Annotated in this window: 59 protein-coding genes and 2 pseudogenes (2 of these 61 cut by a window edge); 51 read left to right on the top strand and 10 right to left on the bottom strand. The window is 39.2% G+C overall.

Going from position 1 to position 57,671, the window contains the following annotated elements; genetic code table 11:
• The 7 genes from ABIE66_RS10200 to ABIE66_RS10230 all read left to right on the top strand — a co-directional run.
• Positions 1 to 978 carry the 3' portion of a long-chain-fatty-acid--CoA ligase gene (locus ABIE66_RS10200; RefSeq protein WP_370014601.1) on the top strand. Its footprint begins 636 nt before the window's first position, so the window shows 978 of its 1,614 coding nt (coding positions 637–1,614); its start codon lies beyond the left edge, outside the window; it ends in the stop codon at positions 976 to 978.
• A 94-nt stretch (positions 979 to 1,072) separates the two neighbouring features.
• The gene (locus ABIE66_RS10205; protein WP_370014602.1) at positions 1,073 to 2,350 is read left to right on the top strand and encodes an MFS transporter; all 1,278 of its coding nucleotides are present in this window, start codon (positions 1,073 to 1,075) and stop codon (positions 2,348 to 2,350) included.
• A 98-nt stretch (positions 2,351 to 2,448) separates the two neighbouring features.
• Positions 2,449 to 3,621 carry a thiolase family protein gene (locus tag ABIE66_RS10210; protein ID WP_370014603.1) on the top strand — a complete coding sequence of 391 codons (1,173 nt, stop codon included), beginning with the start codon at positions 2,449 to 2,451 and terminating at the stop codon, positions 3,619 to 3,621.
• Positions 3,622 to 3,776: 155 nt separating this feature from the next.
• On the top strand, positions 3,777 to 4,925 hold the full coding sequence (locus tag ABIE66_RS10215; RefSeq protein ID WP_370014604.1) for an acyl-CoA dehydrogenase family protein: 1,149 nt from the start codon (positions 3,777 to 3,779) through the stop codon (positions 4,923 to 4,925).
• 114 nt (positions 4,926 to 5,039) lie between these two features.
• Positions 5,040 to 6,224: a thiolase family protein gene (locus tag ABIE66_RS10220; protein ID WP_370014605.1), complete on the top strand. Its 1,185-nt coding sequence runs from the start codon at positions 5,040 to 5,042 to the stop codon at positions 6,222 to 6,224.
• A gap of 82 nt (positions 6,225 to 6,306) precedes the next feature.
• A complete protein-coding gene (locus tag ABIE66_RS10225; RefSeq protein ID WP_370014606.1) occupies positions 6,307 to 6,711 on the top strand; it encodes a PaaI family thioesterase in 405 nt (134 codons plus the stop codon).
• A gap of 75 nt (positions 6,712 to 6,786) precedes the next feature.
• Positions 6,787 to 8,385: a long-chain-fatty-acid--CoA ligase gene (locus tag ABIE66_RS10230; protein WP_370014607.1), complete on the top strand. Its 1,599-nt coding sequence runs from the start codon at positions 6,787 to 6,789 to the stop codon at positions 8,383 to 8,385.
• 108 nt (positions 8,386 to 8,493) lie between these two features.
• On the opposite strand, the gene ABIE66_RS10235 is transcribed toward ABIE66_RS10230, so the two are convergent.
• Entirely contained in the window at positions 8,494 to 9,249 is a 756-nt protein-coding gene (locus ABIE66_RS10235) for a hypothetical protein (RefSeq protein WP_370014608.1), read from the bottom strand.
• A 585-nt stretch (positions 9,250 to 9,834) separates the two neighbouring features.
• Here ABIE66_RS10235 and ABIE66_RS10240 point away from each other — a divergent pair.
• From ABIE66_RS10240 to ABIE66_RS10345, 22 genes and pseudogenes are all read left to right on the top strand, one after another.
• Complete coding sequence (locus ABIE66_RS10240) at positions 9,835 to 10,407, top strand: hypothetical protein (protein ID WP_289324608.1); 573 nt, start codon at positions 9,835 to 9,837, stop codon at positions 10,405 to 10,407.
• Between the two features lie 1,186 nt (positions 10,408 to 11,593).
• Entirely contained in the window at positions 11,594 to 12,490 is an 897-nt protein-coding gene (locus ABIE66_RS10245; protein ID WP_370014609.1) for a Vgb family protein, read from the top strand.
• A gap of 16 nt (positions 12,491 to 12,506) precedes the next feature.
• Complete coding sequence (locus ABIE66_RS10250) at positions 12,507 to 13,160, top strand: Vat family streptogramin A O-acetyltransferase (RefSeq protein WP_370014610.1); 654 nt, start codon at positions 12,507 to 12,509, stop codon at positions 13,158 to 13,160.
• Positions 13,161 to 13,416: 256 nt separating this feature from the next.
• Positions 13,417 to 13,674 (top strand): hypothetical protein, encoded by a 258-nt coding sequence (locus ABIE66_RS10255; RefSeq protein ID WP_370014611.1) that lies wholly within the window; start codon positions 13,417 to 13,419, stop codon positions 13,672 to 13,674.
• 296 nt (positions 13,675 to 13,970) lie between these two features.
• Positions 13,971 to 14,798, top strand: a complete 828-nt coding sequence (locus tag ABIE66_RS10260) for a MerR family transcriptional regulator (RefSeq protein WP_370014612.1) — start codon at positions 13,971 to 13,973, stop codon at positions 14,796 to 14,798.
• Positions 14,799 to 14,928: 130 nt separating this feature from the next.
• Positions 14,929 to 16,416 carry a UbiD family decarboxylase domain-containing protein gene (locus tag ABIE66_RS10265; protein ID WP_370014613.1) on the top strand — a complete coding sequence of 496 codons (1,488 nt, stop codon included), beginning with the start codon at positions 14,929 to 14,931 and terminating at the stop codon, positions 16,414 to 16,416.
• A gap of 55 nt (positions 16,417 to 16,471) precedes the next feature.
• Positions 16,472 to 17,048, top strand: a pseudogene (locus ABIE66_RS10270) (non-oxidative hydroxyarylic acid decarboxylases subunit B).
• A 58-nt stretch (positions 17,049 to 17,106) separates the two neighbouring features.
• A complete protein-coding gene (locus tag ABIE66_RS10275; protein ID WP_370014614.1) occupies positions 17,107 to 17,568 on the top strand; it encodes a pyridoxamine 5'-phosphate oxidase family protein in 462 nt (153 codons plus the stop codon).
• A 284-nt stretch (positions 17,569 to 17,852) separates the two neighbouring features.
• A complete protein-coding gene (locus tag ABIE66_RS10280; RefSeq protein WP_370014615.1) occupies positions 17,853 to 18,686 on the top strand; it encodes an alpha/beta fold hydrolase in 834 nt (277 codons plus the stop codon).
• Positions 18,687 to 18,926: 240 nt separating this feature from the next.
• On the top strand, positions 18,927 to 19,613 hold the full coding sequence (locus tag ABIE66_RS10285) for a cyclase family protein (protein WP_370014616.1): 687 nt from the start codon (positions 18,927 to 18,929) through the stop codon (positions 19,611 to 19,613).
• A 14-nt stretch (positions 19,614 to 19,627) separates the two neighbouring features.
• Positions 19,628 to 20,347, top strand: coding sequence for a carboxymuconolactone decarboxylase family protein (locus tag ABIE66_RS10290; protein WP_370014617.1), 720 nt, complete (start codon positions 19,628 to 19,630; stop codon positions 20,345 to 20,347).
• Positions 20,348 to 20,368: 21 nt separating this feature from the next.
• Entirely contained in the window at positions 20,369 to 21,058 is a 690-nt protein-coding gene (locus tag ABIE66_RS10295; protein WP_370014618.1) for a CoA transferase subunit A, read from the top strand.
• Entirely contained in the window at positions 21,051 to 21,683 is a 633-nt protein-coding gene (locus tag ABIE66_RS10300) for a 3-oxoacid CoA-transferase subunit B (protein WP_289324618.1), read from the top strand. The genes ABIE66_RS10295 and ABIE66_RS10300 overlap by 8 nt, the downstream gene beginning before the upstream one ends.
• Before the next feature lie 20 nt (positions 21,684 to 21,703).
• Positions 21,704 to 22,819, top strand: coding sequence for a muconate cycloisomerase family protein (locus ABIE66_RS10305; RefSeq protein WP_289324619.1), 1,116 nt, complete (start codon positions 21,704 to 21,706; stop codon positions 22,817 to 22,819).
• Between the two features lie 75 nt (positions 22,820 to 22,894).
• Positions 22,895 to 23,233: a DUF3870 domain-containing protein gene (locus tag ABIE66_RS10310; RefSeq protein WP_370014619.1), complete on the top strand. Its 339-nt coding sequence runs from the start codon at positions 22,895 to 22,897 to the stop codon at positions 23,231 to 23,233.
• A 4-nt stretch (positions 23,234 to 23,237) separates the two neighbouring features.
• On the top strand, positions 23,238 to 24,431 hold the full coding sequence (locus ABIE66_RS10315; protein WP_370014620.1) for a thiolase family protein: 1,194 nt from the start codon (positions 23,238 to 23,240) through the stop codon (positions 24,429 to 24,431).
• Positions 24,432 to 24,458: 27 nt separating this feature from the next.
• A complete protein-coding gene (locus tag ABIE66_RS10320) occupies positions 24,459 to 25,271 on the top strand; it encodes a dioxygenase family protein (RefSeq protein WP_370014621.1) in 813 nt (270 codons plus the stop codon).
• Between the two features lie 265 nt (positions 25,272 to 25,536).
• Positions 25,537 to 26,904, top strand: a complete 1,368-nt coding sequence (locus ABIE66_RS10325) for an MFS transporter (RefSeq protein ID WP_370014622.1) — start codon at positions 25,537 to 25,539, stop codon at positions 26,902 to 26,904.
• Positions 26,905 to 27,114: 210 nt separating this feature from the next.
• A complete protein-coding gene (locus tag ABIE66_RS10330; RefSeq protein ID WP_370014623.1) occupies positions 27,115 to 28,434 on the top strand; it encodes an MFS transporter in 1,320 nt (439 codons plus the stop codon).
• Between the two features lie 29 nt (positions 28,435 to 28,463).
• Positions 28,464 to 29,270: a sugar phosphate isomerase/epimerase family protein gene (locus tag ABIE66_RS10335; protein WP_289324625.1), complete on the top strand. Its 807-nt coding sequence runs from the start codon at positions 28,464 to 28,466 to the stop codon at positions 29,268 to 29,270.
• A gap of 941 nt (positions 29,271 to 30,211) precedes the next feature.
• Complete coding sequence (locus ABIE66_RS10340) at positions 30,212 to 31,531, top strand: MFS transporter (protein ID WP_370017016.1); 1,320 nt, start codon at positions 30,212 to 30,214, stop codon at positions 31,529 to 31,531.
• A 557-nt stretch (positions 31,532 to 32,088) separates the two neighbouring features.
• Positions 32,089 to 32,247: a hypothetical protein gene (locus ABIE66_RS10345; protein WP_156324934.1), complete on the top strand. Its 159-nt coding sequence runs from the start codon at positions 32,089 to 32,091 to the stop codon at positions 32,245 to 32,247.
• A gap of 133 nt (positions 32,248 to 32,380) precedes the next feature.
• Here the strand turns inward: ABIE66_RS10345 and ABIE66_RS10350 are convergent, their stop codons facing one another.
• The gene (locus ABIE66_RS10350; protein ID WP_370014624.1) at positions 32,381 to 32,563 is read right to left on the bottom strand and encodes a hypothetical protein; all 183 of its coding nucleotides are present in this window, start codon (positions 32,561 to 32,563) and stop codon (positions 32,381 to 32,383) included.
• 175 nt (positions 32,564 to 32,738) lie between these two features.
• On the opposite strand from ABIE66_RS10350, the gene ABIE66_RS10355 reads away from it, so the two are divergent.
• Positions 32,739 to 32,924 carry a YjcZ family sporulation protein gene (locus ABIE66_RS10355; RefSeq protein WP_289324628.1) on the top strand — a complete coding sequence of 62 codons (186 nt, stop codon included), beginning with the start codon at positions 32,739 to 32,741 and terminating at the stop codon, positions 32,922 to 32,924.
• A 363-nt stretch (positions 32,925 to 33,287) separates the two neighbouring features.
• On the opposite strand, the gene ABIE66_RS10360 is transcribed toward ABIE66_RS10355, so the two are convergent.
• Positions 33,288 to 34,664: an aminotransferase-like domain-containing protein gene (locus ABIE66_RS10360; RefSeq protein ID WP_370014625.1), complete on the bottom strand. Its 1,377-nt coding sequence runs from the start codon at positions 34,662 to 34,664 to the stop codon at positions 33,288 to 33,290.
• A 160-nt stretch (positions 34,665 to 34,824) separates the two neighbouring features.
• Here ABIE66_RS10360 and ABIE66_RS10365 point away from each other — a divergent pair, with 160 nt between their 5' ends.
• The 6 genes from ABIE66_RS10365 (at position 34,825) to menC (ending at position 41,530) form a co-directional block, all read left to right on the top strand.
• Positions 34,825 to 35,727, top strand: coding sequence for a DMT family transporter (locus tag ABIE66_RS10365; RefSeq protein WP_370014626.1), 903 nt, complete (start codon positions 34,825 to 34,827; stop codon positions 35,725 to 35,727).
• 169 nt (positions 35,728 to 35,896) lie between these two features.
• Positions 35,897 to 36,490 carry an FMN-binding negative transcriptional regulator gene (locus ABIE66_RS10370; RefSeq protein ID WP_370014627.1) on the top strand — a complete coding sequence of 198 codons (594 nt, stop codon included), beginning with the start codon at positions 35,897 to 35,899 and terminating at the stop codon, positions 36,488 to 36,490.
• A gap of 269 nt (positions 36,491 to 36,759) precedes the next feature.
• Positions 36,760 to 37,614, top strand: a complete 855-nt coding sequence (locus ABIE66_RS10375; RefSeq protein WP_370014628.1) for a MurR/RpiR family transcriptional regulator — start codon at positions 36,760 to 36,762, stop codon at positions 37,612 to 37,614.
• 228 nt (positions 37,615 to 37,842) lie between these two features.
• Complete coding sequence (locus ABIE66_RS10380; RefSeq protein WP_289324632.1) at positions 37,843 to 39,327, top strand: amino acid permease; 1,485 nt, start codon at positions 37,843 to 37,845, stop codon at positions 39,325 to 39,327.
• A gap of 148 nt (positions 39,328 to 39,475) precedes the next feature.
• Positions 39,476 to 40,306 carry a GNAT family N-acetyltransferase gene (locus tag ABIE66_RS10385; RefSeq protein ID WP_370014629.1) on the top strand — a complete coding sequence of 277 codons (831 nt, stop codon included), beginning with the start codon at positions 39,476 to 39,478 and terminating at the stop codon, positions 40,304 to 40,306.
• Between the two features lie 108 nt (positions 40,307 to 40,414).
• Entirely contained in the window at positions 40,415 to 41,530 is a 1,116-nt protein-coding gene (menC, locus tag ABIE66_RS10390; protein ID WP_370014630.1) for an o-succinylbenzoate synthase, read from the top strand.
• Between the two features lie 637 nt (positions 41,531 to 42,167).
• Here menC and ABIE66_RS10395 read toward each other — a convergent pair.
• A complete protein-coding gene (locus ABIE66_RS10395) occupies positions 42,168 to 43,442 on the bottom strand; it encodes an IS110 family RNA-guided transposase (protein ID WP_370014631.1) in 1,275 nt (424 codons plus the stop codon).
• 254 nt (positions 43,443 to 43,696) lie between these two features.
• On the opposite strand from ABIE66_RS10395, the gene ABIE66_RS10400 reads away from it, so the two are divergent.
• From ABIE66_RS10400 to ABIE66_RS10415, 4 genes are all read left to right on the top strand, one after another.
• A complete protein-coding gene (locus ABIE66_RS10400; protein WP_370014632.1) occupies positions 43,697 to 44,080 on the top strand; it encodes a YkvA family protein in 384 nt (127 codons plus the stop codon).
• Between the two features lie 200 nt (positions 44,081 to 44,280).
• The gene (locus ABIE66_RS10405; protein WP_370014633.1) at positions 44,281 to 44,709 is read left to right on the top strand and encodes an Rrf2 family transcriptional regulator; all 429 of its coding nucleotides are present in this window, start codon (positions 44,281 to 44,283) and stop codon (positions 44,707 to 44,709) included.
• 185 nt (positions 44,710 to 44,894) lie between these two features.
• Positions 44,895 to 45,095 (top strand): hypothetical protein, encoded by a 201-nt coding sequence (locus tag ABIE66_RS10410; RefSeq protein WP_370014634.1) that lies wholly within the window; start codon positions 44,895 to 44,897, stop codon positions 45,093 to 45,095.
• Positions 45,096 to 45,106: 11 nt separating this feature from the next.
• A complete protein-coding gene (locus tag ABIE66_RS10415; protein ID WP_370014635.1) occupies positions 45,107 to 45,409 on the top strand; it encodes a class I SAM-dependent methyltransferase in 303 nt (100 codons plus the stop codon).
• Between the two features lie 319 nt (positions 45,410 to 45,728).
• Here ABIE66_RS10415 and ABIE66_RS10420 read toward each other — a convergent pair whose 3' ends face one another.
• Both ABIE66_RS10420 and ABIE66_RS10425 read right to left on the bottom strand, forming a co-directional pair.
• Positions 45,729 to 47,162, bottom strand: coding sequence for an aldehyde dehydrogenase family protein (locus tag ABIE66_RS10420; protein ID WP_370014636.1), 1,434 nt, complete (start codon positions 47,160 to 47,162; stop codon positions 45,729 to 45,731).
• A gap of 27 nt (positions 47,163 to 47,189) precedes the next feature.
• On the bottom strand, positions 47,190 to 48,824 hold the full coding sequence (locus tag ABIE66_RS10425; RefSeq protein ID WP_370014637.1) for an acetolactate synthase large subunit: 1,635 nt from the start codon (positions 48,822 to 48,824) through the stop codon (positions 47,190 to 47,192).
• A gap of 817 nt (positions 48,825 to 49,641) precedes the next feature.
• On the opposite strand from ABIE66_RS10425, the gene ABIE66_RS10430 reads away from it, so the two are divergent.
• The 10 genes and pseudogenes from ABIE66_RS10430 to ABIE66_RS10475 all read left to right on the top strand — a co-directional run bounded on the left by ABIE66_RS10430 (position 49,642) and on the right by ABIE66_RS10475 (position 55,208).
• A complete protein-coding gene (locus ABIE66_RS10430) occupies positions 49,642 to 50,043 on the top strand; it encodes a YybH family protein (RefSeq protein WP_289324639.1) in 402 nt (133 codons plus the stop codon).
• Between the two features lie 188 nt (positions 50,044 to 50,231).
• Positions 50,232 to 50,597, top strand: coding sequence for a sulfurtransferase (locus ABIE66_RS10435; protein WP_370014638.1), 366 nt, complete (start codon positions 50,232 to 50,234; stop codon positions 50,595 to 50,597).
• Positions 50,564 to 50,824, top strand: coding sequence for a metal-sensitive transcriptional regulator (locus ABIE66_RS10440; RefSeq protein ID WP_370014639.1), 261 nt, complete (start codon positions 50,564 to 50,566; stop codon positions 50,822 to 50,824). Before ABIE66_RS10435 ends, ABIE66_RS10440 begins: the two co-directional genes overlap by 34 nt.
• A gap of 205 nt (positions 50,825 to 51,029) precedes the next feature.
• A complete protein-coding gene (locus ABIE66_RS10445) occupies positions 51,030 to 51,509 on the top strand; it encodes a DsrE/DsrF/DrsH-like family protein (protein ID WP_289324642.1) in 480 nt (159 codons plus the stop codon).
• 27 nt (positions 51,510 to 51,536) lie between these two features.
• Positions 51,537 to 51,903, top strand: a pseudogene (locus ABIE66_RS10450) (rhodanese-like domain-containing protein).
• Positions 51,904 to 51,924: 21 nt separating this feature from the next.
• On the top strand, positions 51,925 to 52,221 hold the full coding sequence (locus tag ABIE66_RS10455) for a rhodanese-like domain-containing protein (protein WP_289316842.1): 297 nt from the start codon (positions 51,925 to 51,927) through the stop codon (positions 52,219 to 52,221).
• 54 nt (positions 52,222 to 52,275) lie between these two features.
• On the top strand, positions 52,276 to 52,848 hold the full coding sequence (locus ABIE66_RS10460; RefSeq protein WP_370014640.1) for a sulfurtransferase TusA family protein: 573 nt from the start codon (positions 52,276 to 52,278) through the stop codon (positions 52,846 to 52,848).
• A 137-nt stretch (positions 52,849 to 52,985) separates the two neighbouring features.
• The gene (locus ABIE66_RS10465) at positions 52,986 to 54,113 is read left to right on the top strand and encodes an MBL fold metallo-hydrolase (protein ID WP_370014641.1); all 1,128 of its coding nucleotides are present in this window, start codon (positions 52,986 to 52,988) and stop codon (positions 54,111 to 54,113) included.
• Positions 54,114 to 54,149: 36 nt separating this feature from the next.
• Positions 54,150 to 54,377, top strand: a complete 228-nt coding sequence (locus ABIE66_RS10470) for a sulfurtransferase TusA family protein (protein ID WP_230162787.1) — start codon at positions 54,150 to 54,152, stop codon at positions 54,375 to 54,377.
• Between the two features lie 51 nt (positions 54,378 to 54,428).
• Positions 54,429 to 55,208, top strand: coding sequence for a sulfite exporter TauE/SafE family protein (locus ABIE66_RS10475; RefSeq protein ID WP_370014642.1), 780 nt, complete (start codon positions 54,429 to 54,431; stop codon positions 55,206 to 55,208).
• A 165-nt stretch (positions 55,209 to 55,373) separates the two neighbouring features.
• Here ABIE66_RS10475 and ABIE66_RS10480 read toward each other — a convergent pair whose 3' ends face one another.
• The 3 genes from ABIE66_RS10480 to ABIE66_RS10490 form a co-directional block, all read right to left on the bottom strand.
• A complete protein-coding gene (locus ABIE66_RS10480) occupies positions 55,374 to 56,303 on the bottom strand; it encodes a tyrosine-type recombinase/integrase (protein ID WP_370014643.1) in 930 nt (309 codons plus the stop codon).
• Complete coding sequence (locus ABIE66_RS10485) at positions 56,231 to 56,503, bottom strand: Arm DNA-binding domain-containing protein (protein WP_370017130.1); 273 nt, start codon at positions 56,501 to 56,503, stop codon at positions 56,231 to 56,233. Before ABIE66_RS10485 ends, ABIE66_RS10480 begins: the two co-directional genes overlap by 73 nt.
• Positions 56,504 to 56,851: 348 nt before the next feature.
• Positions 56,852 to 56,986: a helix-turn-helix domain-containing protein gene (locus ABIE66_RS10490; RefSeq protein ID WP_370014644.1), complete on the bottom strand. Its 135-nt coding sequence runs from the start codon at positions 56,984 to 56,986 to the stop codon at positions 56,852 to 56,854.
• Positions 56,987 to 57,327: 341 nt separating this feature from the next.
• Here ABIE66_RS10490 and ABIE66_RS10495 point away from each other — a divergent pair, with 341 nt between their 5' ends.
• Positions 57,328 to 57,546 (top strand): hypothetical protein, encoded by a 219-nt coding sequence (locus ABIE66_RS10495; protein WP_289324646.1) that lies wholly within the window; start codon positions 57,328 to 57,330, stop codon positions 57,544 to 57,546.
• Positions 57,547 to 57,598: 52 nt separating this feature from the next.
• On the opposite strand, the gene ABIE66_RS10500 is transcribed toward ABIE66_RS10495, so the two are convergent.
• Positions 57,599 to 57,671 carry the final stretch of a polyamine aminopropyltransferase gene (locus ABIE66_RS10500; protein WP_370014645.1) on the bottom strand. It continues 1,475 nt past the right edge of the window, so only the last 73 of its 1,548 coding nucleotides appear in the window; the start codon falls outside the window, past its right edge — the gene reads right to left on this strand; it ends in the stop codon at positions 57,599 to 57,601.

Genomic DNA, 57,671 nt, shown 5'->3' on the forward strand with positions numbered 1-57,671 from the left:
CAGAGCTTTGAAATGTATGGGGATTCTTTGAAACCTGGTGAAGAAATCGTGTTGGCAGCTACGCCACTTTATCATGTTTATGCCATGACAAGTGCGATGAATCTAGGTATCTATATTGGAGCAGCCATTCTCTTGTTTCCCAAATTCGATCTTCAAGATGTCCTTTCAAACATTAAAAAATATCGCCCGACTTTCTTTCCAGGTGTTCCAAAGATGTATAATGCTTTCGTCAATCATCCAGGAATTAAAAACTATGGACTGGATTGTTTAAAAAGTTGTTCTTGTGGCTCGGCCCCCCTTCCAGTTGAAGTGATCAAGCGATTTGAGGTGTTGACCGGTGCCAAAATAGGAGAGGGTTTCGGCTTGTCGGAAGCTTCACCTTCCACTCATCGTAATCCGCCTTTCGGAAAAAGGAAAATTGGAAGCATTGGAATCCCTTTTCCAGGCACGGATTGTATGATCATTGACGATGAAAATAATGAAGTGCCTAACACAGGTGTCGGGGAGCTGCTGATAAAAGGCCCGCAAATCATGAAGGGATACTGGAATAACGAAGCCGAAACCAAAAAGGCCTTACAGAATGACTGGCTATATACCGGCGATCTTGCTGTTATGGATGACGAAGGATATTTCTACATAGTCGGCAGGAAAAAAGAAATGATCATCGTCGGCGGATTCAATATTTACCCGCAGGAGGTGGAAGGTGTTCTATATGAACATCCGGCAATTAAAGAGGCAGCCGTGGTGGGTATTCCCCATAAAGAAAAAGGCGAAGTTGTGAAAGCATTCATCGTTCCTAAAGAAAGCGCTTCCGTAGATCTTGAAGAAATAGAAGGTTATTGCTATTCCCAATTGACGCCTTATAAGGTGCCGAAAGTATTTGAAGTGAGAAAAGAACTGCCGCGAAATACAGTGGGTAAACTATTAAAAAGATTGTTAATTAAAGAAGAACTTGAAAAGGAAGGAAGAAAAGACTAAGGGGATGCAGTTCGTTTGCTCATTCCAACCATTCAGGTTGAAACCTGCATTGGATGGAATGTCAAACACACATAAAGAAGAGGAGGGATTCATTGTGCGTTGGGTTGTTCTCATTCTATTGTTCTTTGGAGCCGTGATTAATTTTGCAGATAAATCGATCGTAGGACTTGCAGCTGTTCCTATCATGAAGGAATTCGATCTTTCCTATGCGGAGTGGGGTCTTGTCGGAAGCAGTTATTATTGGCTCTATCCAGTAACGGGGATTTTTGGGGCAGCATGGGCTGATCGGCTGGGTGCTAAAAAAGTGCTTGGATTCATCATGCTGACATGGACTGTTTTGCAATTTGGTGTTTTAGCCATTACCGCACTTCCATTATTAATTTTATACAGGATTTTACTGGGCGCATTCGAAGGGCCCTATAGCCCAATTGCTTATAGTCATGCAGATAAGTGGTTTCCGCCGAAATTAAAAGGCTTTGCCAATTCGGTAGTGGTTGGCGGAGGAACGGTTGGTGCGATGATCGTGGCGCCGATCCTCGTTTCCTTAATTACGATATTCGGTTGGAAGGTTGCCTTTGCCACTCTTGGTGCAGCAAGCCTAATTTGGTTCTTCCTCTTTCAATTTTTAACAAAGGAGAATCCAGTTGAAGTATATGAAAATGTACAAAAGAAAAAGAAAGTAAAACTTGAAAAAATAAAAGTGAAAGACTTTTTGTTGCTGCTGGCTTCACCTACTGCTTTATTTACTACCCTCGCTTATTTTTCAACTTATATATTAGTTGTTTGGTTTTCAGTTTGGCTCCCGATTTATTTAGTGGAAGCCGTAAAAATGACTCCCGGTCAGATGGGAACCAGTGTTGCCATAATCGGAGTCGTTTCCGTATGCATTTATATGGGTGTTTCGATGGTGTCCGATCATTTATTCAAAAAGAATCAGAATTGGCGGTCATCGAGGGTATTTGTCGTCGCGGGCGCAATGATTCTTGGTGCATTGTTCTTTTCCTCGATCATGGTGTTTCAAAATCCAATCTGGGTGATAGTCGCCATGTGTTTGGCAAAGGGCCTGACATACGCCATTTTACCGATTGGACCAACAATCATGATCAATGAAATGCAAGAGCGGGGGGGATTGATGACGAGCATTTTAACATCGTCTGGAAATTTAGCAGGCATTGTCGCACCTCTATTAACTGGCTATATCATAAGTTTAGCTGGAGGAAACCAACTAATGGGTTATAACTTATCGATATTGTTCATGGCCATCCTAGTCTTGGCTTTTGGCATCCTATTTGCGATATTCGTAAAACCTGCCAAATCAAAAGTGAATCATAAAAATAAAGGTTCGGATAACTTTGATCTTAAGTCCTCATAAGCAGGGTCGAACCTGCTTAAATTCAATGAAACTAGTGAAATGAAGGAAGGGCCATCAAATAATGTTATCAAAGAAAAGGAAAAGGAGCGGATGTTGAAATGAATAGAGATGCCGTCATAGTTTCTGCAGTACGAACAGCTATTGGAAAACAGGGAGGTGCACTTGCGTCTGTACCTGCCCACGTATTTGGAGCAGAAGTGATGAAAGAAGCGATAAAACGAGCGAATGTCGACCCTGAAATGATAGATGATGTCATCATGGGGAATGTATTGAGCGGGGGTGGAAATATAGCCAGGTTAACCGCGTTGGAAACTGGCCTTTCCATTCATCTTCCGGGACTGACTATTGACCGTCAATGCGGCTCGGGAATAAATGCTGTCAATCTGGCTGCACAAGCGATCCGTGCTGGCGAAGGCGATGTCTATATCGCCGGTGGGGTGGAGAGTATGAGCAGGGCGCCTTACTTGATGGACCGTCCGGAAAAAACATACAGTGCAAAGCCACCGCAGTTCAGGAAATCCCGGTTGTCCCCAAAAGAAATTGGCGATCCCCCAATGGGAATCACAGCTGAAAACTTAGCTGAAAAATGTGAGGTCAGCAGGGAAGAACAGGATGAATTCGCTCTACAAAGCCAAAAAAGTATGGCTAGAGCCGTGGAAGAGGGCCGTTTTAATGAACAAATTGTGCCAGTTTCCATTCCGGTCAGAAAAGGTGAAGCCGTCGAATTTAAATTGGATGAACATCCACGACCGCAAATAACGAAGGAAGGGCTAGCCAAATTATCTCCGGCGTTTTTAGAAGGTGGGTCCGTGACTGCAGGAAATAGTTCAGGATTGAATGATGCCGCATCAGCCCTGGTGATAATGTCGAGGGGCAAAGCGGAGGAATTGGGGATAAAGCCTTTAGCGACGATCAGGGCTCAGGCAGTTGCAGGGGTGGATCCAAATTATATGGGAATAGGACCTGTTCCCGCTATAAGAAGGGTAATGGAAAAGTCAGGACTTTCCTTAAATGATATGGACATCATAGAAATTAATGAAGCCTTTGCTGCTCAAGTCATTGCTTGTAATAGGGAGCTTGATATGGATCCCGCCAGAGTGAATGTGAACGGGGGAGCCATTGCACACGGACACCCACTTGGTGCGACTGGCGCAATTCTCATTACGAAAGCGGTTTACGAATTGAAGCGTTCTGCGGGAAGATTTGCTCTTATTACAGCTTGCATTGGAGGCGGGCAGGGGATTGCTACGATAATTGAGCGTGAAGCCTGATTTTGTTAGTGTGAGGACTCTAGTTAACTAGAAAATTAAGTATTTGGTCAATTGACTGACTAGGTGATAACACGACATTCAAATGAAGCCCCATAATATGAAAAAACCTTATCCATGTCTCACTTTACATGAACAGACCTAAGGAGGAGTAACTCATGACAATCACTTTAACCAAGGAAATGCAGCAAATGAAGGAAATGATCCGTAATTTCGTTGAAAGGGAAGTGGAGCCTTACGCCATACAAATTGAAGAAGAAGATGCCATCCCGCAGCATTTGGTGGAAAAAGCAAAAGACCTTGGCTTATTTGGAATAAGCATTCCCGAACAATACGGTGGAATTGGCTTAAATGCGGTTGGAAAGGCTACCGTATTGGAGCAGTTAGGAAGGACCCATAATGGTTTTGTTTCATTAATTAGCGCTCACACCGGGATTGGCAGTACAGGTCTGGTTAAGCTTGCATCCGAACATTTGAAAAATAAATACTTGCCTGAAATGGCAGCAGGCAATAAAATTGGCGCCTTTGCTTTATCTGAACCCGGAGCGGGATCGGATGCAACCAATTTGGCAACAAGTGCAGAAAAGAAGGGTGATTACTGGGTGATGAACGGGACGAAACATTTCATCACGAATGGGCCGATAGCTGATGTTTATACAGTATTCGCTTTAACGGATAAAGATAAAGGGGCAAAGGGAGGGATTACTGCTTTTTTAGTAGAACGAGATTTTCCCGGTTTGACAGTCGGCAAAAAGGACAAAAAAATGGGGTTAAGGGGATCATATACCTCACAGGTCATTTTCGAGGATTGTATCATACCTGAAGAAAATGTTATCGGCGAGGTTGGAATGGGATATATCTCTGCCCTTAAAATTTTAGGTGAAGGGCGGGTAGGATTGGCTGCAAGAGCAGTGGGATCAAGCGGGAAATTGATTGAATTGTCAGCTAAATATGCAAAAGAGCGCATTCAATTCGGTAAACCAATCTCGGACAACCAAGCGATTCAATGGATGCTTGCTGATATGGCAACCGAAACGGAAGCCGCAAGAGCATTGACGATGATGGCGGCACAAAAGATTGATGAAGGAAAAAAAGTGATCAAGGAAGCATCAATGGCAAAACTGTTCGCTTCAGACGTTTTTAATCGGGTGGCGGATAAAGCGGTTCAAATTCATGGCGGAATGGGATATATGGCCGAATATCCAGTTGAACGTTTTTATCGGGATGCCCGCATAACGAAGATTTATGAAGGAACGAATGAAATCCAACGATTAATCATTGCTCGTAATGTCTTGGAAGAGTGTTAGGCGATTTTTGCATTAATTAGCAAAAACGTAAAGTACTTTGAGCGCTATTAGAAAAAGCTTGCTGGCAGGTATTCTATTGCTCATGTATCTGTAATTTCAAGGGGGAGGAACGAAATGGGAGAAGATATTGTAATCGTGAGTGCTGTGCGAACGCCAATTGGAAGGTACGGAGGCGCATTTAAAGAGATTAGTTCCGGTCATTTGGCGAGCATAGCCATCAAAGAAGCGATCAAGCGGGCTAATATTGCAGCTGAACAAGTGGATGAAGTCATTTTCGGGGAGGTTAGGCAAACGACCGAATCCTCGAATGTAGCGAGAGTGGCAGCGCTGCGCTCAGGGATTCCCGATACTGTAACTGCTTTTACGGTAAATCGATTATGTGCATCTGGAATGCAGGCCATCACATCAGCTGCACAGCAAATAAGCTCAGGCCAAGCCAAAATAATCGTTGCCGGCGGTACGGAAAGCATGAGCCGTGCCCCCCTTTATTTAAGAAGTGCCCGTTTTGGGGGAGACCGGACCAAACTAGTGGACTCTAATACTGAAGCAGGCCAGCAACCTCAAGAAATTTATGGAAAAAACTTGGGGATGGGAATCACCGCTGAAAATGTCGCACAGCGATACAACATTTCCAGGGAAGAACAAGATGCCTTTTCAGTGGAAAGTCAAAGAAGAGCGGCAAAAGCGATGGAAGAAGGAAAGTTCAAGGATGAGATAGTTCCTGTCCAGCTATTTGACAGGAAGAGTACGGTTACCATTGAAACGGATGAATATCCCCGCCCGGAAACCACAATGGAAAAGCTTGCAAGCTTAAAACCGGCATTCAAGGAAAATGGAACCGTCACTGCAGGGAATGCCTGTGGCCGTAATGACGGGGCTACTGCCTTGGTATTAATGAAAGCTAGTGAAGCTGAACGGTTACAAGTACAGGCAATCGCAAAGATTGTGGGTTGGGCGACTGCGGGAGTTTCCCCTGAAGTGATGGGAATTGGTCCAGTACCAGCCGTTGGAAAACTTTTGGAACGCACCGGAAAAAAACTAGAGGAGATTGGGCTTTTTGAACTGAATGAGGCGTTCGCTTCACAGGCATTGGCCGTAATCCGGGATTTATCGCTTGATGAAAATAAGGTTAATGTGAATGGGGGAGCCATAGCACTTGGACACCCAGTCGGATCGACGGGTGCCCGGATAGTGACTACGCTAATATATGAACTGATTCGCAGGAAAGAAAGATATGGAGTTGCCACACTTTGTGTTGGCGGCGGACAGGGAATGGCGATCATGGTTGAAACGATATAGGCCAACGATAAAGGAGTGGAAACCCAATGTGTTTCTGCTCCTTTCCATAAGTTGAATGGCGCAAAAGTGAGGGGGAAGAAGATTGCCTGTTGAAGTGGAGGATATTCGCAATCAATTCGAAAGTAGTGCATTCTTTTCACATATAGGGTTTGAAATCATTCGGTTTGAAGAAGGGAATGTTACGATAAAGTTAAACATAGAAGAACATTTACTTAATGTTAACGGATCACTGCACGGCGGCATTCATGCTACCATGCTGGATACCATTCTAGGAATGGTGACTCGTTCCATTACCAAATCTAAAGTTGTAACGACAAGCTTAACTGTACATTATTTAGCCAGCATATCGAGCGGTGAATTATTTGCGGAAGCAAAAGTCCTTCAAAAAGGGTACAAAATTGCCTTTACTGAAGGAGAAATAAAAGATACTGAAGGCAACATCATTGCAAAGGGCACAGGAATATTTAAAATCATACGTGATAAATGAAAGCAAGGAAGATCAAAATTGGCTGATAAATGGCTATATTTCATTTAATTAGAAAAGAATGAGGTGTGAAAAAAATTGACTAGAACTTGGCATGGATTTTATCCGATAGAAACTCCTGCTGAAATTGACATTCCATTGATGTCATTATACGGACTTTTAGAACGTTCGGCCCAACATTACCCAACCTGTAAAGCGGTCATAGATGGAGAACGGGAAATGACATATATGGAATTGAAGGATGCCTCAGATCGTTTTGCCGTGAAATTATACAACCGTGGATTTCAAATGAACGATCGTATAGCGATCATGCTGCCAAATTGTCTAGAATATATCATTGCCTATTATGCCATTCATCGTTTGGGTGGTGTGGTCGTTCAAGTAAACCCCCTCTATCAGTCAAGTGAATTGGATTATATATTACGGGATTCTGAAGCCGATTGGTTCATTGGGCGTGAGGAACAACAGGAAAAATTAGTGCTAACGGGTTTTTCTGACAGGTTAACGTTCATTTCTGCCGAAAAATTAATCGAAACCGGAACGGATTTATCAAGGGTAGATATGGCACTTCCTGCTTTGGTCATCGACCCAAAGGAAGCTCTGGCCGTACTTCAATATACAGGAGGGACTACAGGGAAATCGAAAGGGGTCATGCTTACGCATTTTAATTTGGTCTCCAATGTCTTCCAAGACTTTGCCTTTACGGCAGATGCCCTTCAACTCCAAAGGCCTGGCGAACGGATGCTTGGATTGACCCCATTATTCCATGTGTTTGGAAATGGGAGATTGAATAGTGCCATTTATGCCGGATCGACTTATATCACATTAGAAAAATTTGAAATAAACAAAGTGGTCGATTTGATTCGCACACATCGGCCAACCATTTTTCCTGGTGTCCCGACCATGTATATTGCTTTACTGAATCATCCGGATTTAACGGCGGAAGATTTAAGTTGCTTTAAATACTGCAGCTGTGGTTCAGCCCCGCTCCCTATGGAGATCATTCATCAGTTCGAAACAAAATTAGGCGTTTCGATATCGGAAGGATTCGGAATGTCGGAAACTTCACCTACAAGCCACCGCAATCCAGTTACAGGACAAAAAAAGCCAGGAAGTATCGGAGTTCCATACCCTAATACCGATGCCAAAATCGTTGATCTGAAAACAGGCATTGATGAATTGCCAACCGGCGAAATAGGCGAACTGCTCATTAAAGGCCCGCAAGTAATGAAGGGATATTGGAAAAATTCAGAGGAAACGGCAACGGCATTGCGGGACGGATGGCTATACACCGGGGATATCGCGAAGATGGATGAGGATGGATATTTTTATATAGTGGGCAGGAAGAAAGATATGATCATTGCAAGCGGCTATAATGTCTATCCAAACGAAGTCGAAGATATTATTTATGAGCATCCAGCCGTGAAAGAGACATGTGTATATGGTGTGCCGGATACATACCGTGGGGAAACGGTAAAAGCGGCCATAGTCTTAAAGAAAGGAAAGTCTGTCTCAGAGAAGGAAATCAGGGAGTTTTGCCTGCATCGATTGGCCAGATTTAAAGTGCCGCGAAGATTTGAGTTCAGGGAACAGCTGCCGAAATCAGCTGTAGGGAAAGTTTTACGGCGATTATTATTGGAAGAAGAAACTCGGAGCCCCACTGTCGGGGAGAGATAAGCATATCTGTTATAGAATGAGAGTTCGTATGGAACCCTAATAAGGGAAAGCTTTTTTCGAAGTTCCCCTTTTATAGGGTTTTTTACCGTATCCCTATAGTCTATAAAACTACTTTCCATTTAGGGGGATTTCAAATGAAGTCCCATCCACCAATAATTCGTGAGACTCTCCATCTGCTATATCATCGGTAGTGAATGAAAAGGAATCGAGCCCTTTGAATTTTTCATCAGGATCAACTAATAAGCCAATTGTGCCTTTTCTAGTTTCTCCGGGCTGGTAATCTGATCGACTTACTTTTTTTGTCCCCATAAAAGTATCCCCGGAGTGGATGAAATTTTTAGAAGGCACATTATATGTAAGATCATCATTGAAAGTAACTTGCTCCATGCTGAAGAACTGAAGTTCCTTCGAATCTTTATTTTCCACAGAATAAGTGATCTCCAGATAAGAAACCTCTTCACCAATATCCGTTTTAGACAACACAGTCTGTTGGTCGATTTCCTCCATGGATAAATTCTCTTTATAGTATATCGAATAAGCTTCTTCAAAGCTCAAACCAGTATAGGACTTGAGCTCCTCCTTTACTTCATCTGTGAGTGAAGATAATTGAATCCTGCGGATATCGTTGATTGTGATGACCATGGGAGCCAATTCAAATGACTCATTTATAGACTTCGTTTCTAGTAATGTGAATGTTCCCCAATCTTTTTGGCGGACCTTATCTCCGACTTTTTCAAGCTTGGTCCCGCCATATTCCTGAACCTCAGGAATTTTGGCCCCCTTGGCTTCTGCATTTTTCCTTTTTTCCGTTTTATTATCGCTGTCGATATAATTGAAGGCTATTACACTTAAAAAAATAAGCAATAATCCAACAATTGTTGAAATGATCCATCTTTTACGGATAATTCATCACTCCTTGTCTTAACCCATTGAAGTCATAAACAATAATATACCATTTTTTTCGTAAATGAAGGAAAGAGTACCTCCATATTGACACTTTTAATTACTAGAACAATTGACATGTTACCTGTTCCTTTCACAGAAAGGATGGAGAGAGAAAAAATGCTTGTTTTTTCATTTGCTCGCCCAAATAATCAATGTTTCCTGTCCATGATGATATCTCAGCTACAGTACAAGCCATTTTATATTAAAGTCATATCATATTAGGAAAGAGAAACTGAAGACATGCTTGGTAAAGGGATCCATGGATGAAGAAAATGACTTACGAACGACAAATAGATAGGTCCTTACTTATTTAAATTTCTTTGCCGTTTCGTGAAACTGCTGCTATTGCTCTTTCCTGGACATTATTTTTGCTTTCTCAGCATTCAGGAATGGGGTTTCCAACACTAAATCTTTTGCTTATTATTAATTCTTCTATGTACTTGTTTTTTCATCTCCCTGGAATCCATCTTCTAGTAAAAAAATTAAAAAGGAGACGTTTAGGGAATGTGGCCAATTAACAATGGTAAGGAACGGATACATCAGCCGAATAAAAGTAAAATGCTGTCCCGGCAAGAGATAAAGGCCATTGAGTCCTGGATATCTCAAATGGGGCCATTTCAATTTTATAAAACCGTAATACAAAATGTGTCTACTGCTAGAAAAACGCTAAAGTTCAAGTATAAAATGGTTGGACATGGATTTAACCGGGTCGTCTTTGATTTAAATAATGGCTATATATTAAAAATTGCATTGTCAGAAGTAGGATTAATAAGCACTGCAAATGAAGCCTATATTTATAATAACTGTAATGAGGAAGTCAAAAAGTATTTATGTCCGGTTAAGGAGTATGGAACTGGCTGGATCATCATGAAGAAGATGGACATTAATATGCCACGTGCAATCATGGAATATCCGAAACTTATCAAGTTGGAACTAAAGTTTCTAAAGTACGGTATCATTCCAATAGATTTGCGTTTTGCTAATGTCGGTTTTACCGAGAATGATGAAATGGTTGTCATTGATTACGGTCTCTTCACCATGGATCTAAATAGTCCTGTGCTGCGTTGGTTAGTTTGATGATGGTTCTATCCATAGACACAAGATAACAAAGGTAGTTAAATTAAATGGTGGTTTGCTCTATAAATCAAATCTGTTTGTAGCAAAAAAAAAGGAACTGGCTTTAACATTACAAATCTTGCGAAGAAACAGCAGTCTATAAAAAGATATAGAAAAATTGTTAAAGACCTAAAAAAGATTGATTGCTTATATTAATTGACATTAGTAGTTTCAGAATCAATATAAAAAAAGCAAAACAAGAGATCTCCTCTTGTTTCAGACTGTAGACCAACTCGAAGGAAAGCGAGTTAGCCTGCAGTTTTTTTATTTAAAAACGTTTAAGTTGTTTTCAGAAATTCCTCCCTTCCTCCGACGGTCTGCCAAGACTCCTCGCCGCAAGCGTCTTTGGTGTCTCGGCTAGCCAGTTATTCGGAAGGAGGGTCGCAAATTTCTTCAATCCAGTGAGGGTTTCATAAAAACCATGGAGTATAACTAAGTCTCGTTTTAAAGTTATGGTATTCATTCCCTCGAAAAATTCTGAAAGGGATTGAGACCAATTCGAACCTCATTTTGTCGATAAACTCAAACAAGAGATTTCCGCTTGTTTTTTTATTTACAACTAAGTAATATCTTTATATCATTTCGCCGAGAGCATATAGTGGGGTAATGAAAATGGTTTTTACTTTAACAAGTAGGATGGTGTAAACAAATAACAATATATTCAGGTGAAGACCTCGCTAGAATATTTTAGGTTAAAGTTTGCAGAGAGTAGTGGGGGATTGTTAAATGGGGGGATGGGTAATTAGAAGTTGGGGCTAAGAATGACGAGTTCCTTATTCAATCTTCAGATACAGTTGTAGATAAATATATAAAATATCTTAGAAAGGCTATACGATTAGAGGAACTGGAAAAGATCTTATAGTTTGTTGAAGGGATAGAAGATGGAAAGGTTATGGTAAAAAGAAAAAGTAAACAAACTAGAAAAACGGTCTGATATAGTCATCTTATAGTTGGATTTGCTTATTAGAGGAACGCTTGCTTTACTACAATAATGAAGGTTGCTGAGGCAGCCTTTTTTCTCATGTCACTAACGGGGCAGTTAGTTGAAGAATATTCTTGAATAAGAAGTAAAACCTTCTTTGCAGGATATCCATTATTTTGTAACGAATTACTAGAAGAATTTTATATAAGAAGAAGGAGGATTATAGTGGAGATAAATATTGACGAATACGAACTTCTTGACAAAGATTCTGGCCCTTATGGAATAACTACGGGAAAAGATGGTGCGCTATGGTTTACACAACATAAAGCAAATCAAATTGGTCGAATGACTGTTAACGGTGAAGTTACTCATTTCGTTGTTCCTACACCTGATGCAGGTGTCCTATCTATAACCTCCACAACTCAGGGTGATATATGGTTCACGGAAAATAGGGCGAATAAAATTGGAAAACTGACAGTAACAGGTGAAATCATCGAATATACTCTCCCGAGTCCAAATTCAGCACCTTTTGGAATAACTGAAGGACACAATGGAGACATTTGGTTTACCGAAATGAATGGAAATAGTATAGGGAGAATTTTACCATCAGGTGAAATTATTCAGTATGATTTACCGAGTCCTGGCTCCTATCCCTCTTTTATTGTTGCTGGACCTGACGGTGCCATGTGGTTTACAGAGAATCAGAGTAATCAAATTGGTCGGATTACGATGCTCGGAGAAGTGACTAATTACACTTTGCCAACAAAACATGCTGGTCCTGTAGGTATTACAAGTGGACCGGACGATGCACTCTGGTTTGTGGAAATTAACGGAAATAAAATCGGTCGAATTACTACCTCTGGAACAATAAGTGAATACTCCATCCCTACTGCAAATGCTCGCCCACACGCAATAGTAACGGGTCCTGACCGTGCTTTATGGTTCACTGAATGGGGAAGAAATCAAATTGGTCGAATTTCAATGCAAGGTGAAATTACGGAATATCTAATTCCTACACAAAATGCGGAGCCACATGGAATTATATTAGGACCTGACGGTGCCATTTGGTTCGCTGAGGAATGCAATAAAATAGGTCGGCTAAGTGTATTATACAATTCCTGAAAGGCAGTGGATATCCATGGAATCAAATAGGCAACATGGGCCAAATCCTAAAGATAAATATCCGATTAAAGGAAATTGCGTTGTGCAATTTATAAAAAATACAATTACTAGACCAAACATTATTGTGGGTGAATACTCGTATTACGATGCAAGAAATGGTGAAACCTTTGAGGATCAAGTGTTATATCACTACGAATTCTTCGGTGACCGACTTGTCATTGGCAAATTTTGTGCAATAGCACCTGGTGTAACGTTTATTATGAATGGAGCTAATCATAGAATGGATGGTTTTTCGTCCTACCCATTCAATATTTTCGGACACGGTTGGGGGAAATATACACCAACGTTAGATCAGTTGCCGTTTAAAGGTGATACCATAATTGGAAATGACGTTTGGATTGGAATGGATACTGTCATAATGCCTGGAATAAAAATAGGGGATGGTGCAATTGTCGCGGCCAAATCGGTTATTACCAAAGATGTGGAACCTTACACTATCGTTGGAGGAAATCCTGTAAAGCAACTTAAAAACCGTTTCTCAGAAGAAATCATTAACGAATTACTGGAAATTAAATGGTGGGATTTGGATATTGATATCATTTCTGCTCATATAGATGTGATAGTAAATGGAGACATGGAGAATCTAAGAAATTTAAAAAATAAAATATGACAAAGTGAAGAACTTCAGAGAATCCGCGTTCGGCAGAAAAAGAAATATGTTTCTGGTTCCACAAACGGGGGCAATTGTTGCATAATTAAATCCCAATTTCTTATTACTATCACTGAGAAATTGTTTTTTGATACTGGAATATCCTTAACGTTGTAAATCAGTGTTGTCGGAACCCCTTTATGCAACTTACGGGGCAGGATAGTTCAAGAACACATGTTGCTGAATATGGTGAAATGAATAAAAAGGGAGGGGCGTTATGAAGGTGGTTCTTCAAGCAATTATAGGTTCATTTTCTCTTCATGTAATCTATGTAGTCGTTGTGATGTTAGTCGGTTATATTAAAACAAAAAACTATAAACCAGATGTAAAGAGTGCATGGGATAAAGTAGAAACCCTTCAAAACGAGATAGAGTTTGTGAGTGTTACGCCTTCTCATTTTTATGTACTTTCATTTTTGGGAGTATCTGTAATATGTGGAATAGTAATTTTATCGTATGAAAAGTTAATCAACTAACAGATGCTTAACTTTAATAAGAGAGTTGCTTTGGCAGCTCTTTTTCTTGTGCAACAAACGGGGCAGCATTCCTGTAATAACTGAAGAAGTTGATATGATCCAGTTTTTTCGATAGAAAGGGCCTTTTAAATTCCATTCATTTTAAAAGAAAAAATGGTAAAGTTAGGGGAGGATAGATGTTGTTAAACCGACCCTCTCCAACAGGACATGGCTCCGCATATGAATAATGGAAGATAACGGTAAATGTAAGATTTAGAAAGAACTTCACAAAAAGGCTTTGCAGAGGAGGAGTACATTTGGGAGATTACTTATCAATCAGTGAAATGGCTTCCATTCACAGTATCTCAAGGCAAACACTCATTTATTACGATAAGATCGAATTATTTAAACCTGTACATATAGATGAACATGGTTATCGATATTATAGTGCAGTTCAGATTCCGTTTCTAAGGGAAATTTGCTTTTTAAAGTCGATTGGCATCAAACTGAATGATATTAAGGACCATATAGGAAATCGGAATTTAACTACTGCCATGTCACTTTTGGAATTTCATCAAGAATTCATTGATAAAGAAATAAATGCCTTGATGAATACACGTACATTTATTCAACAGAGATTAATGAAATATTCAGAAGCCAAAAATATTAAAAGTGAATTGGATAAACCTATTATAGAAGAATTTCCTGAAAGGCATGTCTTATTTATACCATTTGAAAATGAATTGTGCCGTGAAGAATTACATTTAACGCTGATGAAAGCTTGGAATGTATTAAGTAAACATGAGATGCTTCCGTCAGAGGGATTTGGCACGGTTATTTTAAAGGATAAGCTTGGAACGGATGATGTTTTCGAGGGTGCGGGAATATATACTTCATTACCCTTTATAGATTCTGATATGGATAACATGATGACGTTGCCTGCTGGGCAATATGCATGTGTGTATAAATACGGAATGCCATATAACATTGAGTTTTTAAATGAATTGGTTCATTGGATCGGTGAAAATCAGTATAGAATTGTAGGGGACGTCGTGGACGCTTGCTTATTGGATACGACCTTTTACGAGAATGATAATAGTGTTGATTTTTGTCAGCTGCAAATCCCTGTAGAGAAAATTACTTGAATTTTCAAATATCCATTGACTGTATAGTAGAAATACACTTTAGAATATCAATTGTAACCGATAACATATAGGTTATTTGAATTTGATTGATACATAGGATACTGATCATAAAGTGATAGGGGGACTTTTTATGGCTGAAAAAATGAATAAAGTGACAGATTTACGTTCTGCCTTGGAACTACTGAAGTCCATTCCAGGACAATTGATTGAAACGGATGAACCAGTCAATCCTCATGCTGAATTATCTGGGGTTTATCGTCATGTAGGTGCTGGCGGAACAGTAATGCGGCCAACAAAAATTGGACCTGCCATGGTTTTCAATCATGTATTGGGGCATGAAGATTCAAGCGTGGTGATTGGACTTTTAGCCAGCCGGGAAAGAGTCGGCCTCATGCTGAATACAAAACCGGAGCGACTGGGGTTTCTTTTAAATGAAGCTGTAAAAAATCCAATTGATCCAATCACCATTTCAAATGATAAAGCTAAAGCTCAAGAAGTGGTTCACTATGCAGAAGATCCGGATTTCGATATCAGAAAGTTAATACCTGCGCCTACGAATACAGAGGAAGATGCAGGCCCGTATATCACCATAGGTATGTGCTATGCCTCCGATTCAGAAACGGGTGAATCTGATATAACGATACATCGTTTATGTTTACAAAGTAAAGATGAGATGTCCATGTATTTTGTTCCTGGCCGCCATTTAGAAGTTTTTCGTGAAAAGGCTGAAAAAGCAGGAAAACCGTTACCAATTTCCATTAGTATCGGTGTTGACCCTGCTATTGAAGTCGCTGCTTGTTTTGAAGCACCTACGACTCCCCTTGGCTTTAATGAGTTGAGTGTTGCAGGGGCGATCAGGAAAGAAGCGGTAGAATTGGTCCAATGCTTGACCATTGATGAAAAAGCTATCGCAAATGCTGAATATGTAATTGAAGGGGAATTGGTTCCCGGAGTGCGCGTTCGGGAAGATCAAAACACCAATACTGGAAAAGCAATGCCAGAATTCCCTGGTTATACAGGTTCAGCTGTTGCGGAACTGCCTCTAATCAAAGTGAAAGCTGTAACACACCGTGTCAATCCAATCATGCAAACAGTTATTGGTCCAAGTGAAGAACATGTGAATATGGCTGGCATTCCAACTGAAGCAAGCATTCTGCAAATGGTGGAAAAGGCAATGCCAGGCAAATTATTGAATGTTTATGCCCATACTTCGGGAGGAGGTAAATACATGGCTGTTCTTCAATTCAAGAAAAGGCAGCCAAGTGATGAAGGTCGCCAAAGACAAGCTGCACTATTGGCGTTCTCTGCCTTTTCTGAACTAAAGCATGTATTCATAGTGGACGAAGATGTGGATCCCTTCGATAGTAATGATGTTTTATGGGCGTTAAATACTCGTTACCAAGGTGATATGGATACGGTTTTCATTCCTGGAGTGCGCTGTCACCCGTTAGATCCTTCACAAGATCCCGCATACAGTCCTACCATTCAGGAAAAGGGGATTTCCTGTAAGACCATTTTTGACTGTACAGTACCGTTTCATTTAAAAGATGAATTTAAAAGGTCTGAATTTAAAGAGGTAGATCCAAGGCGGTTTGTGCCTGGATTCTCCAATGTATAAGTTCTCTATATTTTAAAGTTTCGATTCAATGATTAATGAATAAGGAGGGGAATTAATGAAAATCATTGTTGGGATAACAGGAGCGACTGGAGCCATTTTCGGAATTAGGATTCTTCAGATGCTTAAAAGCAGTGAAGTGGAGACCCATTTAATCATGTCCCCTTGGGCACATGCCACCATTCAACATGAAACCTCATATTCTGTTAAAGACGTGGAGGGATTAGCTGATCATTCCTATTCTTACAAAGATCAAGCAGCAAGAATATCAAGTGGATCTTTCCGGGTTGATGGAATGATCGTAGCACCTTGCAGTATGAAAACACTTGCTTCCATTCGCATGGGACTTGCCGATAATTTGTTAACGCGATCTGCTGATGTCATGTTGAAGGAAAGAAAAAAATTATTGCTAATGACAAGAGAAACTCCTCTAAATACGATTCATTTGGAGAATATGACGGAGCTTTCAAAAATGGGGGACCATTATATTCCCTCCGATGCCAGCCTTCTATAATCATCCTGAGAACGTTAACGATATCATTGATCATCTTGCTTATAGGGCGTTAGATCAATTTGAAATTGATGCTCATGGTGCGAAGCGATGGGACGGAATGAAAATTCGCGCCAAAATATAATACAATTGCCAGGGGACTTGGTGTTAATTACTGGGGAATTAAAGAAAAAGGTGAAAAAATGAATGGAATGGAAATGCCAGTAGAGGTATTCACCTTGTTAAATGGCAAAGAATTGGCCGACAAACAGCATGAAGCCATGATGTTGTTGACGGTAAGTGAAGAAGGATGGCCACATACTGCTATGATTAGTGTGGGTGAGATCGTAGCAATAAACCGTGGGGAATTAAGGATTGGTCTATGGCCGGATACTTCGACTACAACCAATGTCATTCGTACCCATAAAGCTACACTGGTTTTGTTTTGGAAAGGGAAAGCTCATTATATTCGACTATCGATAGAGAGATTAAAAGAGCTGCCAAATGCCCGGTACCAAAGAGAAAGGTTCTACGCCAAAATAGTAGAGGCACGGGAGGATATTGCTAAGTATGCTGAAATAACCTCTGGAATTAAAATCGACTTGAAAAATTCCAAAGAAGTCGTAGAACGATGGAGTGAGACCATAGAGGACCTCCTTCAATAAAATTCCCCAAGTAACAACTTTTAGTTACAAAGAAATCGAAATTATCAAATTATATTTGAAATAATATGAACTTCCTGTAAAATGGAACCATTACATGTATATATATCATGCCTATTCATTAATCATTAAAGAAAGCCCTTTTTTAATGAAAATTAATGAAGTGACTGGCTATCTTAATTTCGCGATCAAGTTACCTTGATGGTTAAGTTAAGATAGCTTTTTTTTATTAAATATGTAGGTTGGCTGGTTTATGTTGATAATCAAGGATATGGAGGAGTATTACTATGGAAATGTATGTAAAGGAATTGGGGAATCATAGAATCCAAATTGCAGATTATCCAGGAACGAAAGGGACAATCATCGCCATACATGGTTTAACGGGTAATCATAAGCAAATGCATTATTATGCAGAAATGTTAAAAGACGAGTACAGAGTTATTTCGATTGACTTGAGAGGGAGAGGAAATAGTTCAAGTGCAGATGAGCAGTCTTCTATTTTCAATCATGCAGAGGATGTAATTGAGTTAATTCAGGAGTTAAAGATTAATAATCCAATTTTGATTGGGTATTCAATGGGAGCATTCATCTCAAGCGTTGTAGCCAGTAAATTAACCTCGGTACAAGCCCTGATATTATTGGATGGTGCGGCCACTTCCTCTCAACAACAAAGGGACATCGTACAACCATCACTAGGCCGATTAAGTAAAGAATATGAATCTCAAGAAAGTTATATTGCGGAAATTAAGGAAATCTATAGCCGTTTGGGTATCAAATGGACGGATCATCTGCAAAGTGTGGTGGAGTATGAGGTTCATGAAGTGGATGGTCACTGGGAGAATAAATCATCAGAAGATAGCATTCTTTCAGATTTCAATAGTTTTTATTCTTTTGTCCCTAAAGAAGTTTGTAGTCTAATTACCTGTAAAACCTTATTGGTTTATGCCAGTGGGAAAATAGGGGATTTTCCTCCATTATTTTATGAAGAAGCCTATGATGATACAAAGAAATATACACCTGATATTGAAACGATCGTTTCAACTTGTAACCACTATACAATGGTGTTTGAAAATAGAGTGGAAATTAATGAAGGGATAAAGTCTTTCTTAAAACGAATTTAATTTTTAAAAAATAATTTTTAAAAAAATATTGAAATTAACAGAAAATAGTGTAATATTTAGAATATAAAATAAACTTAATTATTGCCTATTCACTAGCTATTAAAAAATAACCTTTTTTAATAACAACTGGTGAACAAATGGCTACCTTAAACACCTGCTGTCAATTATTGATAGTAATGTTTAGGGTAGCCATTTTTGTCGTGATAATGTAAACGCTTAATGAATTTGGGGGTTTTACCATTGAAAATCATTGATTTAACATTGGAACTGTACGATGGTCTAGTTACAAATAATGATTTACCTGCAATAGGCATTAAAGATGAACCTCTTGAACATAAGGGAAAACATGATTCTCTTCCTAGAGGATTCCGTACCAAGTTGATCTCTTTTTCTGATCATAGTGGGACACATGTCGATGTACCTTCACATTTCTCTGTAAATGAGGACTCGTTTGAATACATCAAGCTGAAGAACATGTTTGGGGATGCCCTCATACTGGATGTAAGCATGTTAAAAGCAACAGATGAACCTGTTACGAAAGATTTACTTGAAGAGGCGGAACGCAGGCAGGGAGTATATGTTGAAAAAGACGATATTGTCCTCATCAGGATATGGGGACAAGAATGGGGGAAAGAAGGCTTTTTTGAAGCGCAGGCTTTAGATGATAGTGTGGCTGAATGGTTTATCGAAAAGCAAGTACATATTGTCGGGTTGGATTTGCCCAATGCCGATTCGAACCAGGATTCAGAAAGTGGAATTCATCAAAAGTTACTGAACAATGATATATATATCGTCGAAAATCTAGTGAATCTGGAAAAATTACCTAAGCACTCTCGCTTTCTTTTTTTCGGGATCCCTTTAAAACTAAAAAATGCAACAGCCTCACCTATTAGAGCACTATCGATACTTGACTCTCAATTAATTTAAAGAGGTGCAGACGAATGAGCGAAGGATTATCGTATTTTAAAGAAGTTTATGATGTGGTACCAGGCTGGGTGCAAAAAATGCACGATTATAGCCCAAATGCACTTGATCACTATACAAACTTACGCAGTAACATCATGCAAGAGGGAGCCTTGACGAAGAAGGAGAAAGACATCTTACTGGTAGGCATGAATGCTGCGAGGTTGTATGAACGGAGTATGGTTTACCATACAAAAGGGGCAATGGATGGTGGAGCAACATTACCGGAACTGGTGGAATACCTAATTGTTTCATACTTATATAACGGAACTAAAGCCTTAAGTATAGGAATTAAGTCTTTGGAATATGCCCTTACACTTAAAGGCATTCGATATCCCGAAATAAGTGGCCATAAAGAAACAGCAGAAGAAATCCTGCTTTATATGATTGAGCTATTAGGTGATGAGGAGACGGCATTCGTCTCGAATGTTTTGAAACTGGTTAAATCTGAAGACCAAAACTCCCTCAAAGATTATATATTAAGCGATTCAGTCGTTACAAAAAAGCTAAAACATACCCTGATGACAGGAATATTCATTACAGAATTAAAAGGGAAACAGGTTGGGGAATGGATGGAGACGGCAAGGTTAAATGGAGCTTCGGAAGAACAATTAGCGGAAGTGGGACTAATTTGCTTATTGACTGCTGGAATACCTGCTTGGTTTGAAGCAAGTGATTCATTAATAGAAAATAAGTAACGTGAGATTGGTGGGGAAAACATGACGAAAGTACATCAAGATATAGAAGCAGCTTTATCTTGTGTGAAGAACGGTCATACATTAATGGTTGGAGGGTTTGGCTTGATCGGTGCCCCTCTTACTTTAATTGATGGTTTGGCCAAAAAGGATGTAGCAGGCTTAACTGTCATCAGTAACAATTTAGGCGAGAAAGGGAAAGGTCTGGGAGTTCTCCTAAGTCAGAAGAAAATAAAAAAAGCGATTGGTTCTTATTTTACAAGCAATCGTGAAATTGGGGAGCTTTACCTACGTGGTGAAATTGAATTAGAACTTTTACCACAGGGGACATTAGCGGAATCCATTCGTGCTGGCGGTGCTGGCATAGGCGGTTACTATACGAAAACGAGTGTAGGGACCGATTTAGCAAAAGGAAAAGAAGAAAGGGAGATAAATGGGGCTACATATATGTTTGAACCTGCCATAAGAGCAAATGTAGCTTTGATCAGGGCATGGAAGGCAGATGCGCTTGGTAATCTTGTTTATTATAAAACTGCTCGAAACTTTAATCCGGTTATGGCAACAGCCGCAGACGTCGTAATTGCAGAAGTGGATGAGATAGTTGAACCTGGTGAACTCTCGCCAGAGGAGATTGTAACACCGCATCTATTCGTCGATGGAATTATTAAGGCAAAGAAATTCCTGACGAAGGAAGGTGTCAAAGATTATGAGTGAAAAAGAATCAATGCAAAATATGATAGCAAGACGCGCGGCAAAAGAATTGACGGGTCCTTGTATAGTGAACCTTGGAATCGGGATTCCGACCTTGGTTGCAAAATACATTGATGATGAAAATGTTTTTTTCCATACGGAAAATGGATTATTAGGGGTTGCAGAAGTGGATGAAGATAAAATCGATCCCAATTTAGTAAATGCAGGCAAGTTACCAGTAGGGGAATCGATTGGTGCATCATTCTTTAATAGTGCAGAATCGTTTGCAATGATCCGTGGAGGCCACATCGATGTTGCTATCTTAGGTGTTTTGCAGGTAGGTCAAACCGGGGAAATTGCAAATTGGGCGGTGCCTGGCAAGAATATCATGGGTGTTGGAGGAGCGATGGACCTATTGGTTGGTGCCAAAAAAGTGATCGTGACAATGACACATACAAGTAAGGAAGGTCAAAGTAAAGTTTTAAAAGAGTGCACCTACCCCATTACATCCAATCGAAGCGTTGACATGATCATCACTGAATTGGCTGTCTTTGAAGTTATTGACAAACAGTTGCACCTGATTGAATTGATGCCCGGTGTAACGATCGAAGAAGTAAGAGCAAAAACGGAAGCGGATTTTATCTATTAAATGTTAAAAAGGTGGATTAAATGAAAATACGTTCAGTAGATGTATACATTATTGATTTACCCACAATTCGTCCTCATCAGCTTGCCATGCATACGATCGTGGAACAAACAATCATTCTTGCCCGTGTCATGGATGAAGAGGGAGCGGAAGGTTGGGCAGAGGTGGCGACAATAGGCGGGGCTTCATATGGTGAGGGGACGCCTGAGGCGATAAAAGTGAATATTGATACTTATATCGCCCCACTTATCATAGGTAAAAACCCAATCCATTATGACAAAATCATGCATGAGGTTTCACTTAATGTTAGAGGGAATAATTTTGCAAAGGCTGTCGTTGAATCGGCCATGGTGGATTTAGTAGCTAGAAGGAGAAACATCCCTGCCTATGAATTATTCGGAGGGCAAATTCATAAATCATTGCCGGTGGCATGGACTTTGGCAAGTGGGGATACGAATAAAGATATCGAAGAAGCGAAAGAATCCTTACACCAAAAACGTCATAATATCTTTAAATTGAAAATTGGCAAAGGTAATCCATATAAGAATGTGGAGCATGTATTGAAAATTATTGAAGCAGTAGGAGATCAAGCCCGCATTACGGTTGATGTTAATCAAGCATGGGATGAAACAACGGCTACGTATTGCATTGAAGCTTTACAGGAAGGTGGGGTTTCCATGGTCGAACAGCCGCTGCCAGCTTGGGATAATGAAGGGATGTCAAGATTGACCGAACGTTTTAAGGTTCCGATCATGGCCGATGAATCATTGAATACTTTACAAGATTCATTCCAAATAGCTAAACATAGAGCAGGTAATTCCTTTGCGTTGAAAATATGTAAACATGGTGGAATGACCCAAACGAAAAAGGTGGCTGCGATTGCAGAAGGTGTAGGTTTTGGTTTGTATGGCGGAACGATGATTGAATCATCATTAGGAACGGCCATTTGTGCACAACTTTATTCAACCATTCCAAAATTTGAATTCGGTACTGAATTATTTGGACCGTTACTTTTCAAAGAAAATATTACGCTAAACCAAATTAAATATGAGAATTTTGAAATAATCATCCCGGATGGGCCAGGATTTGGCATGGAGATAGATATGGAAAAAGTAAAACATTTTTCAAGAGGTCTTTAATTAATATAAACTGGAAAGGGGATTATGGAACACCCACTGGTTTATGCAAGTAATCTTGAGAGGATGTAGTTTTATATGGGACAGCCAACATTATTAATCACCGCCTATGCGAAGGCACCGCAAAATACGAGCATGTATGAAAATTATAAATACGCTGGGATGGTACTTGAAATCCACAAGGAAAGTCACATTATCATTAATGCAGAATTTACGTTTTTAACAACTTTGGCCCAGGATTTTTTTAAGCGAATGATAGTTGGTTTTGATTTTAGTAAAGATATTGATTCCTTAATAGATAATATTAAAACGGACTTTTTGGCTCCATCGCAGCAGTCGGTGATTGTTGCCTTGAAAATAGCTCACCAAAGATATAAGGATAGTTTAGAAGAAAGAAATAAAAATAGGAGGGGGTAGAAAGTTGAGCAATGTAGTTATTATAGACTCGGTTCGCACCGCTATAGGGAAATTAGGGGGAGCATTGGAAAATGTTCCTGCCGATTTCCTGGCAGCCGCTGTCCTTGATGAAGTTATCAAGAGAGCGGATATTCCTAAAGAGAGTATTGATGAAGTGATTATGGGACAAGCCAAACAAAGTTCAGACGCGTCAAATTTGGCAAGGGTTGCATCGCTCAGGGCAGGCTTCCCTGTGGAAGTACCAGGTTATACCGTTCACCGACAATGCGGATCCGGCATCCAGGCGATCAATTCTGCCAGTCAACAAATACAATGCGGATTTGGAGATGTAATCATTGCAGGTGGAGCGGAATCAATGAGCACGGCTCCATACTATATGAGAAATATCCGTTTTGGGTTGAAATCAGGCAATGGACAGTTATTGGACCCGAATACGGAAAGCCAGCCAGGTTCACAGCCCATAGAAGATTACGGTATGTTAACGATGGGAATGACAGCAGAAAATCTGGCTGAAAAATATTCCATTTCAAGGACTGAACAAGATGAATTTGCTTTAAGGAGCCAGGAAAATGCAAGACGGGCAATTTCTACGGAAATATTTTCGAAAGAAATCGTTCCCTATCAAATTAAAACGAAAAAGGGGTTAATGGAATTTAATGTGGATGAGCACCCAAGAGAAACCAGTCTGGAAAAGTTGGCTAGTTTAAAACCGGTTTTCAAGAAAAATGGAACGGTAACCGCTGGAAATAGTAGTGGAAGGAATGATGGTGCATCCGCTCTGATACTTATGTCGGAAGAAGCAGCCAAAAGGCGTGGTAAAAAGCCGAAAGCAAGAGTGATTGCTCAAGCTGCAGCAGGCGTATCACCGAATTTCATGGGGCTGGGGCCTGTTGACTCTACCTTGAAAGCGCTTCAAAAGTCAGGGTTGAAACTGAATGATATTGATTTAATAGAACTGAACGAAGCCTTTTCTGCACAAGCTTTGGCAGTGATCAAAGAATTGAACCTTGATATGAATAAGGTGAACCCTAACGGCGGTGCCATTGCCATGGGACATCCAATTGGTGCCACTGGTGCAATTTTAGCAACCAAATTGATACATGAGCTAGAAAGAACCGGAAAAAGATATGGGCTAATCACACTATGTATAGCAGGTGGATTGGGAATCAGTACGATTATTGAAAATAAACAGATATAAAAACTTATAAAAATTGGAGGAATTATTATGAAGAATCAAAAAGTAATCGACGTTTATAATGGATTGGTAGTTAAATTCAAGGAATTAGTCAGTGAATACGAAATTGATCATAATGACTATCAAGCTCTTGTTGATTGGATGGATCAATTAGGCAGGGCAGGGGAAATTCCGTTGTTTATGGATGTTTTCTTTGAAACTCATGCACTTCAAGAAATGTATAAAAGTGTAAAAGGAACTGAACCTACTATTCTAGGACCATATTACATTGAAAATACGCCAGTCGTTCAAAATCCTGGAGTGCTGCCACAACGTGAAAATGAACCAGGTGACGCCCTTTACTTTTCAGGATCTGTGAAAGATGTTAATGGAAATCCGTTGGCAAATACAAAAATAGATATGTGGCAGGCCGATACAAATGGTGAATATTCATACTTCGCCGAAGGAATTCCAAATGATAATCTACGTGGTGTTTTTTATACGGATGCGAATGGTAATTTCGAAATTAAAACAGTTGTACCGGGTAATTACTCAATTCCAACAGATGGACCTTCTGGTCAGTTCTTAAAGTGGATTGATCATCATTCATTTCGTCCAGCACATTTGCACCTGTTATTCCAACCGGAAAATGGCGATAGATTAGTAACTCAAATTTATTTTGAAGGCGACGAATATTTAGAAAATGATGTTGCACAAGGAGTTCGCGGAAGCTTAATTACAAAGTTAGAAAAACATTCCGGTGCTGAAAAAGGATTGAAAAATGAATATTATACAGCTCATTTAGATTTTGAGCTTAGATTACAAGATAAACCTGTTTTCAATAAAGCTGTCGTGAAAAACTAATCATCCCTAAGAATATGCAGACAAGAATCTTGAAAAAAGTGTTTGTTCCCTTAGTATATATACCCATGAATCTTTTCAAAATTATATATAACCGGGATTGATCCTTTTAAACGAAAGTGCCTAAGTGGGTAATGAAATTGAAATAGTTTGCTAATGAACAATCTTAGTATATATTATCTGATTTTTTAGATTTTTCCGAGTTCCTGTATTGGAACTCGGAAAAAACATTCGAACGGACATTTTTTAAAAGGGTGGGAGGCGGAAAATGCGTAGTGTAGTTGCTTCGGATATTATTGCTGTCAGTAAATTTAACCGCTTTCATTTACTTGTTTTTCTTTGGTGCTTTTATGCCATCGCATTCGACGGGTATGATATTGCGATGTATGGTGTGGGCTTGCCATGGATGATGGAAGAGTGGAATTTAACTTCCATTCAGGCAGGGGCAGTCGGCAGTTATTCCTTATTTGGCATGATGATGGGGGCCCTGATTTTAGCACCGATTGCAGATAAATATGGCCGGAAAAATGTTCTCGTTATTTGTATGATTTTGTTCAGCGTATTTACTTTGGGGGCAGGGATTGCACCCAACCTCACATGGTTCACCGTCATGCGCTTCATTGCTGCAATTGGCATGGGTGCCTTGATGCCGAATGTTATATCGCTAATGACTGAATATTCCCCAAAACAAAATCGGGCCATCATTGTAGCTGCGATGTATTGTGGCTATTCAATCGGTGGAATCATGGCATCGTTAGTAGGAATGTATATCGTTCCTTATACGGATTGGCGTGTATTGTACTTTATTGGAATTCTCCCATTACTTACACTTCCAATTTTCATGAAGCAGTTTCCTGAATCCCTTTCCTACTATTTAGCAAAGAAGGAAATTGGTAAGGTTGTTGAAATCCTCAATAAAGTCAAACCAGAAGGGGATTTTAAAGAAACAGACGATTTCAGGCTTAATGAAGCTGCACAGATGGGGAAAGGATCTCCAGTAAAAAAACTATTCACGAACAAACGGGCATTCAGTACGATTTCAATATGGGTGGCTGTGTTCTGTACATTGATGATGGCTTACGGATTAAATACATGGCTTCCAAAAATGATGCAGGATTCCGGATTCAGTATCACCTCGAGCCTTTCATTTAACCTGGTTTTATGCCTTGGTCAAATTGGAGGTTCCTTAGTAGGCGGTTATTATGCTGGAAAAATGGGACATCGTAAAATTCTTGTTACACTATTCTTGATAGGGGCCGTTACCTTTGTCGCATTGAGCGCTACGACTAATACCGTCGGAGTATATTTACTGATCTTCGTGGGGGGTGCCTGCACTGTAGGTGCCATGAACTTGGCCAATCCGTATATCACAGAATATTACCCCTGTGAGATCCGTACGACGGGGATGGGCTATTCGCAAGCTATAGGCAGGATTGGCTCAATCCTCGCTCCTACTTTAATTGCCTTTCTTCTGTCAACAGGCATGAATCCAAAGATGGCTTTTGCTACATTTGCCCTTCCAAGTATCATCGCAGCAATCGGTTATCTTCTTGTCCAAGAGAAATATGGATCTTTTGACAGGGTAGTCAAGGAGGATAATGAAGAGGTAGAATCAGAGAAGGCTGTAACTAACTAAAGAAATGATTCACAATTCGGAATACTTCCCCTTAGTTGTTTAACTTTGCAATAAGGGGAATCTGCTATTCTAAGTTCTTAGGAGCTGCTCTTGAAAATATTAAACCCAGGTTGCTAAGTGATTGCAGGAAATATACAAGCATTTATATAATTTCAATAAAATTAGTAGAACGATGTACTAGTGTTGGGTATTAGGTTAGGGGGGGAAATATTGAGCTCAGAATTAAAGGCAATAATAGAAGATTGCACATCGGAACTGGAAACTGACAGATCAATAAAAGGAAAACAGAAAACTGTTCGATGGTTTATCTTATTTCTAATTGCTTTAGTCACTTGCATTAATTACATCGACCGTGCCATCATTTCGCTTGCGGCTCCGAATATTCAAGCCGATTTACAAATAGATCCGGCTTTAATGGGAATCATATTTTCCGTTTTTGGCTGGAGTTATACCTTTTCCATGTTATTTAGCGGCTACTTTCTTGATAGATTTGGTCCTAGAAAGGTATACACGGTTTCCTTGATTTTTTGGTCTGTATTTACATTCATGGTAGGAACCGCGAAAAGTATATCATCACTGGTTGCATATCGCATAGGACTCGGTGCATTTGAATCTCCTTCCATTCCTACAAATGCCTGGTGTGTATCCGAGTGGTTTCCTAAAAAAGAACGGGCTACAGCTGTAGGGATTTATACGGGTACCCAATATATTGGGTTAGCCTTCCTGACTCCAGTTTTTACTTGGATTATCATAACATTTGGCTGGAATTACCTTTTTTATATCGCCGGAATTATAGGGATTCTTATTGGATTTGTTTGGTATGGATTCTATCGGAACCCAAGGGAACATAAGTGGATTTCTCAAGAAGAGCTAAATTATATCAAAGAAGGCGGAGGGATGATCGGAACTGAAGAGAAGCATCCGTTCTCCTGGAAACGAATGGGCCAACTGCTTAAACACCGTCAAATTTGGGGAATGTTCATCGGGCAATTTTCCATTCAAACTACTTTGTTTTTCTTTATGACTTGGTTTCCATCCTATTTGATTGATGAAAAGGGAATGACAATGTTAAAAACAGGAATTTATGCCAGTATCCCATACATTGTCGCGATACTAGGAACTCTCATTGGCGGCCGATGTTCCGATTGGATGATAATACGCGGGTTATCAACCGGAATGGCCCGTAAACTGCCCATTATTGTCGGATTGTTACTTTCTTGTTTGATCCTCGGGGGGAATTATACAGATTCACCAAACATGGTCATCACCTTTATGGCGATAGCATCAACGGTTACCGGTGCTCTTTTAGCTGATATTGCCCCTAAAGGAATGGTAGGCCTAACGGGTTCCTCACTATATTTTGTAGCTAATATTGGCGGGGCATTATCACCGTTAATCGTCGGTTTAATCATTAGTGCGACTCATTCTTATGCAGCAGCGCTAACCTTCATATCCGTAGTGGCCCTAATTGGTGCTTTTGCTTATATCTTTCTTCTAGGAAAAGTCAGGCGTATAGAAATCACTGAATGAAAAAATAAAAGGAGAAAGGCGGAATTACATTGAAACTGAGTTTATGCACTACAGGATTTAAAGAGTGGGATATAGAGGAAATAATAAATTGGCTGCATCCGTTGCAAGCGGATGTTAAAGGACTTGAATTATGGAATAAACATATAGAACGATATCAGGAGAAGCACGGACCACTAGACAAATTAGTCCAATTACTTGAAAAAAATGATTTACAAATACCTTCCATTAGTGGATATACGACTTTTTCGAAACTCTGGAACCAAAAAGAACATCAAAACGAAATCAATCAAGCAAGAACATTGTTAGATATGGCCCATCAATTAAACTGTCCATTAATACGGACGTTCGCTGGGCATATAGCATCAAGGAATGCCTCACCAGAGCAATGGTCGGAAACGGCTACCGAATTAAATAAATTAGGGCAAATGGCAGATCTCTATGGAGTGGATGTTGCAATAGAAATTCACTATGACTCCTTTGCTGATAACCTCGAAGCCATACATAAGCTTTTAGAAGATATCAACCATCCACGGATAAAACTGATTTTCGATGGAGCAAACTTATACGTTGATCAATTGAATCCGAAAGAGGTATTGGAATCCATTTTCCCTCATGTCAGCCATGTACATTTAAAAAATTATCACTACAATCATAAAGAGCGTTATAAAAACAAGCCGGCACCCATTTTTAGTGGGGATGTTGACAATATTCGCTTACTCGAAGAATTGAGAAAGCGAAATTATACAGGCTTTGTTTCTTTGGAATATTTTGGTCAGGAAGGAATGCCTAACTTGCTTGCCTCACTAGAACAATGGAAACAACAACTGACATATTGATTCTATGTATTTTAGATGAAAAATAATGGTGGGAAATTCATCTTTTATTAAAATCTTAAGAGATTGATACGACAACAATGCAGTCGAATATCCAGTAGTATAAGAGGGTCCTCATTTGCGAGAGGTTGAATACAAAATCTTGAACCTGAACAAGTCAGTCGAATTCTCCATGGAAAGAAGCGCGACATATTGATTTAAAATGGATTCCAGTGGTACATGGCTCTGCATAATCGACAACTCTTATGGTGCTGAAATAATTGAACAATTGAAGTAATTAGTGAAAGCTGCCATATTTGGTGGCTTTTCATAATAAATGTGTTTTAATCACAGCCTCTGGGGAAATGTAAAATGGTTGTGCGACCACTATCAACTATATGGAACGAGAGAACCTGTCTGTGGTAGTTCTACTCTACAGCAAGAATTAGGGCTAACTGTAACACAGTTAGGGGTGTTATTCTCAGCTTTCTATTTTAACTAAATTGTGGTGAAAAGGGATAATTTGAGTCAACTTATGAAAAACGGGAAATGACATGTACATATTCCCACTAAAAAAAGAAACCATCACCTGCTAGATTTAAAATTGATGAGCTATTGTTGGGAAGTGAGATTAATTATCTTCACCGTATAAACATGGCAGTAGCTGCTTCTGTAAACCAAGATGTTTATTAAATTTAAAATTGATGATGGGTGTCCTTATTAGCTAGGCTCAAGGTTAAACGATTCATTTCTAGGAATGTAAGCGTTATATTTGAGCGTCCTAAATTAATTCATAAAAACAGCAATAAATTTGATCCATTATTTAAGATCCTTACAATTTTTGATTATATTAAGTTCAAGATGGTTATGACCCAAAAATGAGAATATAGGATAAACCAGCAGAAGGGAAGACTTCAGGTTTTAAAAAAAGAAAATCTTAAGGAGGAGTTACTATGAGCGAACCATTGAAAGTGGAAAATGAAAATGTATCTATATCCATTAAACATAGAAAACCATCTCGTGCCAGATTTATGATTCTTGCCCTTTTGTTTTTTGGAACTGCAATAAATTATCTTGACCGTACGAATATGGCAGTAGCCGCTTCTGCTATTCAAGATGATTTGGGATTAGATCCAGCTATGTTAGGTCTAATTCTATCTGCTTTTGGTTGGACGTATGCGTTCATGCAAGTTCCCGGAGGATGGCTTACCGATCGTTTTGGCCCTCGGGTGGTATATGGCATCTCTCTTATATTATTTTCACTGTTTACTCTCCTTCAAGGATTTGCCAAAAACTTTGGGACCTTATTCGGACTTCGTCTTGGCCTTGGATTTGCAGAATCACCTGCCTTTCCTGCAAACAGCCGTGTTGTCGCCTCTTGGTTTCCACAACGGGAACGTGCGCTAGCTACTGGGGTATACACAGCAGGTGAATATGTAGGGTTAGCAATCGCGACTCCTTTACTATTTTGGCTATTGTCCTCTTTCGGCTGGCATTCAATCTTTATAGTAACAGGTATAATTGGATTGATTTTTGCTTTAGTTTGGTACAAGTTTTACAAGGATCCGAAGGACAGTAAGTATATAAACAAGGAAGAAATGGATTATATACGTGAAGGAGGCGGACTCGCCGAAAGCGCTGGTCAAGGTCAAAAAATTAATTGGTCAAAGGCACGGCATCTTTTTAAGCATCGTCAATTCTGGGGTATCTATATTGGACAATTTGCCGTTGCATCAACTCTGTACTTCTTTCTCACCTGGTTTCCAAGCTATCTTGTTCAAGAAAAAGGGATTACTCTGCTAAAAGCTGGCTTTGTTGGTTCTATTCCATACATTGCGGCAGGGATTGGAGTGCTTGTAGGTGGTTATTGGTCAGATAAAATGGTAAAACGTGGAGTATCCGTTGGTGTTGCACGTAAAACCCCAATTATCCTTGGATTGTTGGGTGCTTGTACAATTATACTGGCCAACTATACAACGTCTATTGCTTTGGTTATCGCGGTTATGTCGTTCGCATTCTTTTCACAAGGAATGTCAGCCATTACATGGACTCTGGTTTCGGATATGGCTCCAAAAGAGCTAGTCGGATTAGCAGGCGGGATATTTAATTTTGCAGGAAACTTATCAGCAATTGTTACGCCTATCGTCATTGGAATAATTTTGAGCGCAACTAATTCATTTAATGGGGCTATCGTTTTCGTAGGTGTAGTTGCCTTAATTGGAGCTTTATCATACATCTTCATTGTAGGCGATGTTAAAAGGATTGAAATACCCGAAAATGAATAAATGCCATTTTTAAAGTGAAAAAGAGAGGTTAATAGCTCATTACAGATCTCCATGGGTAGTAATTTATACTTCATAGGAAACTGTTATGAGTTTTTTTAATATCAATATTTACATATGAAGAAAGATAATTATTTTGGAGGTTGTTCTACAATTGCTTGTATCTTGCCTTATTTTGCGGCATAAGGAGTTCAAGAAACAAAAAGCTTAGAGCATTCCATGATAAGAAAAAATCAGAAGGAAAGCTATCCTCGGTCGATATAATTTGTCATCGTACTAGTTAAACCAGAAAATATATTAGTTGATTATTATGGTCATTGAAACTATGTTACTTAACCTGACATGTCAATTGCTTTTTTTTCCATTACCAATTATATTTATTAAAATACCTTCTGTTATGTCTGACTATAGCTCAGAAATGAGTTTTATTGAAGTGGTTAGTTATAAAGGAAAAATGAATGGGGAAATGAACATTCATTTGAGGCACTGGTCCAGAAAGTTAACAAATTTAAATTAGTCCTCTTTGGTTAAAGAAATTTATAAACAAAGGTGGGTATGAGATGGGCTTGTTAGGTAGAGTGGTTTTTTTAAAAAGATTACGAGATGAACTGTTGGAAAAAAGAAAACAGGGAGCCACTGACCTTCAAATTGATGAAATTGACAAGCAAATACGGAAGATTAATATTGAGATACAGAATATGAGGAAGATGATGGAATAAATAGTTTCTTGTTTTAAGAATACACGACTTGAACGATTGGTTAATTTTGTTTGTTACCATTTAAATTTTTAACAATGGGGCGTCTCTACAAGAAAGTATGGACGCTTTTTCTTATTGAACTTCCTTCTTGGCACTACAGACTGTAAAGTAAGGAAAAAACCGCTTCCTTACATTCTGTACGTGTCGCTTCGGCATTAAATGATGAGATAACGACTACCTGTATGATGCTTCGCCTACATTCCGTAGGTTCCTTCCTATACCAATTACGGCTGCTGCCGCCAAATCGAACGACCGAAAACCGTAAGAATCGGCTCATGAAGATATGGTCGATTCCGTGTCAGGTGATTTCAGTTCGTAAGGATGGTCAATAAAAGGAATGTGAATTTCGCATAAGTTTTTAGGTATTATTGTGTCATTATCTTAATTAGAACATAAGGTGGAGTAACCCATTTAATTATTTTCCCCCTTAAACAAAAAAGGAGATGTTTTTATTGTCAAGTTGTGGTCATGAATCAAGTTGTGGTTGTGATAACGGTGTTGGTGGATTTGGTGGAGGTTTCGCATTTATAGTTGTATTGTTTATACTCTTAATCATTGTTGGAGCTGCTTGCTTCGGTGGTGATGGAGGTAACGGTGGCGGTTATGGCGCCGTTCAAGGGTATGGCGGTTTCTGTTAAAAATAGTATATGAAAAAAAGCCGACTCTTTATTGGTCGGCTTCTTCAATTAATCTGTCCCTTTGTTACATAGCTTGAAAGAAGGTGATGATTTGAGGAGCTAAATCAGCAGCTCTTTTTCTAATGCAACTATATGGGGAGTTTAGTTTCATAACGTGGCAGTTTTCAAGACTTCGGAGACAAGTTAAATAAAAAGACCCCTCCAAAAATCATCGGTTTGAGAGGGTCTTATTTTATTTAAAAGTTGTAGATTTGGGTCTCTCAAATGATTGCACAACTTCTAAGTCACATAAACAAACGTTTTGATCATATTTCTTAAGCGGCATAATCCTGTGATGATACCCCCAATTTAAACTTACCCATACTAAATGAGTAAAAAGTTATTTGGAGTAATATGATTTTTTCTACTGTCAATCAAAGCAATACAGTGAGCCAATCGCTCTACCCCTGGTTTAATTTGGCTTTCGTTCACTTGAGAAATACTTAAACGAACGAGATTTTCCTTTTTATATTCAGCTAAAAACATTCTAGATGCATCATCTACATATATATGCTGCTCATTTAGCATATGAACTACCTGTTTTGCTTTCACATTTTCGGGCAAACTGATGGATAGATAGAATCCTGAAGTCGGTTTGGAAAAAGAAGTATTAGCCGGCAGCAATAATTCACATGCTTCTTGAAGAAGTTGCATTTTAGTACGATATACCTCTTTTACTTTTTTGAGATGGCTATTAAACATACCACTTTTTAAATAGATTTCTAGCGCACCTTGAGAAAGTGCTGAACTATTAAAATCCGAACTGAATTTATATCGTAAAAAATTGTTAATCATTAATGCAGGAAGAACGACAGTACCAATCCTTAACCCTGGGAGAAAAATTTTCGAAAGGCTTTTAATATAAATCACTCGCCCAGAAGGATCAAAAGAAAATAAAGGATCTGATTTTGGATTTGGATCAAGGTCTCCTAAAATATCATCCTCCACTATATACACATCGTATTTTTCAGCTAACTCAACGATTTTCTTCTTTTCGCCATTCGTGTAAGAATGTCCAAGTGGATTGTGAAATCTCGGGATAATATAGAAAAATTTAATATCATTATTTCGAAAAATGTATTCCAGACGATCAAGATCAATCCCTTCCATCGATAATTCAATCCCAAAAGTAGTAGCTTGATGCAGATTGATGGACTCAATTAATCCGAAATAAGTAGGCTGTTCAATCAGAATATTGTTTTTCCCATTTGGAAATGGCATAGAAACCAATAAATTAAGGGCTTGCTGCGAGCCAGACACAACGACTAGCCTTTCAGGTTGAGTGAACACCTGTAAATTTTGCAAATATTTCACTAACTGTACTCGTAGTGAGTAAAGCCCTTGTTGATCAGAGTATGTAAAAAGCTCTTCTTTATATTGGTCAATTGCTTGATTCATACAATGTTGAAATTCCACATAAGGCATAACATTTTTATCTGGACCTGCAGACAAGAAATCAATCACCTCATTTTCTTCCGTCGCTTTTTGAAATTCATTCACAACATAGTAGCCGCTTTTAGGAACAGAATAAATTAAATGCTCCTTTTCAAGTTCGGCGTATGCTTTAATGACTGTATTTTTGCTACATGAAAAATACTCGGATGACTGACGAACAGAAGGGAGTTTGCTACCTGCAATTAGCGAACCTTCTGCTAGTCGAAGCTTAATTTCTTCCATTATCTTAATATATTTTGAGTTCATTTATTGATCCCCTTTCAACTGTACCAGGACAGATAGGTAAAAAAATGGTTTATTTTTATTGTAAGTACTCATAGTATGTTAATTATATCAGAACTGTTTTTAAGATAAGTAAACGATGGTACAGATATGATACAAAATATAAAGACTGGGGTTGGGTAAGATGCAGGGAGAAACCAGAGCGAAATTAGGATTGTTTTTGGGATTAGTGGGTGTCATTTGTTTTAGCTTAACGCTCCCTGCTACAAGTATTGCTGTAGCGTATTTTGGGACTACGGTCGTCGGTTTAGGAAGAACAGTTGTTGCTGCTATTTTAGTAGCTGTGGTATTGATCGTTCGAAAAGAAAAACTACCTTCTTCAGGGCAATTTAAAAGTCTACTTATTGTTGCTGTTGGTGCAGTTTTAGGATTTCCTCTCCTCACTTCTTGGGCAATGGAATCCTTGCCTGTTTCTCATGGGGCTGTGGAATTAGCCCTGTTACCGTTATCAACAGCCGGATTTGCTATGTTTAGGGCAGGTGAAATCCCTTCTCGCAAATTCTGGGTTTCAAGTATGATCGGCTCTTTAGCTGTCATTATGTATGCACTTCATCTTGGATTCGGACAATTGCAATTTGCCGATTTAGCTTTATTGGCAGCAGTAATTATACTGGGACTTAGTTATGCAGAAGGGGGGAAATTAGCGAAAGAAATAGGTAGCTGGCAAGTGATTGCTTGGGCAATTATGATTGGTGCTCCATTTTTCATTATTCCAGTAGGGCTAAACCTTACAACTAATATGCTCCATGCCCCTTTACAAGCTTGGGTAAGTTTAATTTATCTCGCAGTGGTTAGTCAATTTCTAGCATATGTTGCTTGGTATAGCGGAATGGCTATGGGAGGAATAGCAAGAGTTAGTCAGATTCAATACTTACAACCATTTTTAATGATTCTATTTGCAACAGTATTTCTAGATGAATCCATCACATTTTTCACTCTTGGAATAGCAGTGATTGTTGTCTTTTCTGTTATATTAGGCAAAAATGCTCACGTATCAATAAAAGGAGCTGTATCAGAGAAAAACTAACTGCATGTTCAATTCAGATAGCTAAATATGAAATGAATCGTATGGCATATAGCTTATGGAACGATCGAATTGTAATGGGTGTTGTCATGAATAATGAGGATTGTGGTTGAAAAACGGTTATCTTATATAAATCTTAATGATAAGAAAAAATTCTAAGTGGAGAAAAAACATGTATATTCCTGCACATTTTAAAATTAATGACGAAAAACTTGCCTTCGATATTATGAGGGAACATAGTTTTGCTACTCTTTTTTCTCAACATAATGGAATACCTTTTGCGACTCATTTACCATTAATTTTAAACAAGGATAATTCATACTTATATGGACATTTTGCTCGTCCTAATCCTCAATGGAAAGACATCAAAAATCAAACCGTCTTAGCTATTTTTCATGGTCCGCATTGTTATATCTCCCCATCATGGTATGAGACGAATAATGCCGTACCAACATGGAATTATGTGACCGTTCATGTTTACGGAGAAGTCGAACTGCAAGAGGATGAACATGAGTTAATGAGCTCTCTACATGATATGGTGTCGAAGTACGAAGCTCCTGACAGTTCATACAGTTTGCAAGATGTAGATCCTGTGTTTCTCACTGGCATGAACAAAGGAGTTCAAGGATTTAAAATGAAAATCAATAAAATAGAAACGAAAGCAAAGTTAAGTCAAAACCATCCATTGCAAAGACAAGAGCTGATCGTTAATCAACTGGAACAGATTTCACTTTTAATGAGAGGAAACCTAAAAAAACTACCTTGAATGGTACTGCACTAGCGGGAGTGTTGATCCAGTATGGATTAACGCTCTTTTTGTGGAAAAAACTTGATCATAATCAAAATCTGGTTTCTAAAACTTAATACGATCTTAATGACAAATTTGTTGCCGTGACTGATATTAATAATTATCAAAAAAATCTAAAAACTTCTTCTTTTTCTAATTTAGTTGTGATAATGTATAAAATATAGAAGTATTAACTTCAACATTTTTTTGTAAAGAAGTATTTAATTCATCAGAATAGGAGTTATATTATGGAACATCTTCCTTTTAAATTATTAGTGAAAGAAAAATTTCACCATTTATCGACAGGTCAAAAAAAAGTTGCCGCTTACCTGATTGAAAATTTGGATGAAGCCGCCTTTAAAACGGCTTTTCAAATTGGTCGGAAAGCGGAGGTTAGTGAAACAACGGTCATTCGGTTTTCCTATTCATTAGGATTTGAAGGGTTTAGTAAAATGCAGGACAGAATTCAAAAACAGCTGCTGCACCAAACTCAAATAGATATGTCCAATGGGGATGCCATTCTCCGCATGGATGACAAGCAAGATCCATTTACCAAAGTGATAGAAAACGAAGTACATATTTTACGACATCTATTAGATCATACGAACGTTCAGGATATATGGAAAGCAGTCGATGTCCTGATAAAGGCTGACCAAATATTAATTGCAGGGCATCGGATTTCCCATGCTGCCGCCTATTGGTTCTCCTATACGCTAAGTTCATTAAGGGAAAATGTAAGTTTATGTTCACCAACAGGTGACTTCTATGAAAAGTTTTGTAATCTCACTGACAAGTCTGTTTTAGTTGTTTTTTCCTTTCCAAGATATGCGAATGAAACATTAAAAGTTGCTGATTGCGCCAAAGAACAAGGAGTTTGTTTAATCTCAGTTACAGACCGCCTCCTGTCACCTGTTGGTCGTATCTCTGATATTGCACTGACAACTGAAGAGAACGCAGAGACCGGAACCAATTCAATCGCTTCCGTTATTAGCTTATTGGACTTGGTTATTGCAGGCATACATGATAAAGACGCAAAACGGATCCATACCCATCAGCAAAAATTAGAAAATCTATATTCAAGCTATGAAGTGTTTAATGAGTGAGTTTTAATGAAGTTAAAATTCATGTAAAGGAGGTGAATATACAGCCCAAAATCCTAATATTACAGCAACCATGATAGGTTTAGGCTGCGATTTAACGCCTTGTCTGCACCATCCTGATATGAAATTTAATCTAGGTTATTTATGGAACGAATATTTTAATTAACCCCAGTAATTATGGTGGCAGGAGAATAAAATTTTTCACTTTAAAAATTAATGAAGGGGTGTTTTATGGGAAATATCGCACAAACATCACAAACCGGTGGCCAAGCAGCTACTGATGAAAAACAACTGGAGCGCAAGCTGAAACCAAGGCATCTTTCCATGATTGCAATCGGTGGAACCATTGGAACGGGACTATTTTTAGCAAGCGGTTCCATCATTCATACTGCGGGTCCTGGAGGAGCTGTAGCTGCCTATATAATTGCCGGAATCATGGTTTTCTTTCTGATGACAAGTTTAGCCGAAATGGCTGCCCTTATTCCTATTACAGGCTCTTTTAGTACCTATACATCAAGGTTTGTCGACCCGGCATTAGGATTTGCGATCGGATGGAACTATTGGTATAACAATGCAATCGTAGTCGCTCTTGAATTAGCAGCTTCCTCTCTGATTATGAAATATTGGCTGCCTTCTGTTCCGGGCATCATTTGGAGCGCATTATTTCTTGCAATCATATTTGGCCTGAATATTTTATCGGTAAAAGGATATGGAGAATCAGAATTCTGGTTTGCCATAATAAAGGTTTTGACGATTATTATTTTTATAGCAGTAGGGCTATTAATGATTGTAGGAATCATGGGAGGGGATGCCGTAGGTTTTGAAAATATCACCAAAGGAGAGGCACCGTTTAAAGGAGGCTTTTTATCCGTTATAAGCGTCTTTATGGTGGTTGGGTTTGCCTTTCAAGGCACCGAGTTAGTAGGAATTGCGGCCGGGGAGAGTGAAAACCCAAGCAAAAATATTCCCAAGGCTATTAAGCAAATCTTCTGGAGACTACTCTTGTTCTATGTTTTGGCGATAATTGTGATTGGATTTTTAATCAGCTATAATGATCCGCGTTTGTTAAGCTCGGATATTGAAGATATTGCGGTAAGTCCCTTCACTCTAGTTTTTCAAAACGCAGGGCTTGCCATCGCTGCCTCCGTTATGAATGTGGTAATCCTTACTTCGGTTCTTTCTGCAGGCAATTCTGCGATGTACGGAGCTTCTCGTGTCCTTTGGGTGCTTGCGAAAGAAGGAAAAGCCCCTTCGTTTCTAAAAAAAGTGAATGCAGGCGGCATTCCAGTGAACGCTGTGTACTTTTCTACCATCGTTGGGATGGCAGCTTTTCTAACCTCTCTTTTTGGTGAAGGCACTATTTATACTTGGTTATTAAATGCTGCAGGATTATCCGGCTTTATATCCTGGTTAGGAATTTCGATTACACATTATCGTTTCCGGAAGGCGTATATTGCACAAGGAAGAGATTTGAAAGATTTGCCTTATGTATCAAAATGGTATCCATTCGGTCCGATATTAGCCACAATTTTATGTGTAACGGCTATCCTGGGACAAAATTACTCTGCTTTTTTCGGCCCTGAGATTGACTGGTATGGAATTTTAATTTCGTATATCGGGCTTCCGTTATTTTTCCTGGCTTTTCTAGGCTACAAAATCTTTAAGAGAACAAAAATGATTCCATTGCAAGAGGCTGATTTCAGTAAAGTGGAATAAGTTCTATGGAAAGTATTCCATTTAAAAATAATGTATTTAAATGATAGCTTCAGTGCCTAGCCACGACAAGCCGTCAGCTGTGAAACTAACTTTGCCATCTTATGGTTGGGTTTATCAAGGCACTTGTGCTATTCCAAGGAGGATGACCATGACGAAAACACAGGAAATTGTAATTCGTTCCCTTCATCGAATTGAAGAGCTAGAGGACGTAAGAAAGCTAGAATCTACCATTTGGGGAGAAACCGATTCAACCCCCTCACACCAAACCATAACAGCTGTGAAAAACGGTGGTTTGGTTTTAGGAGCTTATATGGAGGAGCAGCTGGTTGGATTTCAATACAGCTTTCCGGGATTCAATGGGCAATCAGCCTATCTTTGTTCACATATGCTGGGTATAGATGTGCAATTTCGCAACAAAGGAATAGGGGAAAAGCTAAAGCTGGCACAACGTGAGGAAGCGATAAAGCTCGGCTATTCCGTTATTACCTGGACATACGATCCGTTGGAAAGTGTTAATGGGTATTTAAATATAGCCAAGCTTGGTGGGGTCTGTTCTACTTATATCGCAAACTGCTATGGTGAAATGGATGACCTGTTAAACGGTGGAATTCCTACAGACCGCTTCCTTGTCGAATGGCATATTGGAAAGCAGGAAACAACGGATTATAGAGGACCGGGAATCGCGCTGGACTATGTGATGGAGAACTCGCTAATTCAATGGGATACCGATAAAAAAGGATTACCTGTTCCTTCTCTCACTCTTCCGTTGCCTGAACAGGAATGTGGCACAGCTTTTGTGGCCATTCCAAAGGATTTCCGAACAATAAGAGACACAAATATTCAAGCGGCCACTGAATGGCGAATGAAAACTAGTGAAATTTTCACCAATCTATTTCAGCAAGGATGGCAGGTAACAGATTTTATAAAGAATTCTAAAACAGAAATTCCCGTTCATTTTTATGTACTCTCATTAAAATAAACTAGTTAATTTTAATGAGAGTTCGAAAATTCAGGCTGCTGTCAGCCTTAAATACAAAATGGTAAGACTGTTTTTTAACGGTTTTATAACCAAAAGGAGAATTTTCTAATGAAAATTAAACAAGTTATTTTGAGGCATCTGAAGCTAGACTTGCTTCAACCTTTTACAACTAGCTTTGGGACGGAATACAATAGGGATTTTATCCTTGTTGAAGCCAAAAGCGATGATGGCATATCCGGATGGGCCGAATCTGTTGCGATGCTCGACCCTCTTTATAATGAAGAAACCCTTAAAACAAACTGGCACATACTCGAAGATTATCTAATTCCAATTATTCTAAAAAACGAAATCCGGCATCCTGATGAAATCTCCGAAAAATATTTTTCTCATATTCGCGGTAATTATATGGCAAAAGCTGCTTTAGAGGGTGCTGTTTGGGATCTGTATGCGAAAAGGAAAAATGCTTCTCTATCGAGTGTGTTAGGTGGAACAAAAAAGGAAATTGAAGTGGGGGTAAGCATCGGAATAAAGGACTCGATTGATTCGACTCTAGATATGATCGAGGCTCGCCTCGGTGAAGGCTACAAGCGTTTTAAACTAAAAATCAAACCGGGCTGGGATGTTAAATTAATAGACAAGGTCCGAAAAGTATATCCTGAAATCCCTCTCATGGCAGATGCAAATTCAGCTTATACCTTACAAGATTTAGACCGGCTATCCGCCTTGGATGAATTTAATTTAATGATGATTGAACAGCCGCTTGCCTATAACGATATCATTGACCATGCAGATTTACAGTCAAGGCTAAAAACACCTATTTGTCTGGATGAAAGCATTCACTCATTAGAGGATGCAAGGAAAGCGATTAAATTAGGCAGCTGTAAAATTATTAATATCAAGATTGGCCGTGTCGGAGGTTTGACTGAATCCAAGAAAATCCATGATTTATGTCTTGAACATGAAATTCCACTTTGGTGTGGGGGGATGCTAGAATCCGGCATCGGAAGAGCGCATAATATCGCAATCACATCCCTGCCAAACTTCACTCTTCCTGGAGATACCGCAGCTTCCTCCCTCTACTGGGCAGAAGATATTATTGACCCTGAAGTTACAGTGGAAAACGGAATGATCAGGGTTCCAGGATTGCCCGGAATTGGCTATGAACCAAGTTTGGAAAAAATCAATAAGTATACTATACATAGTCAAACTTATAATTTAACTTAGAATAGGGTTTGAAAGATACGTCTAGGGCAGTTTCTTGGTTCAACATCAGTTTCCTTTCATTAAAGGCATGATTCCCTAAAAAGGGAACATGCCTTTTTATGTAGTGAGGGGTATTTCTATAGTTTATCGTACTAACTTTTCTTCCTTCTTATCTTGATAAATAGGAATCTCTTTTTGGCTTATAGGACTATGTATATTTGATATATTGAGTCTTTTATTTTAACTAAAGTCGAATTCCTTAATGACCTCCCTCAGTTTAATAGATAATGCTCACGAATACTCGCTTATTCGCAGGATTTCAAACCACATGGTATAGGTTGCTTTAGATGAACGAAAGAGATAAGACCGTTTTGATAGGATGAGGGCAGATTGAAATAGGGGATCTGTTGAAATCCCATATTATTACATATACTGCACGCATTCTCCACGCTGCCCCTGGAGGCTTTCCCTCCCATGTCTCAACGGGTCATAATCCTATGCCCTTTCATTCCTTCGTCATGCCTATCCAAGGGGTGAAGGCCGGTTTTGCTAACGGAACGGGTCATTGCCCTTTTGTTCATTACATCCAGTACTTCGTGCTTTCTTTGAAATCCTACGAATAAGCCAACTTTCGTTAAATAACAATGTGAATGTAAATTTACGCTGCTAGTTGTTCAAGTGGGAAGATCATTTCCGGTTTATAGGTAGAGCCATTACGAGCTATCCCTACTAGGACACGGGCGAGTTTTCCACAAAGTTTCATGATGGATTTCATTTTCTTAATCTTCTTCACTTTAACATTATTCGAGTGTAGGGCTTTAAATTCAGGGTTATTCATCACTAGACTCATGGTCGCAAGGAAGAGGTAACGCCGCAGGCGTGATCTTCCACGTTTGGAAAGAACAATTTGGCCTTTCCACTTCCCAGAGCTTGCTTCAGCGAGATGCAATCCTGCATGACGAAGGAGCGCATTCCCGTGAGCGAACCCACTCAGATCTCCAGCTTCTCCTAAGATTCCCGCTAGTGAAATCTCGCTGATTCCTTTAATGGCAAGTATTTGCTTAACGAATGGAATCTGTTCCAAGACGTTTGTGACTTCTTGCGTCACTCTTTCGAGTTGGGATGAAGCGAGATCGTATTCCTCTAATAACTGTCCCAAGTGAAGTTTATACGCATCAAGGGCTTGTTTCGTACCAATTGAACGCTTGGCTAATACAAGCAGGGAACGGGCTTTTTTATGTCCGGAATGTCGCTTCATACATGATTTCCAACCGGTTACGATATCTTGAGGCTGTAAGGAACATAATTCAGCTGGGGTAGGAAAGAGGCGTAGGGTTGCGATTGCCCCTTTACATGATACGTCTTTAAACACTTGCCGGAGCTCGGGAAAGACAACATCTACCCAGCGATTAATTTGGTTGATGGAGCTAACAAGACGCTTAACGATCACATCTCGGTTAGCCATAAGGACACGAAGTTTTTCAAATGATTCTGAAGTAGAACGAACGAAGGCATAGTAGCCATTCTTCACCATATCAGCGATGACAAGGGCATCTTTTTTATCACTTTTGGATTGCGTATTATCACGATTTTCTTTGTTTCTTTTGACATGGTGAGGATTGACGGTGACGACATCCATGTTTTGTTTGACTAGCCACTTTGAAAGGTTTATCCAATAATGTCCGGTAGGTTCCATTCCGACTATCGTTGTGTCTAGGTTTTTCGTTTGTTTTAGTTCCTGGATCCAGTTTAGTAATCGAGTAAAACCCTCTTCGTTATTTTCAAAAGACAAGGGTTTCCCGACCACAATGCCCCGAAAGTTTACAGCACGGGCCACGTGTACGTGTTGGGCAATATCCACACCAACAACTAGATGTTGATCCGTAATTCTCTCAATTAGTTGATTTTGTTTGTTTTGCATTTTAAAATTCATAGTAGGGCTTCCTCCTTAAGACTTTGAGTTAGATTGGTCTCTATACTCGTATCTTACTGAGGGGCTCTATTTTTTTCAAACCTGATATTTAACGATCTACAGGAATGCTAATGGAGCTTTAGCTTAAGATCGGGGCTGTCCTTAAGTCAGCTTATGCTATTATCTTCATTGAGGGAGGTTAGGGCAATAACAATCTTTTGTAAATTTTACTTTGTTATAATCGTAATAAAATCTTAACCATTATAGGAGATAAGATGCTTAAGGAAATTAAGACTTGGACGAGAAATTTAAAACGACAGATTTTTATCCTTTACTTTGCTTGTAAAGATGAACGGGTGCCTTGGTATGCAAAAGTGTTTACGGCTTGTGTTGTAGCTTATGCATTCAGTCCGATTGACCTAATACCAGATTTTATACCGATTCTTGGTTACTTAGACGATGTAATTCTCGTGCCATTAGGGATAATTATTGCATTAAAGATGATACCAAAGACTGTTTTAAACGACTGTGAATGTAAGGCAGAAAAAATGATGAAAAACGGTAAGCCAAAGAATTGGATAGTCGGTTCAATAATAGTATTGATTTGGGGCTTAATTTTAATATGGGCAATTATTAATATTTATCGCTTACTCAACTAACAGGTGCTTTACTTCATGACGGAGGAGCTGTTCATCGGCTCTTATTTGTATGCAGCTATCGGGGCAGGAAAGGTGAAGAGGTCCTAGGTGAGTCGGATTTGCGAATAGAGGAGATCAATACCTTGTTATTGATCTCCTCTTAAATTATAATCAATTACAGACATTGAGGGTCTTTAATGTATTTATAAGGGAGAGAAACCATGAAATATTCAAGAGCCACAAATTATGCTTTACACACAATGGTCTATTTAACTATAACTCCAAAGGGAAAGTCTATTGGAGTAGAACAATTAGCCAAATTACAGGAGCTCTCACCAACATACCTATCTAAGATTTTAACAAAGCTTGTTAAAGCAGGACTAATTGAATCCAATCCTGGTGTTAATGGCGGATATAGTATAGTAAGACAATCTCATGAGATTTCTTTTTTAGATGTAATTCATACAATCGAAGGTAAGGCAACTTTATTCAATTGTTCATTGGAACATGAGGTTTTTAATAATGAAGATTGTTTAATTGAAAATGTGATGATTGAAGCAGAAAAAAAGATGAAGGATGAACTAAATAATAGATATATTATTGATATTGCTAAACAAATCAAATCAACAAAGAATCATGAAGGTTTATGATTTTAATTTTTTATACTAATTATAGATATTAAGTGTCTGTAAAACACTTAATTTAAACATGGGGTGAAATGTTGGGACCCTCTTGAATAGTCATCCAAAATGCCGGGATGCCTGCTGTTAATAAAGATATAGGGCAGGTGAGTATTGTCGGGCATTGCATAATCAAACGATGGAGGCGGTAAACAATGGTTCCCACATATGATACCTTATTTGAGAGGGTTCAATCTTATTATCGAATTAAATTGGGCGAAAAAGAGGCATCACTGCTTGTGATCGGTGCAGGTGGCGGAAATGAAATTCGGCATGGGGACCATCTAACCCAAAATGATCATTCACTGGAGTTGATCCTCTTGAAAAGATGCTTAAGATTGCTGAAAATAAAGTAGTTTAGCTAGGCTTGGAAAGTCGCGTCAGACTCTTTCATGGAACAATTGACGACTTACCACTTTCAGACTCGAAGTTCGATGCGGCAAGTTGTATCTTGGTTCTTCATTTCATTGATGATGAACAAGAGAAGCTGAAACTACTCCGAACCATTAAAGGTAATTTGAGATCAGGAACTCCTTTCGTTCTCGTTAGTGCGTACGGAGACCGAGGTGATGCAGAACTTCAAGACAGAATAAATGTTTGGAAAACCTTTTTTGGGATGCGAGATACAATTCATCCGAACTTGACGAGCTTGTTAACAAAAGCATTATGAAAATCTCCTTTGTACCTGAAAATCATATTTAAAGGCTATTGGCAGGAGCAGGCTTTTCGAATATAACCAGATTTTATTCTACTGGACTTTTTGCGGGCTGGATTTGCCAGGCTGAATGATTTATTGTAAATAACAGCGATGAGTTAACCCTATAGGGGTACAGGCAGGAAAATCCGGATTTGCAACGTTAAGGAAATAATAATTTCTGATTGTGCCCATTAATAATACAATAAAAACATTAATTTACGACAAAACAAGAAGACGAAATCTTTAAGATATCGCCTTCTCATATACTACGGGTTTATAATTTCCCCTATGTTCATTTGTCGCTTATTTTAAAGCTGATAAACTTTTGCTCCATCATTTCATGCATCGCATATTTGACGCCTTCTCGGCCAACACCGCTGTCCTTCCAGCCACCATAAGGCATATTATCAATCCGATAAGTGGGGATATCATTGATTACGACTCCACCTGTTTCCAATCGTTCCGCCGCATAAAAAGCTCGTTCTATACTCGGTGTCATCACTCCTGAATTCAATCCGTAGCGCGAATCATTTGCATCATTGATGGCTTCATCCAACGTATCGAATGGGTAAATGCAGACAATTGGACCAAATACTTCGAAACGAAATACCTTTGAGTCACGATTTACATTGGTTAAGACGGTAGGCAATAGTACATTGCCCTCCACTGTACCGCCGCACTCAATTTTTGCTCCTTCCTGTACTGCCTCGTCAATCCAACTTTGTAACCGTTCCAATGATTTTTTTGAAATAACCGCTGTAATATTTGTACTTTCCTCCAGTGGGGAACCGATGACAAGCTGTTTTGTTGTACTTACGAATCGATCTAAAAATTGTTGATATAGTGATTTGTGGACATAAATTCGTTGAATCGAGATACACACCTGCCCATTATTCGTAAATGAACCCATCACACTTCTTTGAATAATTTTATCGATGTCGACTCCTTCATCAATGATGAACGGCGAATTGGATCCGAGTTCAAGGGTAAGCTTACGGAAGCCTGCCTGCTGCTGGATAAGGTGTCCGACCTCTACACTGCCTGTGAAAGTCACTTTTTTTACATGTGGATGGGTCGTCAAGGCTTCACTTAAAACATCCCCTTTGCCCGGTATGATGTTCAATACTCCATCTGGCAACCCTGCTTCTTTAAAAATATCGGCAAGAACCAGTGCACTCAACGGGGTTTGTTCGGCAGGTTTTAACACAATCGAATTTCCAGCCGCAATAGCTGGACCAACTTTATGGGCGACCAGATTAAATGGAAAGTTAAATGGGGTAATCGCTGTAACGACGCCAATCGGGGTGCGAACCGTGAAGCCAAAACGGTTTACCCCACCCACTGCCGCATCCATCGGGATTTGTTCTCCATAATTGTTCTTTGACGCTTCTGCAGCAAAACGATAGGTCTGAACCGTACGATTCATTTCTTCACGAGCATTTCGAATCGTTTTCGCCGCCTCTAGAGAAATGATTTTCGCAAGTTCTTCACTGCGTTCTTCCATGATTGCTGCAGCTTTAAATAAAATTTCTGCTCGTGCATGAGCCGGGTAGGATCGGTATTTCTGAAAAGCGGCATTGGCCTCAACAATCGCTTCAACGGCATCCGCTGGTTCAGCCTGTCCGATTTGTGCAATTTCTTCGTTTGAATGGGGATTATATAATGGCTCATATGATTTAGCCTCCCGCCATTTACCACCAATCCACAATTGCCACTTTTTCTTCATCTGAAATCCCTCCAATAATATCTGCTTTTATAATTTACAAATATAATCACCTAGTGTTTTCGAGAGCTTTACATTTTCCGAATAATCGACATCCACATCAATCAAGACAATTTCCTGACTCGAAATAGCTTCTTCTAATGCATGAAGCAATTCATCGGAGTGGGTTACTTTCACTCCTTTAACCCCAAAACTTTTTGCGAATCCTAAAAAGTCTGGGTCTGTAAATTCAATCGCATTCGTACGATCAAATTTATTCAATTGCTTCCACTCAATTAGGCCGTATTTTGAATCATGGAAAATGACTATCACGAAAGCGAGACCTAGACGTTTTGCAGTTGCCAATTCAACCCCATTCATCAGAAATCCACCATCCCCTGTAACCGCAATGACAGGTTTATCAGGTTTTGCCAGTTTGGCTGCGATTGCTCCGGGAATGGCAATTCCCATCGATGCAAAGCCATTGGAAATGATAGTGTGATTAGGCATTTCCGGCTGATACATCCGGGCAATCCATAATTTATGGGCACCCACATCCGAAATGACAATCGCATTACCCTTTTCCGCCCTTTTCAAATCGGCGATAATTCGCTGAGGGATGATAGGGCTTCCTGATACATCATCAGAAGAATGAAATTTTTCAATGATTTGAGACCTTAACTTTTTCACTTCTGGCCAAAGCTCTTTTTTTGCTACACCAGTGGTCAAGGCTTCAAGTGCCTCCGAGACGTTCCCGACCAACTCAGCTTGAACGGGGTAATAAGCATCAATCTCAGCCGGTCGAGCATCAATATGAATAATCGGATTCATTGCCTCATCGTTCCAATACTTTGGCAAATACTCGACGAAATCATAGCCGACGGTGATAATAAGATCAGCCAAATCAAACCCGCATAGAACATAATCCCTTGCTTGCATCCCTACTGTAAAAAGGGTCAATGGATGGTTAGAAGGTAAAACTCCTTTGGCCATGAACGAATTCACAACGGGAATTTGCTTCTCTTCTGCAAATTTCCGTAAGGACTCAGCAGCTCCATCGCGGACTACGCCATTACCAGCTAGAATAATAGGCTTTTTAGCACGATTTATTAAATCGACGGCTTTTTTGATTTCTTCCTCGGCTGGGCGGGATCTAGGCATTGGTGTAACCGGAAGAGGTTCACCTTCTGTATCCATCATCGCCACATCTTCCGGGAGTTCTATATGAACAGCTCCCGGCTTTTCTATGACTGCAGTTTTAAATGCTTTACGGATAATTTCCGGAATCGTATGCGGCACCTTAATTTGTTGATTCCATTTCGTTACTTCATTAAAAACCCCAATAATGTCCACATATTGATGCGACTCCTTATGAATTCGATCAAGGCCCGCCTGACCAGTAATCGCAACAACAGGGGAATAATCCAGATAAGCACTTCCTATCCCTGTCAATAAATTAGTTGCACCCGGTCCCAATGTGCCCAAACAGACGCCGGGCTTTCCAGTTAGCCGGCCATAAATGTCTGCCATAAAAGCTGCAGCTTGTTCATGATGAACCAAGATAAATTTAATATCAGAGCTTATTAGAGAATCAATAAAATCTGTATTTTCCTCACCAGGTATCCCAAAAATATACTGAACCCCTTCATTCTCTAAACATCTTACAAACAAATCAGATGCCTTCAAATTATTCCCTCCTCGACCATTTCAATTTCTTTCCCTATATGTTGGCTTTGCCTACTAGAAATTATGTATTTGCGTATATTAAAACCAATTCGAACATTTGCAACTCTGTATAAAGAAATTCGAGTTCAAGTAAATGAACCTCAATAGTCATAACTAGGTTGGGTAAAATGGATATCGCAAGTCGATTAATTATCATCTCATTTATTACTGTTGCACTTGTTGTAATAGCAATTGTCCTTTTTCTTATCAATTTATTAATATTTGACCGAAATCAGAAGCATCACCCCATACTACGGAATTATCCAGAACTAGGCAGGGTGCGCTATTTTTTCTAGAAAAAGTCGGACCGGAATTTCGGCAATATTTATTTAACGAGGAAACTGAAGGGAAGCCATTTTCAAGGGATGACTACGAACATATTGTTAAAAGCGCAAAGTATAGGCGATCTACTAGTCTTAATGAATAATTAAAATTATATCTTTGGAAAAATTTTAACGCTGGAAAAGAAAAACAGTGGATTATGATGGTAGTAAAAAACTCAAGCACCAATTAAAAATAGTACGGGCAGAAGTATATCTAGAGGAAGTGCGGAAGGGTTCTCTCGTGATACTATGGTCATTTCCTGGAATTTACAGTTCGTGTCGTGAGTTGAATCTTAAACATAGAAGAGATGGCACCACTGTATTTCATTCTTACTGTTCATTACACTGTTTATTTTTCTTATTCACTTTATGAGCAGGATAACTCAACAAGGCAGTCGAATATCCATTAGTATTAGTCGGGTCTCATGTGCGAGAAGTGGAATAGGAGGGTGAATATGCAAAATCATGAACTGGAACAAGTCATAAAAAATGCAGACAGGGCAATAAATAACGAGGATTTCGATCATTTGATGGAATTCTATTCAGAGGATGCAACTTTAATTGTCAAACCTGGAACATTCGCAAAAGGGAAAGAAGAAATACGTCGGGCATTCGTTGCTATCGCTGATTACTTTAATCATAGTTTAATAGTCAATCAAGAAAAGATGGCAATAATCGAAACGGGTGATACGGCATTGGTTGTGGCAAAAGCCCAGCTTAGTGCCAATCAAAAAGACGATTCCGAATTCTCTATGGAAAGAACCGCGACATATGTATTTAAAAAGGATTCCACGGGTACATGGCGCTGTATAATCGACAACTCTTATGGTGCTGAAATAATTGAAGAATTAAAGTAATTAGTGAAAGCTGCCGTACTAGGTGGCTTTTATTTTTTTAATAAAAGTATGAATTAAACGGCTTGACAATATACCCCTATAGGTATAATATGAACTCACAAGTTAAGAACACATAAATTCACGAGTAAAATGTCCAAACTCACGAGTAAATCGTGCAAACTTACGAGTAAAGCGCACAATGCTAGTCATTGCTTATAATAATATTCGTTATTTTGGTCCTGTTTACGTATAAACGATATGTACCTGTTAAGGACATTCCTTGTCAAAAGAATGAAGTACAGGATGCCATTTTATTGGATATAAGGGCTTTTAATCATAAGTGTGATAATGTCGATAAGGAGGTTTTGAATATTCCTTATGCCTATTTAAAACGTTTTAATGAAGTAATCCCATATGAAAACATTCATGTAATTGCTTCTGATAAATTGGAAGTGAACTTGCGGCTGCGCTTCTTAATTGGCAAAGGAATTAAGGTAACCAGATTAGTGATTGTCTTTGTAAATAGATGGGTGGGTAGAGTATGGAATATGATAAAAGCGTCATTAATCGCTTGAAGCGGATTGAAGGACAAATTAAAGGTGTTCTTGGAATGATGGAGCAGGGGAAAGATTGTAGGGAAATCGTCATTCAGTTATCTGCTTCACGTAATGCCATCGACAGGACCATGGGCGTTATTGTAAGTGACAATCTTGAGAAATGCGTTCGGGAAAACGTCGAGAAAGGCGAAGGCACTGAACATCTAGTCAATGAAGCGGTTGAGTTACTGATTAAAAGCAGGTAAAAGAATTTGGCATCGAGAAGGTAAATGGCAAAACATTGGAAGTGAATGAAGGTTTGACTCAAATCAATCATGGACCCAATTAAATAAAGAAAACCCTATTCCGTTCATTTTTTAGTTTATAGGGTTGACGAACTATATTTTTTAGCAAAATTTATACCCCTTAGGGTATAAATGAAATTAAATATCATTTAGGGGGAACACATATATGACTGAAAAGAAAAGAACGACGATCATTTTATTTAGTGGTGATTATGATAAGGCAATGGCTGCATATATCATTGCCAATGGTGCGGCAGCTTACGATCATGAAGTGACCATCTTCCATACATTTTGGGGATTGAATGCTTTAAGGAAAGATGAGTCGATGATATTAAAAAAAGGATTTCTTGAAAAAATGTTTGCAAAATTGATGCCCCGTGGTTCTGACAAAATGGGTCTATCCAACATGAACTTTGCTGGAATGGGTCCCAAAATGATCAAACATGTGATGAAAAAACATAACGCCATGTCACTCCCGAATTTAATTGAGTTGGCCCAAGAACAGGAAATCAAACTAATAGCCTGTACGATGACAATGGATTTATTGGGCTTGCAGCAAGAGGAATTATTGGATGGAATTGAGTATGCTGGTGTTGCGGCTTATTTAGCTGAAGCAGAGGATGGAAATGTAAACTTATTTATTTAAATATGGGTACAGGAGGGATTAGGCTAAATGGGAACTATATTTAATATCATCATATTAGGTGTCATCGTTTGGTTTCTATATCAGCGATTTGTCCCCGGTAAAGGGGATAAAAAATATAAATGCGACTGAGTTAAAAGCGGAGTTGAATAACAAAGGAGATAAGCAATTCATTGATGTCCGTACGCCTAATGAATATAGGGGCAACCACATTAAGGGCTTTAGAAATATACCTTTAAACGATCTTGGCAAAAGGGCGCAAGAACTTTCAAAAGATAAAGAAGTAGTTGTGATCTGCCAAAGCGGGATGAGAAGCAGTCATGCAAGTAAAGCATTGAAAAAACTCGGATTTAAAGAAGTCACCAACGTAAAAGGCGGCATGAGTTCTTGGCGCTAATAAAAGGAGGGTCTCCAAAAGATGAAAGAAATTTTACCGAATGAAGTGAAGGCATTATTGAAGGGAAACTCGCCAGTCCATATTATTGATGTGCGGGAGGTCGATGAAGTAAAGGCAGGGAAAATACCAAATGCTTTGAATATCCCGTTGGGGCTAGTGGAATTTAGAATGCAGGATCTGGATAAATCAAACGAGTATATCATGGTCTGCCGATCAGGGGGAAGAAGTTCAAGGGCTGCACAGTTACTAGAGGATCATGGATATAAAGTGGTGAACATGATGGGAGGTATGAATGAATGGGAAGGTCCCATAGAATAATTTTTAAATCTAAATATACCCCCATCCCTATTTTAATGAAAGGAGGAAATAAAAATGATTAAAACAAATTCCGTTTTGGATGCTAAAGGTTTAGCTTGTCCAATGCCAATCGTAAAAACGAAAAAAGCCATGAACGGATTGGAAGCAGGGGAAGTGCTGGAAGTTCAAGCGACTGATAAAGGGTCAACTGTCGATATGAAAGCCTGGGCGGAAAGTACAGGTCATCAATATTTGGGTACCGTTGAAGAAGGAACCACACTAAAACATTATCTTCGGAAAGCAAGCGGAGAAGAAACAGAATTGAAGAAGCATAAAAAAATCATTTCAAATGAAGAACTTCTACAAGTATTGGAAGAAAATAAAAATACGATCATCCTGGATGTACGAGAATCTGCAGAGTACGCTTTTAATCATATTCCTGCAGCTAAATCCCTACCATTGGGTGAATTGGAACAACGTATGGGTGAACTGGATAAAGAGTCAGAGATTTTCGTGATTTGCCGAACTGGCAGCCGAAGTGATCTTGCTGCACAAAAACTGATGGCAGCTGGATTTGAACAGGTATTCAATGTTGAACCTGGCATGAGCCAATGGAGTGGTCCTATACAAAAATCCGTAAATGAATAAAAGGGTGTGTCAAATGACCATGGACGTTTTGGGCATGTAAAAAGTAGTTTTCGTTGACGGCATCGAAGTGGGTGGAGCGGTCACATTTTTAGAGGTAAAAATTTTTGAAATATTAAATACTATAGGGGGTATGAAAGATGATGTTTAAGCAAATGACAGCCGCTGAGGTAGCAAAGAAAGTAATCAATAAAACGGACTTATTCATCTTGGATGTTCGAAATGAAAGTGACTTTAATGATTGGAAAATTGATGGGCAGAACTTTGAATTTCTCAATATCCCTTACTTCGATCTACTGGATGGCGTAGTAGAAATTCTCGATCAAATTCCGTCCAATAAAGAAATCCTGGTAGTATGTGCAAAGGAAGGCTCATCTATTATGGTAGCTGAAATGCTATCTGAAGCGGGATTGGATGTTTTTTATTTAAAGGGCGGCATGAAAGCATGGAGTGAACACTTGGAACCAGTGAAAATCGGCGAGTTGACCAATGGGGGAGAAATTTACCAATTTGTTCGACTAGGTAAGGGCTGTTTATCTTACATGGCCGTTTCCAATGGTGAAGCTGCCGTTATTGATTCTACTAGAATGATTGATGCATACCTTGATTTCGCCGATGATATCGGGGTGAAAATTACGCATGTTCTTGATACGCACCTACATGCCGATCATATTTCAGGTGGAAGACGAATAGCGGAAAAAACAAATGCAGCTTACTGGCTGCCGCCAAAAGATGCGGCTGAAGTAACTTTTGAATATCAGCCATTAGAAAGCGGTAAAGTGATAACGATTGGTCATACATCGTTTGATATCCAAGCATTATATTCCCCGGGCCATACCATTGGATCCACTTCATTTGTGGTCGATCAAAAATACTTGCTTTCCGGAGATATACTATTCATCGATTCCATTGGCAGACCGGACCTAGCTGGATTGGCTGAGGATTGGGTTGGAGACTTGAGAGAAACACTTTATACACGTTATAGGGAATTATCAGACGAGTTAATCGTATTGCCATCTCATTTCATGATCATCGATGAATTGAATGAAGACGGAAGTGTCGCTAAAAAGTTGGGTGCGCTGTTTGCAGACAATCATGGATTGAACATTGCCGATGAAACGGAATTCAGAGCGCTGGTAACAGGTAATTTACCGCCTCAACCAAACGCTTATCAAGAAATTCGCGAAAGCAATATGGGGAAAATTGAACCTGATGATGAAAAACAGCGCGAAATGGAAATCGGACCAAATCGCTGTGCCGTTCGTTAAGTTTAATAAAAAATTGAAAAATTGGAGAGATGAAAAATGCATTCAGATAAAGTATTAGATGCTAAGGGACTAGCTTGTCCAATGCCGATTGTTAAAACGAGAAAAGCCATGAATGATTTGCAAACCGGGCAAGTGCTGGAAATTCATGTAACCGATAAAGGAGCTAAAGCCGACCTGGCGGCTTGGTCAAGATCCGGTGGCCATGAACTGATGGAAACGGCAGAAGAAAATGATATACTGAAATTTTGGATCAGAAAAGGCTGATAAAAAGAAGGGAACCATTAGGGTTCCCTTCTTTTAAGGGAGGCTCTTACAATGGATATCACCTTTATCATGACCATCTTTTTGATTGGTTTTATAGGTTCATACGTTTCTGGAATGCTCGGCATCGGTGGCTCGATAATAAATTATCCAATGCTGCTGTTTATTCCCCCCATCTTTGGTTTAGTGGCATTCAGTGCCCATGATGTGACAGGTATAAGTGCTGTACAAGTCTTATTCGCTTCCATCGGAGGGGTATGGAGCTATCGGAAGAGCGGACATTTGAATAACACGCTCATTATCTATATGGGGATCAGCGTGTTAATAGGTAGTGTTATTGGAAGTTTTGGATCACAATCGATGTCGGAAAACGGAGTGAATATCGTCTATGGCATTTTGGCGTTGATAGCGGCTGTCATGATGTTCATTCCGAAGAAAGGCATAGATGACATTCCTTTGGATCAAGTTACCTTTAACAAATGGCTTGCGGCCATCCTTGCCTTAATCGTTGGTTTAGGTGCTGGTATAGTCGGGGCTGGAGGGAGCTTCCTATTAGTTCCCATCATGCTCATCGTTTTAAGAATTCCAACAAGGGTAACGATAGCGTCTTCCTTAGCCATCACATTCATTTCATCCATTGGTGCAACAGTAGGGAAAATCTCAACGGGACAAGTTGATTACTATCCGGCATTAATCATGATTGTTGCTAGTTTAATTGCATCTCCGCTTGGGGCAATGGCCGGTAAAAAAATGAATGTAATAGTCCTGCAAGTCATACTTGCTCTCTTGATTTTAGCGACGGCTGTGAAAACTTGGATAGGGATCGTGTCTTGAGGCACATTACTCCTTCCTTGACAGGGAAGGGGTCGTGGGTTCGAATCCCTCACAGGTCATCAACTGCCAAAGGCTCAAATCCTTGATATCACAGGGATTTGGGCCTTTTTTATTTTGTCTTACGGGATGCGTTTAGATCAACTATAGTGATTTGCTCACATTTTGCTAACGGGACTTCTGAAGGGCGTTGTGGAAAATATCAGCCACTTCATCATCTTGGTTGGGCATCATATGGGCGTAATGCTCTAACGTGATGCTAGGTTTCGAATGTCCTAAACGAGTTTGTACTTTGACGATATCTACCCCTCCAGAAATTAAGACGGAAGCGTGGGTGTGCCGGATATCGTGAAACCGAATGGGTGTTACGTTAGCCGCTTCACTGATACGCTTCATCACACGTAACACGTTCCGTGGATCTTGAAAGGTGCCAATCTCCGTACAAATGACTAAGTTCTGGTCTTGATAATGTTCCCCAAGTCTTTTTCTCTGGGTTTCTTGACGTTCCTTAAGAGCCTTTAATGCCTTGATCAGGAAATCTTGAATCGGAACCTGCCGTTTTGATTTTTTCGTTTTCAGCGTGGATAATTGATACCCTTTATTAGGAATGTGAGAAAGGGACCGTTGTATCCGGATGACTTTTTTTTCAAAGTCAATATCGCTCCATTTTAACCCAAGGAGCTCACCTTTCCTCATACCCGTATATATGGCGATTAAGAAGGTTAGATAATGTCGTTCTCCCTTGCATTGATTAAGGAACGAATCAATCTCATCAAAGGACCATATCTTCATTTCTTCTTTTTTCACCGAGGGTGGATCAGCATTGATCACCGGATTGAAACTAATCTTTTTCCACTTTACAGCTTGACCGAAGGCCTGATTTAACAACTGGTGTAATTTTCGTATGGTACTTGTACTATACTCCTCATCTAATTTGAGGTTATAAAAAGCATCGATATCTTCAGTCGTAATTTTTGAAAGGGGCTTGTTGGCAAAAGGATTTTCTCGTATTAAGTGCTTATCCATCAAATACTTTCTGCTTGAGGCCGTTGTTTCTTTAATCCTTTTTTGATAATGGGACGTAAACCAAAATTCCATATAGGATGAAAAGGAGTCTTTGCTCGGATCGACAAATCGATCTTCATCCAGTTCATTAATAATCTTTCGAACCGCAGCTTCTGCATCTTTTTGACGAGGAAAACCACTCTTTGTTGTTGTCTTCGTTTACCTGTGATTGGGTCTCTTCCTATGTCTACAATGTATGACCAAGTTCCCCTTTTTTTAACAGTGCCTTTCATTTTGCTTGCCCCCATATCCTATTATAGTTCGTGTTAGAACAATGGAAAGCAAGTGGTCTAGGATCAGTTTGACCACTTACTTTCGGTTCTATAAGCCGCTCTTTTCCTATAGTTTTCAGATTGCAGCTTGAAAAGTGTTGCTTGTGCATCTTTTTGGCGTATGAATCTGCTTTTTATTTTTGTCTACATTCACCAGTTAGCGAATTTTTCTCAAAATCTACTATATGTCCAAGAGTTTCCTCTCTTTTTTGAGCTACCTCTCATTATGCTAACCTCCGTAAATGTTTGATTATAAATATGTAAGGGAAGTAAGTAGTTCATTGATATGACCACTACGCACTTCCGGTTTTATAAGCTGCTCACTTGTTGCTGCGTCAGCCAATTAAAAAACTCATCACGGAGCACGCGTTTGCTGCGACCTAATTTAATAAGTGGAAATGATTTTTGTTCCATTAACTCATAGGCGGTTGGCTTAGATACCATTAAAATCAGATAAAGTAATTAATTTGGAAGTTACTTATTTAATTCGGACACATTATATTTTTAAAAAACAATCATTTTCAAGGGGGAACTCGAAAAAAATAAAAAATAAAAAAAAACTACCGGCTATTGTCTTATCGCCCATTGATGATGGATATGAATCAGTCAATATAGCAACAACGAAAAAGATGTGGGATCGACATCGATTTATTACGTTTGGTGTGGCCTCCGAAAATCAAATAAAGAAACAAATCACTCAATATATTTTAAGGGTGGCAAAACACAATCAGTATATAGAAAAAGGTCATTCTGTGCATTCCTTTTTGTAATGGGTTACTCCTTATGTGAAAGAGGCTGTCGTAAAGACTGATACTCAAATTGTCGTCGACGGTAAAAAATATATGTTAAAAGGTATAACAGATTTGGACATCAATTTAGAAGAGAAGAAAATTCAGTATGGCTTAGACATAGAGGAACCTGAAAAAGAAAATGACGATCCTGAGGTCGTTTTCAAAGGAGTCATTGAGTCGATTTTGACCCATAAAGGGAAAGATACTAACTAATAAAAACAATATTAAAAAAGAACTAGAAGTATAATCTAGTTCTTTTTGTTTTTTAATAATAATCCCAAGCGTTTTCATATAAGTCGAGAAGATCTGGTCTATTTAACGAATTAACGGGGATATCA

The organism is Peribacillus sp. B2I2 (genome assembly GCF_041261685.1).
Lineage (GTDB): Bacteria > Bacillota > Bacilli > Bacillales > DSM-1321 > Peribacillus.

What these genes read in the sequence shown, in the direction of transcription:
- ABIE66_RS10210 (WP_370014603.1), top strand. Translation starts at nt 2,449, where the DNA reads ATGAATAGAGATGCCGTCATAGTTTCTGCAGTACGAACAGCTATTGGA.
- ABIE66_RS10215 (WP_370014604.1), top strand. Translation starts at nt 3,777, where the DNA reads ATGACAATCACTTTAACCAAGGAAATGCAGCAAATGAAGGAAATGATC.
- ABIE66_RS10220 (WP_370014605.1), top strand. Translation starts at nt 5,040, where the DNA reads ATGGGAGAAGATATTGTAATCGTGAGTGCTGTGCGAACGCCAATTGGA.
- ABIE66_RS10240 (WP_289324608.1), top strand. Translation starts at nt 9,835, where the DNA reads ATGTGGCCAATTAACAATGGTAAGGAACGGATACATCAGCCGAATAAA.
- ABIE66_RS10250 (WP_370014610.1), top strand. Translation starts at nt 12,507, where the DNA reads ATGGAATCAAATAGGCAACATGGGCCAAATCCTAAAGATAAATATCCG.
- ABIE66_RS10255 (WP_370014611.1), top strand. Translation starts at nt 13,417, where the DNA reads ATGAAGGTGGTTCTTCAAGCAATTATAGGTTCATTTTCTCTTCATGTA.
- ABIE66_RS10265 (WP_370014613.1), top strand. Translation starts at nt 14,929, where the DNA reads ATGGCTGAAAAAATGAATAAAGTGACAGATTTACGTTCTGCCTTGGAA.
- ABIE66_RS10275 (WP_370014614.1), top strand. Translation starts at nt 17,107, where the DNA reads ATGAATGGAATGGAAATGCCAGTAGAGGTATTCACCTTGTTAAATGGC.
- ABIE66_RS10280 (WP_370014615.1), top strand. Translation starts at nt 17,853, where the DNA reads ATGGAAATGTATGTAAAGGAATTGGGGAATCATAGAATCCAAATTGCA.
- ABIE66_RS10290 (WP_370014617.1), top strand. Translation starts at nt 19,628, where the DNA reads ATGAGCGAAGGATTATCGTATTTTAAAGAAGTTTATGATGTGGTACCA.
- ABIE66_RS10295 (WP_370014618.1), top strand. Translation starts at nt 20,369, where the DNA reads ATGACGAAAGTACATCAAGATATAGAAGCAGCTTTATCTTGTGTGAAG.
- ABIE66_RS10300 (WP_289324618.1), top strand. Translation starts at nt 21,051, where the DNA reads ATGAGTGAAAAAGAATCAATGCAAAATATGATAGCAAGACGCGCGGCA.
- ABIE66_RS10305 (WP_289324619.1), top strand. Translation starts at nt 21,704, where the DNA reads ATGAAAATACGTTCAGTAGATGTATACATTATTGATTTACCCACAATT.
- ABIE66_RS10310 (WP_370014619.1), top strand. Translation starts at nt 22,895, where the DNA reads ATGGGACAGCCAACATTATTAATCACCGCCTATGCGAAGGCACCGCAA.
- ABIE66_RS10320 (WP_370014621.1), top strand. Translation starts at nt 24,459, where the DNA reads ATGAAGAATCAAAAAGTAATCGACGTTTATAATGGATTGGTAGTTAAA.
- ABIE66_RS10325 (WP_370014622.1), top strand. Translation starts at nt 25,537, where the DNA reads ATGCGTAGTGTAGTTGCTTCGGATATTATTGCTGTCAGTAAATTTAAC.
- ABIE66_RS10345 (WP_156324934.1), top strand. Translation starts at nt 32,089, where the DNA reads ATGGGCTTGTTAGGTAGAGTGGTTTTTTTAAAAAGATTACGAGATGAA.
- ABIE66_RS10350 (WP_370014624.1), bottom strand. Translation starts at nt 32,563, where the DNA reads ATGAGCCGATTCTTACGGTTTTCGGTCGTTCGATTTGGCGGCAGCAGC.
- ABIE66_RS10360 (WP_370014625.1), bottom strand. Translation starts at nt 34,664, where the DNA reads ATGAACTCAAAATATATTAAGATAATGGAAGAAATTAAGCTTCGACTA.
- ABIE66_RS10365 (WP_370014626.1), top strand. Translation starts at nt 34,825, where the DNA reads ATGCAGGGAGAAACCAGAGCGAAATTAGGATTGTTTTTGGGATTAGTG.
- ABIE66_RS10370 (WP_370014627.1), top strand. Translation starts at nt 35,897, where the DNA reads ATGTATATTCCTGCACATTTTAAAATTAATGACGAAAAACTTGCCTTC.
- ABIE66_RS10375 (WP_370014628.1), top strand. Translation starts at nt 36,760, where the DNA reads ATGGAACATCTTCCTTTTAAATTATTAGTGAAAGAAAAATTTCACCAT.
- ABIE66_RS10380 (WP_289324632.1), top strand. Translation starts at nt 37,843, where the DNA reads ATGGGAAATATCGCACAAACATCACAAACCGGTGGCCAAGCAGCTACT.
- ABIE66_RS10385 (WP_370014629.1), top strand. Translation starts at nt 39,476, where the DNA reads ATGACGAAAACACAGGAAATTGTAATTCGTTCCCTTCATCGAATTGAA.
- menC (WP_370014630.1), top strand. Translation starts at nt 40,415, where the DNA reads ATGAAAATTAAACAAGTTATTTTGAGGCATCTGAAGCTAGACTTGCTT.
- ABIE66_RS10395 (WP_370014631.1), bottom strand. Translation starts at nt 43,442, where the DNA reads ATGAATTTTAAAATGCAAAACAAACAAAATCAACTAATTGAGAGAATT.
- ABIE66_RS10400 (WP_370014632.1), top strand. Translation starts at nt 43,697, where the DNA reads ATGCTTAAGGAAATTAAGACTTGGACGAGAAATTTAAAACGACAGATT.
- ABIE66_RS10405 (WP_370014633.1), top strand. Translation starts at nt 44,281, where the DNA reads ATGAAATATTCAAGAGCCACAAATTATGCTTTACACACAATGGTCTAT.
- ABIE66_RS10410 (WP_370014634.1), top strand. Translation starts at nt 44,895, where the DNA reads ATGGTTCCCACATATGATACCTTATTTGAGAGGGTTCAATCTTATTAT.
- ABIE66_RS10420 (WP_370014636.1), bottom strand. Translation starts at nt 47,162, where the DNA reads ATGAAGAAAAAGTGGCAATTGTGGATTGGTGGTAAATGGCGGGAGGCT.
- ABIE66_RS10430 (WP_289324639.1), top strand. Translation starts at nt 49,642, where the DNA reads ATGCAAAATCATGAACTGGAACAAGTCATAAAAAATGCAGACAGGGCA.
- ABIE66_RS10440 (WP_370014639.1), top strand. Translation starts at nt 50,564, where the DNA reads ATGGAATATGATAAAAGCGTCATTAATCGCTTGAAGCGGATTGAAGGA.
- ABIE66_RS10445 (WP_289324642.1), top strand. Translation starts at nt 51,030, where the DNA reads ATGACTGAAAAGAAAAGAACGACGATCATTTTATTTAGTGGTGATTAT.
- ABIE66_RS10455 (WP_289316842.1), top strand. Translation starts at nt 51,925, where the DNA reads ATGAAAGAAATTTTACCGAATGAAGTGAAGGCATTATTGAAGGGAAAC.
- ABIE66_RS10460 (WP_370014640.1), top strand. Translation starts at nt 52,276, where the DNA reads ATGATTAAAACAAATTCCGTTTTGGATGCTAAAGGTTTAGCTTGTCCA.
- ABIE66_RS10465 (WP_370014641.1), top strand. Translation starts at nt 52,986, where the DNA reads ATGATGTTTAAGCAAATGACAGCCGCTGAGGTAGCAAAGAAAGTAATC.
- ABIE66_RS10470 (WP_230162787.1), top strand. Translation starts at nt 54,150, where the DNA reads ATGCATTCAGATAAAGTATTAGATGCTAAGGGACTAGCTTGTCCAATG.
- ABIE66_RS10475 (WP_370014642.1), top strand. Translation starts at nt 54,429, where the DNA reads ATGGATATCACCTTTATCATGACCATCTTTTTGATTGGTTTTATAGGT.
- ABIE66_RS10480 (WP_370014643.1), bottom strand. Translation starts at nt 56,303, where the DNA reads ATGGAATTTTGGTTTACGTCCCATTATCAAAAAAGGATTAAAGAAACA.
- ABIE66_RS10485 (WP_370017130.1), bottom strand. Translation starts at nt 56,503, where the DNA reads ATGAAAGGCACTGTTAAAAAAAGGGGAACTTGGTCATACATTGTAGAC.
- ABIE66_RS10490 (WP_370014644.1), bottom strand. Translation starts at nt 56,986, where the DNA reads ATGGTATCTAAGCCAACCGCCTATGAGTTAATGGAACAAAAATCATTT.